The following is a 40636-nucleotide window of genomic DNA, read 5'->3' on the forward strand; positions in this document are numbered from 1 at the left end:
ACAATGGCACCGCTCAGCGACAATCCCATCATCATGCTGTCGGCAGTGCCGGGCACATGATCGGCTCAGACTGACGCCGGAAATAGCGTGGATCGACCCCAGCTACACCACCTCGTGGGACACGATCCATTTTGTGAAGATTCATCCCACCCAATCCAGTGCCCTGAACAATGAACATGACAAGGCCTCACGGAGCGAGCTTGCCCGCAGGATTGCCCGGCTCGGCGAGGCAAGATTTGTCGATCATAACATGTCAGGTGACCAACAGCTTTCAAGCGGCCATCCGGACACACTCTTCATTCCGACCGGCACGATCGATCTCTCGACGGCAAGAAAACTGGGCATTGAGACGAGAGCCAGATCTACGGTGGCGTCGTGCCGTTTCCCTTTGTCGGGAGCAAGGTCATCACGCATCCGGCCTTCGGGGACGACCCTGCAATTCCCGCCGGATGGCACCCTGAACTGGGCTCGGCTCTTGCTCCTCACGTTCTTGCGGGCTGGTCGGCCTTCACTCTCGATGCGGTCCGCGCCGCCGCTCTTGATATGCTCGGGCGTACGGCGATCCGCCTGAAGGAGGTCGAGGCCACTGCCGGACTAGGCCAGTTCGTCGCAACGTCGACAAAGGAACTGGACGAAGCGATCGCCCAGCTCGACGGGCCTGCCATTTCGAAGCATGGCGTAGTGATCGAGGAGAATCTCGATGACGTTGTCACCTACAGCGTCGGCACGACGCGCCTTTTTGGCGAGGCAATTTCCTATTGGGGCACGCAGCGGCTCACCACTAATAATAGTGGCGCGACTGTCTATGGCGGCTCCACCCTTCATGTCGTCAGGGGCGGTCTGGAGCGGCTTGCGAGCCTGGGTCTGGCTGACGAACTGCAGCAGGGGATCGATAAAGCGATCGGCTATGACGCTATCGTCTCACGATTCTATCCGGATTTGCTGGCGTCTCGCCGCAATTACGATGTCGCCGCCGGCGTCAATTCCTACGGGGAACGTCGCATCGGCGTGCTCGAGCAGAGTTGGCGCGCCGGCGGCGCGAGCGGCGCGGAGATCGCGGCGTTCGAAGCCCTGGCGCGTGATCCCGGCCGCTTGGCTGTGACATGCATGACGATGGAGATTTATGGCGAGGTCGATGCTGCGCCTGACGGCAGCATTATCTATTATAGCGGTGTCGACCCCGTGGCAGGACCGATGACAAAATATGCGATGGAGCTGGAATGACAGGCAGTCAGCTATCCTTTGACGTCGAGGGCGAGAGCCTGGAGGCAACCTTGTTGTCGCCCGACAAGCTGGTCCCTGGCATTCTCTTCATTCATGGATGGGGCGGTTCGCGCGAACAGGACATGGTGAGAGCCGAAGAGATCGCCCAATTGGGCTGCATCTGCTTCACCTTCGACCTGCGAGGCCATGCCAGACATGCCGAAGAGCGCAATGTCGTGACCCGGTCGCACGGTCTTGCAGATGTGACGGCGGCCTATGATTATCTCGTCAGGCAAGAGCAGGTCGATCCGTCGGCGATTGCGGTCGTTGGCACCAGCTATGGTGGCTATCTCGCGGCATTGCTGACTGCGGCTCGCCCGGTCAACTGGTTGGCACTTCGTGTTCCTGCGCTCTATCCTGATGAACATTGGGACGTGCCCAAGGCGAAGCTCGATCGCGATCTCATCAATGCCTATCGGGCGCGCTTTCGAACGGGCCGGGAAGACAAGGCTCTGGCCGCTTGCGAGCGCTTTGCCGGCGATGTTCTGATCGTTGAATCGGAACATGACGATTATGTGCCGCATGCGACCATCAGCTCCTACATGTCCGCGTTCCACAACAGCAATTCGCTGAGCTACCGTATTCTAAAAGGCGCTGATCATTCGCTGCGGGATGAAGGTGGGAGACGCGCCTACAATCAGTTGCTGCTCACCTGGATAGAAGAGATGGTCCGGGGCGGCCGCCGCCCGTCATCCTCGGACGCCCAGGCAGAGGCTCAACTGCCCTCGCAGGCGAGAAAGCTCGCACAAGGCTAATCCTGTCCAAGCGAATGCATTTTTGTAGCGATGCGTCGTTGTGAGGTGGCCCGTTATTCCTGTTCGTGCGTTGATGCCGTGTACCAATGTCGATCTGTTTGTTCAGTTCTGCACCTCTGGGCGTAGACTGGCGCCTTTTTCCACCCCTGACAATAGGGACGTGCGCTCCCGGCATTCACACCGAACGACCTGAGCCGTTGTTGATGTGAGTTAAGCGACCGTCCATCCGTCCCATCTTCCAACCGTCCATCGCCATCTGAAGGAACCGCTGCGGCCCGTCCTTCTTGAAACAGGAGGCGCTCGTTCGGAGCCATCGCTTTAGGAAAGGAAAATAGCATGACACTCAAGGGCAAGAATATCGCCATCCTCATTGCGCCGCGGGGGACCGAGGAGCCCGAATTTGTCCAGCCTAAGCAGGCGGTCGAACAAGCCGGAGGGACGATCACCGTCATTGGTCTCGAGGCAGGTGAGGCAATGACCAACGACAGTGATCTCGACCCAGGCGGCAGCTATAAGGTCGACAGGATGGTGGCCGACGTGAGCGTCGACGACTTTGACTGCCTTATCATTCCTGGGGGAACGGTGGGCGCGGACAAGTTGCGTGCCGACGATGATGCCGTAGCGTTCGTTGGCGCTTTCTTGGAGCAGAAGAAGCCCGTGGGCGCGATCTGCCATGGGCCATGGCTTCTGGTAGAAGCTGGCGTAGTCGCGGATCGCAAGCTTACCTCCTATCCAACGTTACAGACAGACATCGAAAACGCTGGTGGCAATTGGATCGATCAGGAAGTGGTCGTAGACGAAGGTCTCGTCACCAGCCGCAATCCCGACGATCTGCCTGCCTTCTGTACGAAATTAGTCGAGGAATTCGCCGAGGGACGCCACTAACAGAGGTGAATGCGTCAGTCGAAAGCGCAATATAGAGATAGCCGGTTGCTTACACGTGCCATCCATCAGCCAAGGAGCCAGTCGCCGAAGTGTCAATTGGCTGTCGCGATTGCCGCAATCTGCGTTGGGCTGACTGACCTGAAGGATGTCCCGTTGGGCCAGCTATTCCGGCGACGACCGCAAATTTTCATGATCACGGCGCGCGCGCAGATTGGCGTTCCGTCATCTGACCGTTGATCAGAATATAGGAAGAATGATGTGATTTCGTCGAAAAATGAGGATGAGGCATGGATGCGGAAGGCGATCGAGATCGCACGATCGAAAGGAAGTGATCCCGCAACCTCGCCACTGGGAAGCGTTATCGTCCTCAATGGCAAGATGATCGCCCGCGAGCGTAATCAGACCGAGGAGTTGCCGGATGCCACCGCACATGCTGAGATGATGGCCATCAGGCGCGGTTGCGAGGAAATGGGGGAGATGGAACTTCGCGGAGCAACGCTATATTCGACGCTACAGCCATGTGGGATGTGCACTATGGCGTCGATCTGGTCGAAGGTCGGCAGGGTTGTTTACGGTGCAGGACGGGACGATGTTCACGCGATGTACTTCGAGGCGAAGCATGTCGATACGCTCGCATTTATTGCTGATGCCTATCGCGACGATATCATGATTGAAGGTGGATGCCTGCGCGAGGAATGTGCTCGACTTTATTACCCGCCCGATGCTGCCCTGTCGGAGGAAGAGCAGGCCAACCTATAAGCAGGGCATAGAAGATAGAATTGGAAACGCCGCCCGGTTTCGGGCGGCGTCGCAAACCTGGATGTGGGTTTATTCCTTGGCGCCGGTCCCGGGCTCTGTCGTCTTGGGGGCGTTACCGTCTTCGATACGACCTTCGTTGCGAAGATCGCGACCTTCCTGCGCCTTTTTCTTGGCTTCAGCAGTGTCGCCATGTTCGTTAAGTTCTTCCTTTACGAAACCGGCTGCTTCTTTGGCCTTGCCTTCGATGCTCATCATGCTCTCCTTCAGATGGGTCGCACAGAAACCGATGGCCGAGCCCGATGTTCCACATTCTCCAAAATTAAACGAAATGCCATATGGACTGGCCTCTACATATTCTCATTAATGCAGGTAACTTCTCTAACAGGCTACATGAATAATATGAATTTCTTCAATTTTAACTTAGATCAACAAACCGGATTTTTTGCGATATTTTTTGATAAATATTGATCTGCATTATAACGAATATTAGTTTCGTCGTTTAGCGCGTTGGAAATAACCTGAGATGTGCGCGTTACCTTCTACATCGATCGCGACCCGTGCGCATCGCCGACGGGAGACGTGGAATGCACATCGCCATTATATCTCACTTAAAATTTCCAATCTGCGAGCCTTTCGCGGGAGGGCTGGAAATGCACACGCACATGCTGGCGCGTTCGCTGCGTGAACGGGGGCATGAGGTCACGCTCTTCGCATCGACCCGGTCCGATCCGTCGCTTGGACTGGAGCCGATCTGCGATGAGACGTCTTTGCTCGAAACCGGCATCGCTGAAGCAAACGACGTCTCCTTCTTTCGCGAACATCATGCCTATCTCGGGTTAATGACTGAATTGCGGTCGCGATCATTTGATATCATCCACAACAACTCGCTGCATTATCTGCCAGTCAGTATGGCTGAGACGCTGACCACGCCAGTCGTGACCACGCTACATACCCCGCCCTTTTGCTGGCTGGAAAGTGGTGTTCGGCTCAATCGCGGATCCATGACTTATGTTGCCGTCTCGGATGCGACAGCGGCGATGTGGCGCCATGTGACACAGGCTGATCATGTTATTTCAAACGGTATCAACCTGGCCGATTTCCCCTATCAGGCAGTCGCGGATGAGACGCCCTATCTCGTCTGGTATGGCAGAATTGTGCCGGAAAAAGGCCTCGACTTCGCGATTGATGCAGCGCGCCTTGCTTCCCTGCCGCTGCGCATCGCCGGTCCGATTTCGGATCAGGCTTATTTCAACGAGGCGATAGCCCCTCGTCTTGGTGCCAATGTCGAATATGTCGGGCACCTTACCCACCGCAAGCTTGCCCATCTCGTGGGTGGAGCGATCGCCGCGCTTTGCACACCACGCTGGGAGGAGCCTTATGGTCTTGTAGTAGCAGAAGCATTGGCGTGCGGGACGCCGGTCGCCGCGTTCCGCCGTGGTGGTGTGCCGGCATTGCTAAGCCCGGACTGCGGCGTTCTTGCCGAGCCGGATGATGTCGCTTCGCTCGCATCGGCAGCACTGGCCGCTTCTATATTAAGTCGAGGCGCCTGCCGCGCTTATGCCGAACAATTTTGCGATGCGCAGCGCATGGTTGATGAATATGAGGCACTATATCACCAGCTCGCCTTGGCTCCCGACATCATAGCTCATGAACCTGACGCCGCCCACCCACTCGCCGCCAGTGCAGCATGATGCCGCCAGTCTGCGTGTGTGTGCCCGCGCGCAATGAGGCAGAGCATATCGGCAACCTGATAAAATCTCTTGCGAGGCAATCGGTCCAGACTTTCGCACTTGCTGTCTGCATAAACAACAGCCGCGATGCGACCTACGCAAAGATAATTGACGCCGCTGCCCATTGCAACGCGTCCTTCGATCTCCAGATTATTCAACGCGAGTTTGAGCCGGCTCTTGCCCATGTGGGATCGGCGCGGCGCGCCGCAATGGACTTGGGCGCCGATAGAATAGGATCCGGGGGGCTCCTGATTTCGACGGATGCTGATTGTCGTCCGCCATCAGATTGGGTCGAAGCCAATCTGGCACACAGCGCGCCGGATCGGATTATTGGCGGACGTATCGAACTGGACGATCTGGAAGCAGCTGAAGCACCCGCGATTTTCGCATTGCGCAGCCGGTTCGATGCTTACTGGCAGGCTGTCCGCGCGATTGAGGATGCGATTGATCCGGTCCCATGGGATAGACCTCCCCGTCATGGTGATCATACTGGAGCCAGCCTCGCGCTGTCTGTCGACCTCTATCGCCGCGCAGGTGGTGTACCGCTTGTCCCCACTGGCGAGGATCGTGCCTTGGTGGAAGCGGCCGTTCGGGCGGGCGGAAAGCTCGTCCACCCCAACGCCGTGTGGACCCGGGCATCCTCCAGAACAGCGGGACGCGCTGATGGCGGCATGGCAGCCGATTTGCGGAGATGGTTAGATTGCATCAGAGCCGGGGACGTGCCTAGTGTTCCTGCCCTCTCCCATTGGGAAGAGCGCGCTAAGTGGCGTCTTCGTGCAAGACATGAATTGAGCGTGACGGCATTTCTCAAGGCAGAACGCGCGCTACCGGCGATGCCGTGTGACATGCTGCTTCCGGTCCTGGCGACGGTGTCGTGAGCCGTCCGGTCGGCTATTATGTCCATCATCATGGCGACGGTCATCGTCAGCGCGCGATCGCGATTGCCCGTGCGCTGGGAAACGTCACGCTCATGGGGACAGGCCTTGCCGGCAAGACCGAAAACTTGCCCTTTCTAGATCTTCCTGACGATCGTCTCGATGATGATTTCACCGGCATGGACCATGCGGAACGCCCTTCATCTCTTCACTATGCGCCGCTCGATCATGAAGGTATCCGCAAGCGTACCGCAATAATGGCAGGCTGGATCGCACAGGCTCGGCCGCGCCTGATTGTGGTCGATGTCTCGGCTGAGGTGGCGATGCTGGCCCGGCTCGCATCAGTGCCAACGGTCTACGTCCGATTAAACGGCCGTCGGCTAGATGCTGCCCACCTCGACGCATTCCGCGGCGCAACCGCCCTGCTCGCTCCCTTCCATGAAGTGCTGGACGAAGAGGACATCCCGGCATGGGTGCGCGAAAAAACCTTCTATGCGCCAGGCATAGTCCAAACGGCGAATGCCGATATCAGCAACAGCGATGGCACGACACTCGTCGTTATGGGGCGAGGCGGCAGCGCGGCAAATGGAGAGAAGTGGGCGGCCGCAGCGCGGACCACGCCCGAGCGACAGTGGCGCATCATTGGCCCCTGCACGGTGCCTGCTGAAATGCCGATCAATTTGGAACTACGAGGTTGGGTCGATGACGCCACCGCGCAGATCGCCGGGGCACAGGTGGTCATCGGCGCCGCCGGAGACGGTGTCGTCAGCGCCGTGCTGGCTGCTCGCCGGCCCTTCATCTGTTTGCCCGAACCACGCCCTTTCAACGAGCAGGCATCTAAGGCCAGCCGGCTTGCTGCGGTAGGCGGCGCGATTGTGCGTTATGACTGGCCACATCCCGAGGAATGGTCCGGCCTGATCGATCATGCGCTCGCACAGGCCGAACGCTGGCCCGCCTGCCTTGATGGTAACTGCGGACCTGAAAGAGTGGCCTCCTGGCTGGACAGCCTCGACGCCGCTACATTGACAGAGGGGAGCCGCATCGCGTGACGCCCGATATTCAAGAGCAAGTTAATGGCGATGTCGATATCGTCGAGCGACTTACGACGCTCGGCGCGCGTTACGACGCGGCACCCAATTTCCCCGCCGAAAGCATGTCTGCGCTGATCGAGAGCGGACATCATCGCAGGTTCGCGCCCGAAGCCTGTGGCGGTGACGCTTTCGAAGACCAGACGGCACGTGCCCTGGCTATGTCCAAAGCTTTGCGACAGGTGGGCCGCGGCGATCTCAGCATCGGCCGGCTCTATGAAGGCCATGTCAACGCCATGTCGCTGGTCGACTGGTACGGTAAGCCCGATCAGCATGACTGGCTGGCGCACGTTCTCGATAGGGGTGCATGGTTCGGGGTATGGGCTACCGAACCCTCTCCAGGCGTCCGACTGACAGAAGAAAACCCTCCCTCGCTGCTTGGCGAAAAGATGTTCGCAAGCGGTGCCGGCGGTCTCGACTATGCGCTGGTCACTGCTGCCAGCAAAGGCCATGCGCGGCGCCTGGTCATCGTCCCTGCCAATGAGGAGACGCGGACCGACCTGTCCAGGTGGCGTGTGCGGGGCATGCGGGCGAGCGTTAGCGGGCGCTACTGGCTGGACGGGCTGACCATCGAACCGCTCATGCTGCTGGGCGAACCAGGAGATTATGACCGCGATCCCCGCTTTACAGCCGGCGCATGGCGCTTTTGCGCAGCGCAGCTTGGCGGCATTGAGGCCCTTGTCACGGAAATCCGCCGAGCCATGCCCGATAGCGCGCGCGAAGATCCACTTCAGCGTGCGCGGTTCGCCGATGCTGTCGTAGCCGCCCGAACCGCCGGCTTGTGGGTAGAGGAAGCGGCGCAGCTTTTTGCCTCAGGACATGAGGATGCCATCGCGGTCGCTCGGCTGACGCGCGGGATCGTTGAGAATGCCGGGTTCGCGGTTATGGAAGCGGCTGCGCGGATCCTTGGAACACGCAGCGCTTTCGATGGAGAACGCGCCGACAAGATCATCCGCGACCTTTCCCTCTATCTGCGCCAGGCTGGCCCCGATCATGCCCGTGATGAGGCCGCCAAGGCGCTTCTGGACCACGACGTCTGGAGTGAAAGCGATCGCCTGTGATGATGAGCGAGCCCTTGACGCAGAGCCGTTGGGCGCAGGCGCGCTGGCTTATAATAGCTCCCCATCCTGACGACGAGACGCTGGGTGCGGGCGCCCTGATCGCGCATTGCGCCGCCAACTGCCAGCTTGGTGGCATCGTCTTTCTAACGGACGGGACCGGATCGCACCCCGAGGGTACGCCCCGGGTCGCTATGACCCGGCGAAAGGAAGCCCGCCATGCGATTGGCAGGATAAGCGCTGCAGCAACGCCGATAATCTGGCTGGCTTGGCGCGATGCCAACCCCTACCCTCCCCATAGCAGAATATTCGCGCGGGACACCGATCGGCTCGCTGCCTGGATCCGCTGGCATCGCATCGATGCTATTGCCGTATCTGATCATAGCGAGGCCCATTGCGACCACGTCGCGGCCTACGGACTGGCCGAGGCCGCTTCGCGACGGGCGCGACGTTCTGTAGCCTTGTTCGCCTATCATGTCTGGAGTGAAACGCCGCGCCGCGCCCGTCGCATCGTTACGCCCGCCATGCCTGTCGGACAGCGCCGCCACGCTCTTCTGGCCCATAGAAGCCAGACGTCGCCGCTTATTGGCGACGGTTTCCGTCTGCCTCGCAAAAAGCTGCATATGCCCGCCCAAGACATACTGACATTGAGAAGGGATGGCCGATGACCGGCACGAGCCTGAAGGCTGAATATTTCGACGATATATTCGCGTCAGACGAGGATCCCTGGGATCTGGCGTCGAGCGAGTATGAGGCCGCCAAATTCGCGCATACCCATGATGTGCTGGCAGATCGCCGATATCAGCAAGCGCTCGAAGTCGGCTGTGCGCATGGCGTTCTGACCGGTTGGCTCGCGCCCATGTGCAACAGCCTGCTGGCCATCGACATTAGCACCAAGGCGTTAGCAAAGGCGCGGGAACGGGTTGGCGACCGTCCTGGCGTGACGCTTGCTCAAATGGCGTTTCCGCAAGAAACGCCCAACGTCGAGGCATTCGACCTCGTGGTCCTTTCCGAAGTCGCCTATTATTGGGGCCTTGTCGACCTGGATCGTGCAAGCGAATGGCTGCGCGACCATCTCACCTCTGGTGGCCGAATTATCCTCGTCCATTATACAGGCGAGACCGACTATCCCCATAGCGGCGATGATGCGGTAGACATGCTCTGGTCCGAGATGGGTCCGGATTTCGACATCGAACTGACCGAGCGGCAGGATAAATACCGCCTTGATCTGTGGAAGCGTCGCTGATGGGTATCTCTGTCCTCACTATCGTCCGCAATCGCGACCTACATCTTGCTCAGCTTGTGGAAGGGCTTCGACGCAGCGAACGGCAACCCGACGAGCTAATCATCGTCGATATGAGCGATGAGCCGGTCCCGATACCATCGGCCGGTTTTCCGATTCGGATTGATCGGTTCGAAACCGATGGCCTGCCCCTCGCGGCGGCGCGCAATCGCGCAGCGTCGTTGGCGAAGCACGATCAGCTGATATTCCTTGATGTCGATTGCATCCCGTTACGAAATTGCATCGGCCTTTTGTCTGACACTCTCTTGAAGCATGAAGCCATTCTATGCGCCGATATCCGCTATCTTGGTCCGCATGATGCGCATGGATCATGGGAGGAGGCTGACTTGCTTGCGCGTGGACGTGCGCATCCGGTGCGCTCATTTCCCGCGCGCGGGGTGCGAGAGGAAATGAATGCCGGGCTCTTCTGGTCACTCGCCTTCGCTTTGCGAAGATCGACATTCGAGACCCTGGGGGGATTTGACGAAGGTTTCTCAGGTTACGGCGCCGAAGACACGGATTTTGGTTTCAGGGCTGCGGCCGCAGGACACAAGCTGCTGTTCGTCGGTGGGGCGATCGCCTGTCACCAATATCACATCACCTATGAGCCACCCGTGCAGCATGTCGCCGATATCGTGCGCAATGCGCGGCACTTTCATGCACGCTGGGGTCGATGGCCGATGGAAGGGTGGCTTGCCGATTTCGAACGACTTGGACTTGTACGCTGGCAGGGTTACGCTCTCGATCTCTTGCGCCTACCGACAGCCCGCGAAATGGCTGCATCACGTGTTGAGCCGGCAACGTGGGACTTGGTGAGCGATGATGCTTCAGTCGAACCAGCGTTTGTCCCGGATCGGGCATATGACGGTTAGATGCCCAGGATGATTTCATCGGTGACACGAGAGCGAACAGATTACCATCAGATCGACGCCGGCATATGAGCCAGATTCGATTTCAGACCGTGAATGTAATTCGAGCCCAATATGCGTTCCGCTTGCGAGCGAAAACGGGTGGGGGTGATGCGGGAGAGAGCTACATAATCTGGTTTGCCTCGCTTGTCGGCTTCGATAGTGCAGCGATCGATCGGCGAAGTCCATGATATGGAGCGAACGAAACGGCGGAACCTCGAGCGATGTCGCGCGCTCCCCCAATCTCAACAGGGGAAATGATATGATCACGGAAATCATCGGAGCGGTTATAGGGTCCAAGCTGGACCAGCAGGACGGCGATAGCGGCGCAAAGGGGGCAATCATTGGTTACTTCACGCCTCGCATTGTCGGCGCGGTGGTAAAGGTAGGTCTGCTAGCCGCCATAGGGTACGGCGTCGTGAAAGCGGTAGGGAGCTTTACATCAGAAAATGACCCAAACTACTGACACCCCGGTGACAGTGCTGCGTCGAGCCAATCGGAGAAATTGCGCGTTTCCGATGCACAGAATCTGAAATTTTTGAGTGATAGTCATGGAACAGGGTTATGCGCATGGTCGTCGCGATGGTCTGCGGTTGGCACTGTCGATCCTGGCAGCAGAAGAAGAGAAATGGGCAGCGCTGCTGGGCGAGAGCCGATCATGGCGGACCAATGTCACGCGCGAAGTGCGGCATAAGACATTGCAAGTTGCGCAACAGCGGCTGCGTACGGCGCTCAACCGCCTGACGCCCAAATCCGACCAGACCATCGATCCCGAGATAGCCTCTGCACTCGAAGAAATTGGGCTCTGATCCTGTCATGCCCCACCACAAGCTTAAGCTGCCTTCGAAAATCTGCCTTGGTTGCGGGCGTCCATTCATCTGGCGCAAGAAATGGGAGCGGGATTGGGAGGAGGTCAAATTTTGTTCGGAGCGCTGCCGCAGACAAGGCGGCGCGGGCAAGTCTGGAGGTGACCGCCTCAAATCCGGCGCCTATCCTGATCTGACCCCATGATCCCGGACATTGCCCCTGAGCGCATAGAGGATGCGCGCAGCGCCGCTTTACAGCTGCTCGACCGCCGCACGGACCAGGCGACAATCTGTCCAAGCGAGGTCGCAAGGATGGTTGCCGGTAAAGCGGGCGCTGATCCGAAAGGGCCGTCGTGGCGTGCGGTGATGCCGGTCGTCCACGCCGCAATCGATCAGTTGGTGGCCGAAAGGTTGGTCGAACTGAGTTGGAAGAGAAAGGTCATGGGATCACGCTATGGTCCCTATCGAATCGGCCGAGTGCAACCCGGGAGGTGAGACCCTCTCACCGCATGAGGCCGGCGGCGCGGAGCGCATCGTGGATGACTTTTTCTACCCCTGCCTTCCCTGATAAGGACGGGTGTGAAGGTTCGGAGGGCAACGGTTCCAACCGGCTTACCGTCGATACCGGCAAAGTCGGTGTCCCTTCCTGGGTTTTTCCAACCGATTGCGCGACGGTGCGCTTCTTCCCCGTGCCTAGCAAACCCCAGGACGATGCGATCCGACGAGTGGATGAGATACCCGCTTCGAGCATATGCGGCATCACCGTGCCGCAAGCATCCTGGCCGGTCGTGGCCAGTGGCGTGCCGTGGCCCATATTGGCAATGCGATAATCCTCGATGAGCGGGCATCCGGCTGCATCGTTCCAGGCACGCCGACGATGGCCAGCTATCTGTTCCGAAACGTCCGGCGCGTGTTCGAGTTTATGGATTGACAGCCATTGAGCAAGAATCGCATCCGCATTGGTGCTGCTGACCGTCGCGTCGGCGTTTCCATGCCATATCGAAATGCGTGGCCAGGGGCCATCATGGTCCGACGCACGCCGGACGCGGTCACCCAGATCCTTTGCGCTAAAGGCTCCCGCCCCCCGCATCGCTTCAAGCGCTTGCGGGATGTCGGACGCCGATCCGTGCGGCAGGCCGGCGATAATCGCCCCGCCTGCGAACAATTCCGGGTAGCTGGCAAGCATGACAGAGGTCATCGCGCCCCCTGCGGAAAGACCGGTCACGAATATGCGAGACGGGTCGGCACCATGTATATTCACCATCGTCATGATCATCTGGCGAATGGACAGCGCCTCGCCCCGATCGCGGCCATTGTCGGCAGGAGAGAACCAGTTGAAACAAAGATTGGGGTTGTTTGCGCGCTGCTGCTCTGGAAACAGGAGCAGGAAACCATGTTCATCCGCTAATTGTGACCAGCCCGAGCCGCGATCATAGCCTGCTGCGTTTTGCGTACAGCCATGCAGTATGACAACCAGCGCCGGTTTCTCTGCAATCTGCTCGGGAACATAGATATTAGCGCTTAACGCACCCGGGTTAGTCCCAAAAGCATCAAGGCCCACCAGGCGACTTGAACCACCGGTAATAGTTTGGGTCGGGTGGCTGGCTCGCATCGCTGCCAGTCGGGCGATTGTGGCGGATAATCTGGGCACGCGATAATCTCCTATCCTGCAACGACAGCCGTCAGTCGCTGTAACGATCTGCTTATGCTGCATTGCACAATATGGGACGGTCGGACCGGCTTGCAAGGCGGCAAGGTTTATTATCGCAAGTGCGAAGGCGAGTTTGCGGATTTTCCGTTGAACGACGCTCCAAGCTGTTGGTCATGACGGCATGCTATGCGGCGAGATGCAGCGGAACACCAACAGACGTTAGGATGACTACAGCGCCGCTATCCATCGGATTGATGCGCCGGTTGTCAGCATTGCATGCTCGAGGGGCAACCGCGCCGTGACCCATGCGTTTGAGCTATGCAAGGAGAGAATATATGACACATCGGCCTTCCGTGCCTGCGGGCAGCACGGCACCCTATCCCGCACACCCGGCACCGCATGCTGAGAAATTACAGTCAGACGCGCCATCGACCGAGCCAAGTGGGAATGAGCGGACTGACAAGATCACTGCTCCAACAAAGATCCTAAGTGCCGCGGTCGGGATCGGATCGGCCGCCATTGTTGCGGCGCTGCTTTATGCGCGGCAACGAAAGGCCTGACAGATGAAAGTGGGCCTTGGCCTGCGCCACCGCGCTTTCAAACTTTTTGACCGGATTTCCCGTCGAGTAGCAGTCGTTCGCCCTGCTGTTGAACAATGGCTTTGATCGGACCTGACATGAGGCTGAGCATCGCGGGCAATAGCAGTGTCACACGAAGGCGAGTATCCTCGGCGTCCGCAGTGCATGGCACTTCCACGCCCATGGTTGCAACGATCAACGACATTTGATCCTGGCTCGGCCAGTGATGAGTGACGGTGGCTGCGCCGCCTGGAATGTGCGAGGCCAATTTTCCTGCCCTGCTTGTCATGCGCCGCTTGGCCTCGTCACGGCCAAGGCTATGGGGAATGTCGATTATGATGGGTGTAGCCATTTTAGCAGGACTCACCGTAGCCTGTATCGTTCCGTCACACGCACCTTCGACCTGTTTCCGCCCGTGGCGTCATAGCCAATGCTATCCATACCATCCAGAATCGGCTGTCTTCGACGCGTTCAGCGAAGCTTCGCGTGGGAAGCGCCACGAACCTTGATCACATCGATCTGAATTCTGTCAGCTTCTGTCATCGTGCAAACGTGCGCCTGCACCGATCATGACCCACAGGCCGGCAGGACTATTTGGGGAACTTTCGATTTGCCTGTAAGTCTTTACCTTGGGGATGACAGGACGATATGATGCTGAACGCCCTTGCTCACTCTCCTGAACGTCGCTGCAGCACGCGCGAGCCTGCGAACGTTCCATGTATAGTCAATTGGTCGGGACTATATGAATTCGCCACGATCAGAAACATGTCGATCTATGGAGCGCAGTTGGAAGGGTTCGAGTTTCCGCCAACCGGGACAGCTGTAACGATCGTTGTCGATCATGTGGAAATCTGCGCGTCGATCATCTGGGCGGATGGCGAGAAATGCGGCGTGCTGCTGGAGCATGATGTCGATCCCGCAGCCTTCATTCGCACGCACTCGATCCGGCCTCTAGGCGATGCGGCACCCAAAGTCGGTACCGTCGTTCACATGGATCTACTTTCCAATTAGCGCAAACAAGGTCGCCCTGCGCCTTGGTGAACGGCTGAAAGCCGCGCGGGGCACCGGCACTACGTATTCGTGATGAGAATGTTCCTATCCAGGGTCGGTCGGAGGGTGGACGAAGGCCGACGAGGTCGCAGTCCTTCGTAACGGTACTTCGTCCACGGGTTTACATGCACCGCGGTTATGAAGACTTCGTTACGTCATGCAGCTCTTACAACAAGGCCCACCTCCGGCGAACCGGAGATGGGAAGATGTAAAGACTGCAAGGGGGGGCCGCTTGCACCATCAATACGAGGGTTCGCGCCCTTGGTTCCAATCGGTGTGCCGTTGCATATATGCAACTGTTTTATTTTAATGACTTTTCTGGGAAACCCCAGCGCGATCCGAACGGTTCTGCGCCCCACCTAATCGTAAAAAACAGGGGTTGTATGAAGAAGTTTCTCGCCGCCGCTGCCGTCCTGGCTGCCCTTCCTGCCATCGCTTCTGCTCAGGAAACCGCACCTGACGGCACTGACGCCTTTGGCGTCGAGCCCTATGTTGGCGTACTTGGCGGCTACCATACCTTCGATCGCCGCTCCGAATTCGGTGCCATTCCCGGTGAAACCATCATGAACGGCGCTTTGATCAGCGGCATTGCTGGCGTCAACGTGCCGCTCGGCCCGGTGTTTGTCGGCGTGGAAGGCAATGCCACCAAGGGCTTTAGCGACATCGACTGGGAGTATGGCGTCAAGGGGCGTTTTGGTGCCCGTGCTGGCGAAAGCGGCCTGATCTATGCGTCGGCTGGCTATCAGTGGGTGAATGGCAAGGGTGGCTGGCCCGACCGCAAGGACTGGATGTATGGTGCGGGCGTGGAAGTCGGACCCAAGGAAATCGGCCTGGGCGGTATTACCGGCAACAGCGGCGTGCGCCTGCGCGTGCAGGTCGACACCTATGACTGGGACAGCTTCCGTCCCATGGCCGGCGTGATCTTCCATTTCTAAGTTTACGACAAACGGATTGACCCGTCAGCGACTTGTCGCTGACGGGTCAATTGTGACTACCGAAGCCCGCCTTCCCGTTCCCGCTTTTCCGCGGCCTTCTGTTCAGCATCTTCCAGCTGGTCAGCTTCCTTGTTTTCCTGCTCGGCATCAACATCGACGTCGGCATCCTCGTCGGTACCATCGGTTCCAGGCAGGTCGTCCATCGATGTGCCCTTCATGTCAGCCTGGTCATTCTCGCCTGGGATTTGTTCGGGGTGCATGGCGCTCTCCTGTCTGCGGCGAACTCAGCCAATCGGCGGAAAGCGAGTATGTTCCCGTGATCTCTCATCGGTGTCCGTGAGTTCTCGCCCCATTCAAGCCGAACAGGAGCATAACTTGATTTTCATCGCCGTGCCGTCCACTTATTTATTCGCGACAAGGCGTCTGTTGCCTGGTTTCATCTCTAGCCGTGGCAACCGCTAGCTTTTCCAAAGCTTTTTTAAGGGTTTGCTTCGGTCTTCTTGCGCAAAGTAATCCGCGTCAGTTCGGAGGGGCGCAGCAGACGCATCGCGAAGCCGGGCCAGATACCCGTGCCGTTGTTCACATAGAGCGTCATTCCTTTCACGGCATAAGCGCCCGACACAAATCCCCCGTTGCCGAGCGCCACCAGCCGGTCAAGGCCGGGCATCATCCCGCCATGGGTATGGCCCGAGAGCTGCAGCGCGACACCGCTTGCAGCCGCCTGTCGCGCACCGCCCGGCTGATGGTCGAGAAGGATAATCGGCATGCCGGCCGGCACGCCGTCCAGAGCCTCCGCCAGATCGGGCGATGGCATGCCGGTGGCGGGCGCCGACCGATCCGTTACGCCGGCAAGGATCAGGCGACCGTCGGCACGCCCCAGCGCGGCATGGGCGTTCTCGAGCACGTGCATGCCCATGCTCGCGAAATGGCGCATCCACTGCTGGTAGCCAAGGAAATATTCATGGTTGCCTGGGCTCATATACACCCCGTCCCGCGCGCGGAGCTGCCGCAGTGGCTCGACATCCGTTTCGCGCATGGCGAGACTGCCGTCGATCACATCGCCCGTGATCACGATCAGGTCCGCATCCAGCGCGTTGGCGCGCTCAACCACGCGGCGCGCCCAGCCTGCCGGGAAAAGTCGACTGATGTGCAGATCGGTGAGTTGCAGGAGCGTATAGCCGTCGAACACTGCTGGGAGGCCGGGGACGGTAATGGTCACGTCTTTGACCGGCGGCACCCGCAAGGCGTTGCGCACGCCGGCTGCCGCAAGGATTGACGCAAAAGCCGCCATGCCCCAGCGAACACCCACTGGAATCACAATTCCTGTACCACCCAGCCAGATGCCCAGCCTGGCCACATCGAACAGCAGTTGCAGCAAAGCCAAGAACAGGATCGTCCCGCCCGCCCAGTTGAACAGGATGATGACGGGTCGTGGAAATTCCGGCGCGAAGACCGACCCGGATGACAGGCGGCTCCATAGCATGAACTGGGAAGCTATCAGCATGAGGGACGCGATGACACCCTTGACCATCAACGGAAGGGAAAACGGCCACAGGAACTGAGTGATGACCAGCAGGGACGGCAGCGCCATGGTGAGGTAGGGAATGGCAGAAGCTCCGAGGCGCTGACGACTTTAAACAGATAGGATCCTCGCACCTCCGATCAAGACAATGTCATGCAAAGCTCGTCGATAACGGCAGGTCGTTCCATTTGGCAATTTCCGCCGCCATCCCGGCGAGCTTCTGGCCGACCAATCGAAGACATCCTCTGCAAGGAAGTTTCGTAGCGGAGCTGCGACGCATTAAGGAGCGCAAGCAGGGCGGCCGGCCCGTTACAAACCCCACGTGCCGACCACGTCAGCCTTTCATCCAGCGAATTTGGGTTGCCAAGTGCTGCAGGTCAGCTTTTCTCTCGAGTCAATCCGCGAACGGATTTCTTCACTCGCCGGATTCACCCGCTGGAGAAATAGGGAGCTGCGACCTCTTGAACGTCCGAAGCTTTCGATCCATCTGTCGCGCGCGAATTTAGGAATGCGAGCCAGAGAGACGATGACAATGGACACCGTTACTGCCCCTGAAACACGGGCCTTTGAAGCAGATGTTTCCAAGCTTCTGCACATGATGGTCCACTCGGTCTATTCCGACCGTGACGTTTTCCTGCGTGAACTTATCTCCAATGCTGCCGATGCTTGCGAAAAGTTGCGCTATGAAGCGATCTCCAGCCCGGCACTGCTGGGCGACGATCCCCAATCGCGCATCATCCTGAAGCTGGACAAGGAATCCGGCACGCTCGTGATCGAGGATAACGGTATCGGCATGACCGCCGCCGACATGGGTGAGACACTGGGCACAATTGCGCGGTCGGGCACGAAGGCGTTCATGGACAAGCTCGCCGCTGACAAGAATGGCGAGGGTCAGCAGCTTATCGGCCAATTTGGTGTCGGCTTCTATTCGGCGTTCATGGTGGCAGGGAAGGTAGAAGTTGCTTCTCGCCGTGCGGGAGAGGCTGATGCAGCCATCTGGTCCTCCGACGGGCTTGGCACTTATACGATCGCTCCGGTCGATCCTGCAGCGGCGCCTGCGCGCGGTACACGCGTCACCTTGCACCTGCTCGACGATGCCAAAACCTATGCCGAGCGCTACACCGTTGAGCGGATCGTCAAAGCGCAGTCGGGCCATGTCCCGGTTCCCATCTTTCTTGAAGAAGCCGGCAGTGAGGATGAACCAATGCCGCTGGCCGATGGCGTAGCGCTGTGGACCAAGGCGAAGACCGAGATCAGCGAAGAAGATTATGCCGATTTCTATCGCGGCGTCGCAGGGCAGTTCGACAAGCCAGCGCTGACGCTACATTACCGCGCAGAGGGACGTCACGAATATTCCGTTCTGACCTTCATCCCTGAAACCAAGCCTTTCGATCTGTTCGACCCGGACCCCAAGGGCCGCATCAAGCTCTACGTGCGCCGGGTATTCATCACTGACGAGGCAGAGATTTTGCCGCGCTATCTTCGTTTCGTGCGCGGTCTGGTCGATTCCGCGGACTTGCCGCTCAACATGTCGCGCGAGATGATTCAGGACAGCCCGGTGCTGTCTGCCATTCAGAAGGGCGTGAGCAACCGCATCCTTTCCGAACTGGACAAGCTTTCAACCAGCGAGCCTGAGCGATATGCCGCCATCTGGGACAATTTCGGATCGGTGTTGAAGGAAGGCCTTTACGAAGATTTCGAGCGTCGCGAAGCGTTGCTGGGTCTCGCCCGCTTCACGAGCACGACGTCCGATGGCGCATGGCGTTCGCTCAAGGACTATGTCAGCGCCCTGAAAGAAAACCAAACGGCGATCTATTACGCAACTGGCCATGATCTGGATCGGATCGCGCAATCGCCGCAAATCGAAGGTTTCAAGGCGCGTGGCATCGAGGTTCTGCTCCTCCCCGATCAGGTCGATAGTTTCTGGACGACGATGGGCGTCGATTATGAGGGGAAGCCTTTTAAATCTGTCACGCAGGGTGCTGCTGATTTGAGCCTCATCCCCTTGGCCGAAGGGAGCAACACCGCAGCGACCCCAAGCGAAGAGGCAAACAGCTTTATTGTCTTCGCCAAGGAGGCATTGGCAGATCAGGTGTCCGATGTTCGTATTTCCGACCGCTTGACCAGCAGCGCGGTCTGCATCGTTGCGGCCGACAACGCCATGGATCTCCAGTTGGAAAAGATGTTGGCCTCGGCCGGCCGCGCGCCAGAGCGAGCAAAGCCCGTTTTGGAGGTTAATGCCGGCCATGCGCTTATCGCGAAGCTCGGCCAGCCCAGTGGCGATGAGGAAGGACGGCGCGATCTGGCGTTCCTCTTGCTTGATGAAGCCCGGATTGCCGAAGGCGAGGCGCCGGCTGATCCGCGAGCCTTTGCCGAGCGGTTGGAGCGTTTGATGGCGAAAGCCTTGGGATGATGTCTGTGGGGAGCCCACGGGCTCCCCCTGTCTCGGACCGGATCAGCTGACAGCTTTCCGATCGACCCAGTTGGCAATCGTGGGACAGACCCTGCTACGATGGAGAATGTCATCGTTGCGACACTGAAGTCAGACGCTTGGTCAAAAGTTCGTCGCAAGTGCACAAGTTGACCAGGCGGGAGGCTGTCTACTCACCAAGAGAGAGGCTATCGAAGCCCTTAAGGGAGTCTGCGCCCACGACCAAACAGGAATCCCAGAACAACCAGCACAACCGCTACAAGAAGAAAAATCTTCGCGAGCTCAGCAGAAAGGCCCGCAACACCGCCAAAGCCAAGAAGCGCGGCGACGATGGCGACAATTGCAAGAATAATGGCTCACCGAAACATGACATATCTCCTTCGACCGGCGGCATTTCGATGCCCTCAATAGCCGTCCGCTTTCAAAACAGTGCGAGAGATGAATGTTCCGGATGTATGGATGCGGCCGATATTCCGCTCCCCTCAAAAGACGATCAAGAAAAAATTCGATGGCTCAACAAATCGGCGAGAGGCCTCTCCTCGCGGATTCGGTAACTGAGTTCAGTCCCTTACCAGGGTTTGCCTGACTATAACCCATCCTGGCACTTAGGTGCCGTGAGCGGAAGCCATTTACCTTATTCGCTTTTCCATTCTGCGCACCTGAAATTGGCCATCTGAAAAAATGGGGGTTTCGGGGCTAGGAGCAGCCAGCCCCTCATTTGCGTGCAACCCATTTTCGGTTTTTAGATGAAGATCGCTGCCAGTGGCCCGTCGTTCAATGCCATTTTTTCACCCATCGATTTTCGCGTTTCGCTTGGAAGGGACAGGTTGGCTTGGCACTTTTGATCTCGTTTAAGGCGTCATAGATGTAACGATCCTATGAGACCAAATGGGCATGCTGCCTTAACAGGAGTTGCAGTGTGCCACTTGGCCGTGTTTCTGAATTTGCGACATTGACAGCCGGCGAGCGAGAAGCGTTAGGCGCACTCATCACCGATACGCTTGAATACCGGCGCCGCTCGCCAATCCGGTATGAAGGTGCGCCAGTTCAGCATGTTTATCTATTAGCCAAGGGGTGGGTCGCTTCATCTATGACCCTGAAGACTGGTGCGCGCCAGTTCTTCAAGGTGCATATCCCGGGGGATATCCTCGGGGCGCCGAGCCTTGCAAGTGTCAGCGCAGTTGAAACGCTGACCGCAATCACGGACTGCACGATCAAATGCATTCCACTCTCACGGCTTGGCAGCATCTTTGCCGAATATCCGCGCGTGGGAATGAGCCTGTTTATAAGCGCCAATAAAGAACGTATTGCCCTCATGGACCTGCTTGCGGCCGTTGGGAGATTATCGGCGATCGAGCGCCTGGCGCGCTTCCTGATAGACCTGCATGACAGACTGCTTGTCGTCGGTCAGACAGAAGTGAGCCGGCTACCAATGCCCATGACCCAAGAAGAGATAGCCGATCTGTTGGGACTGACGGCTGTACACGTTAATCGCATGCTTCATGAGCTTGAAAACCAGTCGCTACTCCATCGCCGAGGCAAAGATTTCATACTGAATCTGCCGGAACTTCAGGCCATGAATCCGATTGCTTCGCGGGCCTATGTCCAGGAACCCTCATGGCTCCCGCCGTCGCGAGGCTGATCGTAACTGCGACGGGCAAAATGAAGCCAACAGATCGGGGGGGGGGGGGCCGCTATCTGGCAACCTCTATTCGGCTGGCGAGAGCGGGGGCGCTGATCAGAGTCTGCCCATGGGCTTTGCACACACTGGACTAAATGCACGATCAAAGGCGGCGATAGCCTTGCGCATTCCATCCTGCTCCACCAAAGAAAGCGCATCCGATATCGTGGCCCATCGGCGCTCACGCTGAAGCATTTCGGGCCACACTGATGCTTCTGTAGTGACGGCCATAGGATGCACGGTTACGCTATGCTCCTCCTCATCAGAAGCGTTCCGTTTCTTCCGAACATAGTTCGTGATCGGCTCAACCTCGGTTCGACCGATCACGCCACCTTCTTCAAATGCTTCCTTCGCTGCCGATGCATGTGCCCCCATACCTAGTCGCACATGCCCTTTCGGAAGCACCCAGCGTCTCTTCTTTCGTGACGTCACTAGCAAAATTTCCAACTCTCCATCAGCATCATAGCGATAGGGTATGGCTGCGGATTGGAGAGGCATGGTGTGATCTCGACAGATTTGAGGCAACATATATGCCGCCTACTTAAATGATTCCAAACAGAATTGCGGCCTCGCCGCCGGCGATTCGCTTCCGTTCGAACAACCCAGTTATAATTTAGGGCGGCAGGAATTGGCTCATGAAGGCTGCTTGACCCGTCGTCCCTTTGCGGCCGCTCAGGCTGCAAATTCTGATCCCCAGTGCGGAAGCTCCGGTATCCCGGGAGGTATCGACCATAGTCGGACAGGTCGCGACCCCAATCTTCGTTCCGTCCCTCAAAGCGACCTGCCCGCCTCCAATTTGTCTAGTGAGAGATTCGAACGGATCAATCGGCTATTGTTAGTGGTCATGCTCCGTCGCCGAGACTGGCCGCCAGCTCCGCCTGCCTGAACGGCTTAACCAGCCTAGGCAGGTCGGGCGCGATGCCGTCGACGTCGGCGTAGCCCGACACGATTAGGATGCGGGTGCCGGGCATATCGGTAAGGATCTCGCGGGCTAGGTCTGTGCCGTTCTTACCGGGCATCAGATGATCGGTGACCAGCAGGTCTGGGACCAGACCGCTCCTGACGAGCTTAAGCGCCTGTTCCGCCGATGCAGCCTCGACGACGTCGTATCCGAGATCGACGAGCATGTCGGCGGTGCTTGCGCGCACCGCGTCCTCGTCGTCCACGATGAGGACGCGTCCGGCACCTTGATTGGGGGATGTCTCCTCAGTGCGGTCGACCACCTCCACATCCTCCTCGGTCGCGGGCAGCCAGAGCTGTATGTCAGTTCCGAGGCCGGGCCGGCTGTCGATCGTCAGAGCCCCGCCAAGCTGTGCTGCAAGCCCATGCACCATAGAAAGCCCGAGCCCGGTTCCCTTGCCGATGCCCTTCGTCGAATAGAAGGGCTCGACGGCTCGTCGAACGGTCTCGGCATCCATCCCGACACCAGTGTCCGCGACCGACAGGCGTACGTATCTCCCAGGCTTCAGATTGGGTGCGAGCCCCGTCTCCAGATGCACCGCCCGGGCCGAGATGGTCAGCCGCCCGCCCTCCGGCATGGCGTCGCGAGCGTTCACGCTGAGGTTAAGGATCGCCATCTCAAGCTGGTTCTGATCCGCGAGCGCAGCCGGCAGTTTCTCGGCCAGGTCGACTGTAACGCGGGTCTGTGGCCCAGACGTGCTCGCGACGAGCTCGGCCATTCCGGACACGAGAGCGCCGATGTCCACGGCCCTGGCCTGCAGCGGTTGACGACGGGCGAAGGCGAGAAGGCGCTGGACAAGCGTCTTGGCGCGCTCCGCCGAGTGCAGCGCACCTGCGATGAGGCGCTGCTCGCGCTCGCCGCCGACGGACTTGCGTTGAAGCATGTCCAGGCCGCCGATGATCGGGGTGAGGAGATTGTTGAAGTCGTGGGCGACCCCGCCCGTGAGGCTGCCCATAGCCTCCATCTTCTGACTTTGGCGCAGCGCCTCCTGCGCGGATGTCAGTTCCTCCTCCGCCCGGATCCGGTCGGAGACGTCGTTCGCCAGTTGGAAGGCTCCGATGATCAAGCCATCGGCGTCGCGTAGCGGCGTGAAGCTGATCTCCCAACAAGGCTGACCGAATTCGGAACGACCGAAGACTTCCTGGACGGTAAAGCTCTCGCCCGCGAGCGCTCGATCCATGAGCGCACGCATCCTGGCGGCCTGCTCAGGGATGAGGAGATCGGGAAGGGGTTCCCCGATCTTCGTGTCGAAGCCGTTGACGCGCCGGAACTCGGCGTTGTGGGCCTTGTTGAATGCGATGAGACGGTAGTCGTAGTCGAAGGCGCAGATCGGCGACGTCGTCGCCTCGAGTATGTCTCGATTGAATCGCAGTTCGGCGGTCCGCTCGGCGACCTGCAGCTCAAGCGTCTCGTTCATATCGCGGAGCCTGTCCTCCGAGCGCTTCCGGTCCGTGATGTCGTTGAACAGGATCGCAACGAGATTCTCCCCGGGATCGCCGGTTGGGAAGGCATATACGTCGAACCAGCGTCCCATCGGCTCCGCATAGTTCTCGAACCGAACTGCGGTCCGGGTTGCGGCGACCCCTCCGTAGACCTCGAACCAATGCTCCTCGAGGCCGGGAACGGACTCACGCACCCAGGTGCCAACGAGCCCGCCCATTCCGGTCTGACGTTCGAACGCGGGGTTCATCTCGATCAGCCTATAGTCGATCGGACGGCTGTCATCGTCGAACTTGATCTCGGCGATCGTAAAGCCCGCATCAACGGCCTCGAACAGCGTCCGGTAGCGCGCCTCGCTTTCGCGCAGACGAGCCTCCGCGCCGATCCGCTGGACGTGGGCCCAGCACCGCTCTACGACGGTTTCGACGAGCAAGATTTCGTCCTCGCTCCAGTCGCGCGGGCTATCCTGATGGACGGCCATCATCGCGACGAGCCGATCGTCTTTGACCAGCGGGCAGCATATGATCGCGTCGATGCCGATGGACTGGAACATGTCGCGTCCGTCTGCCGGCGCCAGCTCGGTCGCCACGTCCCGCACAATCAGCGTGTGACCACCACGCATGTCGGCCACGGCGCGCGACCCGAAGAGATTCAGGCTGTAGATCCCCGCCGAGCTCTCAATACCTGGTGCCACGTAGTCGTCCCGGATGATGAAGCGGTCACTGTCCGCATCGACGTCCGCATATGCCGTGCGCGAAGCCCCGATCCGCAGCGCCAGCAGCTCGGCTGCGGAGAGCATGGCGGCCGCGGCATCCGGCGCGCCTTGCAATGCCTCGTCAAGAGACCGCAGGAAGCGTAGGCGGGATTCACTCCGCCAGATCGCCGCGTCGGAGCGCTTGCGTTCTGTGATGTCGATTGCCGTGCCCAGAACCCGCAGGCAGGTGTCGCCGTCGAAGATGCCACGGCCCTTCGCCGCCACCCAGCGGATGACGCCGTCCTCCTTGCCCACCGTGCGGTATTCCACATCGTAGACGGCTCTCTGGTTCGGATCTGCCGCGGCAGCATAGGCGATGCTCGTGGCTTCGCGGTCGTCCGGATGCAGCCCCTGGTAGTAGTCGAGCATGGACACAGGCACGTCGGGGGAGATGCCGAACATCCGCTTTACGATCGGGGGCCAAATAAGGATGTCATGGACCACGTCGACGTCCCAAAAGCCGATCTCTGCGGCGTCAGTGGCAAGGCGGAGCCGCTCCTCGCTCATCGTGAGCGCGGCGCGATTGGCTTGGCGCTCCGAGATGTCGAGCATAGCGCCGATCATGCGCGTGGCCTGTCCTTCGGCATCCCGAATGATGTGGCCCCGGTCGAGGATCGACGCATATTTGCCATCCGCGCGCCGGAACCGGTATTCGTCGGCCCAGCTAGCCGCGTCGCCGTCAATGGCCGCGTGGATGCTAATGTCGATCCGTTCACGGTCGTCGGGATGGATGTGTTCGACCCACCATTCGCCGGTCGGCAGCACTTCGGCGGGAACGTAGCCATAATGCTCCTCGAGCGCCTCGTTCCAAATGACGTGGTTCGTCTCGAAATCCCAGTCCCAGATGGCGTCGTTCGTCGCGCGTGCGGCGAGGCGATAGCGCTCCTCCACCTCGCGCATCGCGTCCTCGGCGCGGGCACGCTCCTCAAGGAGCTGGGTAAGCTGGTCGCCACGGCGCGCCTGTTCGGTGAGAGCCCGGCGAAGCTCCAACTGCGTCATCACCTGTCGGGCGAGAACCTCCAGGACCAGGCGCTGATGAGGCGTAATGCCATCAGGGCGCGGCGTCCGGTCAAGCACGCAGACGGTGCCGATCGGAAGTCCGCTGGCGCTGCGAAGCAGCGCGCCGGCATAGAAGCGGAGCCCGTCGTCCACTGTTACCAAAGGATTGTGGGCGAATCGTTCATCCTGGCGCGTGTCCGGCACGACCATGAAATCGTTCTGGAGGATCGCATGTGCGCAGATCGACACATCGAGCGGGAGTTCGCGGGCGCCAATGCCCACCTCCGCCTTGAACCATTGTCGGTCGCTGGCCACCAGATTGACGACCGCAATCGGGGCGCCGAACGTTTCGGCGGCGAGACGGACGAGGTCATCGAACTCCGGCTCGAGTGGCGTGTCGAGGATGCCATATTCCTCCAGCGCGGCCACGCGATCGACCTCGGACCATGGCTGATCTTGATCTAGCGCAAGTGTAGGCGTTTGTTGAACTTTGTCGGTCGGTGTCATACTATGACGGTAGCAGTGATCGCTTCGACCGGCACGACTTATCGTTTGTCGCGTCCCTTTCGGGAAAGCTCCGGTTTGTCGGATATACCAAAGCGCTGCCCGGTAAGGGCGGCGCTCTATCAGCTCCTCCGGAAGTATTCACCTTGCGCCGATGCTGAGCTCGGTGGTCTTGCAGGACCTTTGGGTGGAAGCGTAATGCCCGCTTCTGGCGAGGCCTGCCGTCTGACAGTCCGAATACGATCGGCGGCTTCGTCCCATAGGCGGTGTTTGGCGCTTCGGCGAAACGACCCCTTCACGACACTCAGCCGCCGATTCTCACCTCCAGCTACGATCAGTCCGGCTTTCTGCGTCGCCTTACAAAACATGGCGCAGCACAGCCGCACCGCGGGAACTAATTCGACGGTTCTTGTCTCTAGGTCCCCGGCGCGGCAGAAGCCGTGTCACGATGATCCAGTTTCACGCCCCAGCAGCTGACGCCCCGCAGTTGGCGCTATCACCTCTCCATCGAGCAGCCCTGCTCACATTGCGCCATCTCGCCGAATCCGGTCCGATCGGCCTCACGCCCAACAGAGCGATAAAGCGCTACTTCGTCACTTTGGCCGCCGAAGCCCTCAATTGGCCTGGCTACACCGCCGAAGAGCTTTATGCGATCAATAAGGTTCTGAACGAACATGACTTCCCGCCGCTGGCCATTCTGCATGATTTGCTGCTGACCGCCAAGCTCGCCCGTCACCGGAAAGGCTTCCTGCACATAACCAAGATAGGCAAGGATCTGTTGGAGCATCCCGGGAGCCTTTGGATTACCCTGGCTCAGCATCTGCTCCTTTCGGCCGGTCACGATGACATGCTGGAAATCGAATGGGTTTCGGTCCTCGACGCCGTGAACGTGGAAGCTCATTCAGGTGTGACTGACAGGCAATTTAGCGCCAGGCTGACGGGCAGCGATGATAAGGACTACCATATAGAATCGCTTGTCTATGTGCATGTCCTTCGGCCCCTTAGCTGGCTCGGCTTATTGCATGAGACCCGGCAAAGCCAGACTGAGCGATTTTTCACGAAAACAGCACTCTGGCCGCTTACGTTGACGTTCGACGGCGGCGCGCAGTTGGCGTAAGTCACGACACATTAATTGGGCGAACTGCAGCGCCGGGAACGATCCTTTGTGGTCGCTCCCCAGCCTGTTGACGATGTTCAAGAGCAGACTGTCCGTTGGTCGGGTGGCGATCGCGCTTGAGAACCACATCAAATTCGGTTGGCATGGCGATGCCGCATGCGCTGTCCGCAATCTGAGCAGCTTACTTGGCCTCAATCATGCCCTGACAGCGGCTTCCAGATTGGCGATGTACATCTCGATATTGCCTTGCGACAGCCCACGCAGTTCCTCGCCCCGCTCCGGATCCAGTGGAAAGAACTGTGTGCGGATGATGAAGATGCAGGCATCCGGCCCGGCCGGCGTCACCTTGATCCGCCCGCCATAGTCCGCCCAGGGCAGCGGGCCGTAATCGACCATGTCATAGGCGATGACCCGTTCGGCATGATCATGCTCGATCAGGCGCTCTACCACGGCGCCACCACCGATGGCGGGATCCAGATGATAGGTACGCAGCGCCCCTATCCCCTGCCCGCGCGTCTCGACCCGCGCGACATAGCCCTTCGTCAAAATGTTGCCCGCAAAGTCCCCCGTAAATTGCCATACCCTGTCGGCGGGCGCCGCGATCCGGCGCGCGATTTCGACCGTCAGCATCATCGTCTCCTTCAGCGGATAAAATCGGCGCCCGGATGAGCACGCGGGAAGGTCCTGAGATAGTCGACGAAGCGCCCCAGCGCCTTGTCGCTGCGCGTGAACATGCCGCGCGTGAACCGGATGGTGTTTAGGATTTCGACGTCCTGATCGACCACCGCGATTTCCAGCGCCTGCGCGAAGTCCAGCGTCTCCTGCACACGCTGGTCGTCCTCGGGCGTACCGTCGGACTTCTGCGTCGCGATCACGAAATAGCTGCGCAACGTGCCGGGCCGGTGGATGCCGCAGGGATAGAGGAAGGCGAACCAGCGGCCGTTCACGCTGCCCATTTGATAGAAGATGTTGGTCCCGTGAATGCCGACCTTATATTCGATCGCGGCGCCGGTCTCCCGAAAGCGCCCTTTCAGGTCGTAATCATAGCCGTACTGGTGCCAACGTATGTCGTTGGTGGCGTCGCCTTCAACTTCGATGCCGTGGACGATGTTGATGTGGTTGAAGTCCGTGGTGTTGCACATGAACACCCAGGGATCGGCCAGCAGGTCAAGATGCGGGATGTCGGCGTGGAAGGCCAGTTCCTCGTCGGGAAAGCCGAGGTCCGGCAGGTCGTACAACGCCTCTTCGCCGTTGAACGCCCAGATCAGGCCGAACCGTTCCTGTACCGGATAGCGGAACACCCGCATGCCATCGACCACCTTGTCGTTGGTCGCGGTGCGGGCGCACCTGCCGCGCATGTCGAACTCCCAGTGATGGAAGGCGCAGACCAGCCGGTCGCCTGCCACCTTGCCGATGGAAAGGTCCGCGCCATTATGTGGGCAATAGGCGCTGACGACGTTGGCGACGCCATCTTCGCTGCGATAGACAGCGACGCGCCCGTCCAGGAAATTGCGCCCCAATATGCCGCCCGGTGCCACGTCGGTGGAGCGGCAGAGCGGATACCAGTTTTGCGAGAAGCGATTATCCTGCCCCTCATAGGTGACGCCCCGGCCGTGGCGGCGGCGGTCGATCAGTTCTACGGCCGCCTGCTGGCCATTGAACATGTCCTCAAGATCGCGAACCTGTGTCGACATGACGATGTTCCTTCAGAAATTGAAGCTGGCGGCGACGCCATAGCGACGCGGCTGGCCCGGATAGCGGATGTCCGTGGCCCCGGCGGAAAACTCCTTGGCGAAGAATTCTTCGGTGTAGCGCTCCTTGAACAGGTTCGTAGCATAGAGCGCGATCGACCATGATTTCGCGTCAAAGGTCAGACGGGCATTGGCCAGATGGACCGCATCCTGCCGGTCGGCATTGTCTATATGCCAGTAATTGCCCGACCGGCCCGAATAGTCGATGCGAGCGATCAGCGCGCGATCATCGGCAATGGGCACGCGATACTGGCCGAACAGCGTGTAGGACCAGCGATAGGTCAGCGGTACCTTGTTGCCGCGAAACAGCGCGGTGCCGTCATAATCCTTGATCTTCGTATCGATGAAGCCGAGCGATGCGCCCAGTTGCAGATTGCGGGTGGGCCGCGCCTGCGCCTCCAGTTCAAAACCGTAGATGTCGGTCTTGGCGACGTTGACGATGCCCTGATCTGCGACGTTCAGCACGAATACCTGCTGGTCCTTGTACCGCATGTAGAAAGCGGCGGCGTTCAGCGTCAGCTTGCGGTCGGCCAGACTGTTCTTCGTGCCGATTTCCAGCGTGTCGGCAACCTCTGGCCGATAAATGGCGGGAAAGACCCCGGTTGGCGGATTGAACCCGCCACTGCGGAAGCCGCGCGCCGCCGTCGCATAGACCATGGAGTCCGGCGAAAAACTATACTTGACCGACAATTTGGGCTGCCACTCGTCGAAGCTCGCCTCGCGCTTCGGGCCGGGAAGCAACCGATTGGTCTGCGTCCGCTTGTCATTGTCATAGCGTAGCGCCGCCGTTAGTTCCAACGCATCGGTCGCGCTGTAGTTGATCTGGGCATAGACCGCCTTCGTCAGGATATCTTCGTCAGCCCCGGCGACCGGCAAGGGGATATAGGCGGAAGGTGGCAACTCGCTGGCCGTCGGATCGGGCGAGATCAGAACGGTGGTATCGATGCTCTTCTTCGCATCGAGCAGATAAGCGCCGGCCGTCCAGCGCAGCTTCTGCGACGAAGGCGAGGACAGGCGGATTTCCTGGCTGAAACTTTCATAGCCGCGCAGTTGCCGCGCACCCAGGATCGACTGGGGCATCCAATCCAGATCCTCGATCAGATCGATGCTCGTGTCGTTATAGGCGCTGACCGACGTCAGCGTGAACGGCGCGAACTCATAATCGATCTTGAGTGAGGCGTCCTTCGTCTTGCGCGGACTCTTGCCCAGAAAGTCATTCTGGATGGGGATGCTGCTGTTGTTGGGCTGACCGTCGGGTAGTGGAATATACCAGGAAGCGCCGCCATCCAGATCACCATAAGCACCGCGCACATCGATCGTCAGCCGGTCGGTCGGCGTCAAGATCAACCGGCCGCGCAGGTTCAGGTCCTCGACGAAATCGACCTTCCGGTTCAGCGTCACATTGTGGAAGACGCCATCAAACTTGCGATAGTCCGCCGCGATGCGGAACAGCAGCAGGTCTGGCACGATCGCGCCGCTGAGAGATCCCGACAGGCGGCGATCATCGCCATTGGCATAATCAAAGCCGACCCGCCCCTCCAGATCATTGGTCGGCCGCTTCGTCGTGATGTTGATCGCGCCGCCAATGGCGTTGCGGCCGTAGAGCGCGCCCTGCGGACCTTTGAGCACCTCGATCTGTTCCAGATCATACAGGGCCTGCTTGATCATGTCGGTAGACGTCATTTGCACGCCATCGATCACCAGTGCGACGGGCGCCTCGCCATTGCGGACCTGGCCGATGCCGCGAATGCTGATCGCGACGGTACCCGCATCCTGTGCGTCCACCAGGGAGATGTTGGGCATCAGCGCGGTAACGTCATCAATGCTGCGGATGCCCGCTTCCTCAATGGTCTTCGCGGAAAAGGCCGTCACGGAATCGGGTACCTGCTGCAGACTTTCCGAACGTTGCCGCGCAGTGACGACGATGGCGTTGCCGTCCGCGTCCTGTGCCTGTGCGACGCCGGTGAACAGGCAAGCCGAACCGAGCAGAGCGCTGGCCAAGGATTTCCCGAATGTCATGATCGCATACCCCTTTTCTCTCGCCGGGCTGGACTTTGATCCAGTCGCCGGAACCCAAAGCCTAGGGTGGAGCGACCCATTGCGTATATCGGGAGAAAAGGTGGAGGCGTCAGATCAGCCGCATGTTGCGTGCGGCCGAAATGGCCCGGGACCGGGTCGCCACGTTCAGCTTGCGATAGATGTTGATGCGGTGGGTCTTGATCGTGCTTTCCGCCACACCCAGGCTGCGCGCAATTTCCTTGCTCGACATGCCGTCCGCCAGCGCGCGTAGGACATCCACCTCGCGCGGCGTGACGATGATCTCGCTAGCAGCGGGCGGAGTGGCGATCGCCCCCTTGCGCGCCTCCGGGCTATTCTGCCGCAGCCGCGCCACCACCGTGCGCTGTGCCGGCTCGAACAGGTGGAGCGCTTCTTCGCAAGCCTCCAGGATCATCGGCAACAATGCACCGAACTGTGACACGACGCCGATCAACCCTTCGCTCTCCGCCGCTTCCAGCGCCGACCGGAAACTGTGCGCCGCCTCGATCCGCCGCCCGGCGACAGCCTGCGCCGCTGCCCGCAAGATGCTCATTTCGATGTCGAGCCCGACGGAGCCGGCCTCCCCGACATCCGCCTCCAGCGAGGCCAACAGCGCCGAATCAGTCCTGCCGCTCTGCAGGGCACAGGCTATCAGCGCGATTCGATGGTCGCAGGACAGGCGCCGGTCGCGCTGCAGGAATGTGGCGGACGGCGCCTCTAGTCCGTCCAGCAACTGCGCAGCCTGCGCGATATGCCCCATGCTCAACAGCATGCGAGCGCGCATCAGGTCCAGTTGGTAGCGCAGGCGCGGCAAAGCGCGCCGCTCTGCCGTCTCATGTCCGCGCAGGATGATATGCTCCGCCTGTATCAGATTGCCTGTCCGCATCGCGAACCAGGCCTGCGTCGCATAGGCAGCCACGAACACCTCGTGCCACCCCTCCGTCGCCTCGATCACGGGCAGCGCTGATTCCAGCAGATCGGTCGCGGTGGACAGGTCGCCCGACAGGTACAGCGTATAGGCCAGCAGCGCGATCGCCACTGCCACCTGCGGGCTTCCTTCGCCAAAATGACGGGTCGCCTGCTCCAGACTGCGGCGAAAATAGAGTTCCGCCTCCCGCCGGCGGCCGGTGCGCATCTGAGACAGGCCCAGATACTGATAAGCATAGACTTCCAGCAACGGCAGTTGGTGCAACCGCGCCAGCTTGCAGGCCTTCTCGCCATGCACGCGGCACCACAGGTCGTCGCCCCGATCGAAACTGGCGAGGCACAACAAATGATGCAGCAGCACGCGCAACGTGGGGTCATGGCCCTCATAAGCCAGCTGGCGTTCCAGGATTGGCAGGCATTCTGGCGGGAAGCTGCGATCCTCGTAGATATGCGTGACCAGATCGTTGCACAGTATCTCGCAGGCCAGAGCCGGGTCGGTCTGCTCGACCTCCAGTATCGGCCGCGCCTCCAGCAGTCCGTCGAGCAGCGCCCGCGCCTCCGGCAGACGCCCGTGCTGTGCGGCATAATAGGCCTGCCCTAGAGTTACGCGCGGGAAATCACCGGCGGTTACCGGATCGAGGTCATCGAGATGCCGCAGTAGCGTCAATCCGCCGCGAATGGCCATGCGCCACCCGCCTGCCGCCTCGATGATCGCCAGTGACGCCGCTGCGTCCGACACCAGCGCTGCATGCCCCAGCGCCTCGGACAGCAAATTCTCCCCGGCAAGCCACGACGCCGCGCGCAGATGCAGCGCATCCAGCCGTGTCGCGCCCCCCTGCGCCAGCGCATCGTACAGAAATTCGCGCAGCAACGGGTGAAACCGATACCAGACGCCCTCATCGTCCAGCGGCGCGACCAGCAGGTTCTGCCGCCGCAACTGGTCCAGCACCTGCGCGCTGTCGTCCCGGCCGGATATCGCGTCACCCAGCCCCTTGCAGATGCGCTGCGCGATCGAGGTTTCCAGCAGAAACTGCTGGGTGTCGGCGGAAAGGCCGGAAAACACCTGCTCCGCCAGATAGTCCGCGAGATCGGTGGATCGTCGCGTCAGATGCTCCAGCGTATCGACATGATCCCGCCCTGCGAGCCACAGCCGCAGCAATTGCAGCGCGGCAGGCCAGCCCTGCGTGCGATCGATCAGCTCTGCCCAGTCGACCTTGCCCGACTGGTCGCTAATGAAGGAACGCGCCTCGCTGTCGGAAAACCGAATATCGCTCTGGTCCAGCTGGAGCAGTTGTCCGCTCACGCGAAGGCTGGATAGCGCGATATCCGGCAGGCCACGCAGCGCGATAATGATCGCGGCATGGGCCGGCATCCGCTCGATCACATAATCCAGGAAGCGGTTCGTCGCCTCCGACGCGATGCGGTGATAATCGTCGATGATGACGCGCACCGGCTCCTCGCTCGCCTCCAGCGCCAGGACGATAGCGCGGGCGGCCGCCTCCGCCGCGAGTCCCGGAAGGCCCGCCTCGATCGCCTCGTGCGAATAGGGCAGCGGCAGCCCGGCGCGATGCAGCGCCGCCATCAGATAGGCGAAAAACTGGTCCGCCTCGAACTTCGATTCATCGACGCTGTACCAGGCCACGGCGACATCCTCACGCCGCCACTGGGCATGGCACTGGCTCAACAGCGTCGTCTTGCCATAGCCGGCCGGCGCCGACACCACGGTCAGATGCTGGCTGGCCCCGGTGATCCGGTCCACCAGCGCCGCGCGCCACAGCAGATCGATAGACCTGTTGGGAGGAGCGAGCTTCGTCTGGATCAGCATGACGCGATAATGCCATAATGCCCGGACGCTCCCATCCACCTAATCGGTGGATTGTGCGGATCGGGTGTGGGGCGCACTTCGTGGGCAAAGTTCATGAGGCAGATCATAATGAGCAAGACGATCCTATTCGCACTGACCGCACAGGCCGACCTAGGGGAAACCGGCGCCCGCACCGGCGTCTGGCTGGAAGAGCTCGCTACGCCCTATCAGATGCTGGGTGCCGCCGGATACGACATCCTGTTCGCAACACCCGGTGGCCACCCCGCCCCGCTCGACCCCGCCAGCCTTGAGGAGCCCTGGCTGCTGCCGGCCGGGCATTGGTTCCTGAGCCAGCCGGCTGCCATGGCACAGCTTGAGGCACCACTGGATATCGCCAGCGTGGAAGCTGCGCGTATCGACGCCATCTTTCTGGTCGGCGGCACGGGCACGCTGTGGGACTTCCCGGGCTGCGCGCCGCTGGGCGCGCTTGCCACCAGCCTGATCGCGCAGGACAAGCCAGTCGCCGCCATCTGCCACGGCGTCGTCGGGCTGATGACCGCGACGGCAGCAGATGGCACGCCCCTCGTCGCCGGAAAATCGCTGACCTGCTTCAGTAACGAGGAAGAGGCGATGCTCGAATATGACAAAATTGTTCCACTCCTCGCGGAAACCGAACTGGTCCGACAGGGCGCGATCTACAACCGGGCCGCGCCGTTCGAGGCAAGGGTTGTGGAGGACGGCCGCCTGATCACCGGGCAAAACCCGGCCAGCGCGGAGTCATTAGCCAAGGCCTTGCTCTCTCAGTTAGGGGTGACGTCTGCGCGCTTTTAACAGGGAATGGCGATCGCCAAGAGCAAAGACACGATCGCAGAAAGGTCTCTGATAACGGCACTCAACACGTCCCGGGCATTCAGCAATTCACCTGCACGGACATTCGTTTAATGAACACGGACTTCTGCGTGGCGTTGTATCAACCGGATTTGCGCTTGGTCCTGACCTTGGGAACAGGCAATTCCTGGGATGTGATACGAACGATCTCGGCAAGCCACTGACAATCATCCCACTTTTCCGCGTTGATCAGGAGACAGGGCTTTGCACCGGGATATGGAGGGGCTTCTTCCGCATCGACAGCGAATGCCCGCCCTCCAACCATGGGCTTTAGGAATAGGTGGTCGTCGCAGACCAATGCGACCATCTTCCCATCGCAGTAAATGCCGAATTCGCCAAACATCACCTTGGCCGAAACGGTGCCGCCGCTTGCCATCTGCTCGACAAGGAATTCAACGATTTTACGATCGGACGCCATAAGACGATATCGCCGGTCCTGATGAGAAGGTCGAGGGTCAATCGGTAGAGTCAGGAAGTGGCGCGGTGTCGTGCGGCGCGCCTGTGGGGCTTGCCAGACGGTCCGTTTCCACTCCCTGCTCATCGAACCGGACGTGCAGATCTCCCGCATCCGGCTCTCGGACAAGATATCACGCCTTCACCCACGGCGGGCCGCGGCCACGTTAGCCAGACGCACGAGGCCGAAGCGTTCGTAGAGCTCGGGGGTGTGATAGGCTCCCCCTCGCCGTCGTCTGGTTTTGTATTTGGCGCGCAGCCACCGACGCAACCGCACCGCTGCGTAGCTGTCAATGGCCCGGTATGCCCTGCTCGTGGTACCAACCGAGAAGTAGTTGGCCCATCCGCGCAGCACCCGGTTCATCTTGGCCACCAGATATGTGGTATCCTGCCAAGTACCTGCCCGGTCTGTAAGAGTGTGGATCGTTGCGACCACCCTCTGAATGCTCTTCTTTGATGGCCGGTAGCCTATACGGGCTTTGCCGGTTTCCGCGGAGTACATCGTACCGAACGTGTATCCCAGAAAGTCGAACATCTCGTCCGGCACCTTGCAGATGCGTGTCTTGTCCTCATTCACCGTCAGCTTCAGCTTCTCCATGAGCCCGCGCATGTGATCGAGCGCGGCTTCCGCGTTGCCCTTCTCACACAGGATCACGAGGCCGTCGGCATAGGTGATGAGCCGCGAGCCGAGGCGTTGCCCAAGGCCGAGCTTCCGCTATCCCACCACGAACCGGCGAATGTAGATATTCGCCAGCAGCGGTGAGATGGGTGATCCTTGCGGAATACCGCGCCGCTGATCGCGCGCCCGCGTCGTTCGCTTCTTCCGGCCCCTGTCGTCCGTTTCCTCGACAGCCCCTTCCAGCCAGGATTTGATCAGATGCAGCACGCGCGGATCGACGATCCGGCGCGACACTGATTTCATCAGCTCCGGGTGTGGGATGGTGCCAAAGTAGTCGGCAAGGTCGGCGTCCACGACATCCGGACGGCCACGGAACAGCTGCTCCTCCACTTCAACCACAGCCTGCTGGGCGTTTCGCCCGGCTCGATAGGCGTAGATTTCCGGTGGAAAGTCGGCTTCAAAGATCGGCTCAAGCACCAACATCGCTGCTGTCATGCAGACCCGGTCCCGCACGGTGGAAATGCCCAGCGGCCTGAGTTTGCCGTTGGCTTTTGGTATGTAGACACGTCTGATCGGTTCCGGCCGGTACGTCTCCTCCCTGAGCGCAAGCGCCAGTTCCGCCAGCCACCGCTCAGCGCAATATTTCTCGATGTCCGCAAAGTCCTGTCCATCCACGCCCGGCACGCCCTTGTTGGAGCGACACTGGGCATAAGCATGGGCCAGAATGTCATCGCGGCTGATCTTGTCGTACAGCGCGTAGAAGCGATAGCCGGCTTCTGCCTTCGCTTTGGCGTGCAACGCCTTCTGCAGTTTCTGGACGCTTTTGCCGAGTTGATAGGTTTCCCAATCTCCTGCCCCTCACCACTTGTTGCGTTCATCTTGAACTGAGGCTCCTTCCCTCCACCGGCAATACCCGACTTCCTCGGTACTACGGGCCTCTCCGCCACCCCATCGTGCCCGTCCCATCCCTCGCGGGCGTCCGGTTGCTGATTCCTCGGCACGCCATGGGGCTTCCCGTGTTGCGTGCACTTTCCTTGCGTATATGCTGTCGCCACTACCCCGGTGCAGCAGACGGGCTCAAACGTCGCTCAAACTTGCCCGTCCATATCAACCTTCCCCGTAAGGGTTAACGGGTCGGCCTGCACATCGTCCTTTTCGAGGATTGCTCAGCGTTCACTCACGTTACGGCCTGTACGCTCGCACGGTCACCTACGTGACCGTCATCCGAGGGCTTCAGACATATCGTCACCTCCATGCCTGCCCCGATTGCTTCTGGCTGGAGCATCGCCGGGCGGGCCTTTCACCCACTAGAAAGTGCCGCCTTTGCACGGCGCACACCCTTCCCGGACGCTCAGCGTCCGATTTTCGCCTCCCAGGTGCTGACGGCCCGCTTTTTTGGCGGCATTCGACCAAAACCGATCGGTCAGATCGGAAGCGTTGAATGTCGGTGCTAGCAGAAAGCGGTCGATCGTGGTGGCTTAGGTTCGCCGCCGCGGATAGGGGCCATCCACATTGGACTAATCCAGTAAAAGGAAAGCTATGACATTGCACTTCCGCCCTTCATTACAGAAATGGGCGTGATCATGCGCAATAATTATGTAGGATTCGGGACTTTGACTTGACTTCGACTTGTACAAATGAAACGCTATGGTAATTGGCGCGTGGGGCTCGACAGCATGAAATTGATGAATGACAGCAAGCGCTTAGCGAGCGTCTGGTCGACGCTGGACTGGCTCAAAGCAAAAATCCGCCCACCAGCACAAGAAGTGCGGCGAGATCAAGAAGGAAAGGCTGCGCTTCAAAGGCAAATCGGCCCACGGCAAGTACATTGATTCGAGCAACAACATGGACGCGTTATCTGTCATAGAATAACCGCAGCAGGGGGCCTCGCGATATGAAACATGATCGGCCACAGAAAACCGTGTTGCGCTTCTCCCGTGTGATTGGGCCACTGCGGCGCGACGGGGTACTCGCCGCCGCGCTTCTGCTTCCCGCCTTGCCCTACTTCGGGATGTGGCTCGCCATGCCATCGCAATTCCGTGCGGTCGTTGCGCTCGGCCTTGCGCACGGTACGCCGCTAGTGTGGGAGGCGGTAGCACTCGGCGTGTACCTCCTCCTCGTGTGGGCGATGCTCCTCGCGCGCGGCAGGCTCGCCCCCATCCCCATGCTGACTGCGGCAGCCCCGCTCGCAGTCGCCGTCGGCGCGCATCTCGCTGCCGCCGGGGCCCGCCTGCCGTTGCTGCTTTTCACCGCAGCAACTCTCGTCGCCATCGGTCTCGGGGTTTATCGCGCCGCGCGGGTCGACGCGACAAAATGGCGGGAACTGCCGGGCTCCCGCTGGCTCCCACTCGCCGTGGGCGCCCTGCTGTTCATCGCCGCCGCCGCAGCGAGTGTCGTCTCCCCACTCGAGTTCCCCCGCGCGCTCGGCTCGCTCGCCATCCTCGCAATCTTCGTCGGCATGTTGTCGCTGGTGATCGCCGCGATGGTGCTCAAGCCGAAGTTCGCTGCCCTTGCCATCGCCTACAGCGCCATCGCGCTGGTGCTGTTCGCGCCCAACAATCACGCGGTGCCGTCGAAGCGTGCTACCGTCGACCCGCTCGAAATCAACACCGCCTTCGCGACATGGCTCAACAGCCGTCGCGACCTCAATGCCTACCGATCGCGCGGCCTTCCTTATCCGGTAATCTTCGTCTCGTCCGAAGGCGGCGGCATTTTCGCCGCTGCCCATGCCTATGGAACTTTGTCGGCAATCGCGCGCAGTTGTCCTACGTTCAATCAACATGTGTTCGCTGCCGTAGGCGTTTCTGGTGGCGCCATCGGCAACGTCCTCTACGCTGCGGCCTCCAAAACAGAACAGAGCGAATACGTGCGCTGCTCGCCGCGGATTGAGGGTATGGCGGCAACTCCGGTCGTCACCGACCATTTGTCTCCGGTGCTCGCGCGTCTTCTTCTGCTTGAATCGCTTGACCAGCTTTTGCCGGGTCAGTGGCTCGCCACCGACCGTGGCCAGATTCTCACGGATTCCTTTCTTTCCGTTGTCGTCGACAGAAAGCTCGCGGAATCAGCGCTGAGTGACAGCTACGATCCGAAAGGCGCCAGGCCCGCGATCATCGCCGTGACGACCGACCGGAGCACCGGCAACCGGATGATCCTATCGCCATTCCAGGTGGACGCTCGTTACTCGGCAGCCGAATGGTGGCCGGGAACTTCCTCATACGACAGCGGCCCGAAGCGGGACGACCGTAGTCAAATAAGCCTGATCAACGCAGCCGGGCTGTCGGCCCGGTTCCCGTGGGTTACGCCGACAGGGCTGCTCAGGCTGTCCGACCGCGAAACCCGAGTGGTTGCCGATGGCGGATACTTCGACAATAGTGGGGCAGAAACGATAAAAGATCTCATTGATACGCTGCGCTTCGCCCACAACTGGTCGACCTTCGTAAACACGGTCGACGGGGAGAAGTCGGATATCGCTGCACCGGCAGACAAGGGATGCACCGAGCCGAGAATAGTGCTGGTTAATAATTTCCATATGCCGTCGACAAAGTGGAACGATTGCCAGATCACGATCTTCCCAGTCTATCTAGCCCTCGCCTCTGACCCTGCCGAACGAGATTCCGAAGCGGGTCGGCAGTCTTTCCTTGGCGACCCCATCGCGGTCCTGCTGAGCTCGCGCGGATCGCGCGGAGAGAATGCGCTCGACTATGCCGACCTTTATTATTGCGGTCTGCGGCGGGGAGTGAGCGGCTCCGAATGCGCGGCGGTACCCGGGAGCACCTTGGGCATGTTCCGCAACAACATCGCCCCCGCGCGGTGGGACCTGCCGCTCGGTTGGTTCATGCCGCGTTCGCGTTTCAATGCGATCATGAAGGGGACAGCCGTTGATGAGCATTTCGACTTTCCCAAGACCGGTCGACCAGCAGTCACCGAAACTGAGCTGATGATCTACTACCTCGACCCTTCACTGTGGGATGATAGCGCCGATCCACACATCGGTTCGCTGTACGAGAACTTCGGTCCGTGACAATTTGAGAGCCGCTTTCCCTTACGACAATATCGTATTGCTTACCCGAACTAACTATCGCACGATGCATCAATAGGTCGTTTTATCCGGGGGGAGAAAACCTGTGAGCAAGCTGCTGACGAAGAGCGAGATACTGTACTTTCAACGCGTCTGCGCCGTTTGCGGATACTATTCCGGCGGCCTTGACGGCAAATGGACTACCGATCTGGATGAGGCCGAGCGCCAGATCGAGCAGCAGCGGATCGACCTCGCCAACCAGATCGGGCAGTTCGATCCACGCTCGGAAAAAACATCTCGACCTTGATGCCGCCCGCGCAGAAGGTCGCGCGCGAGTTCATGAGAGCAGCTGCGGGGTTCCGAAACACCGTCAAGATCATTTCCGGGTCACGCACCTATGCCGAGCAGGACGCGCTATACGCGATCGGCCGTACCATCCAGACCAACAAGAGCCCGGTCACCAAGGCCAAGGGCGGGCAGAGCAATCACAACTTCGGTCTCGCTTGGGACGTCGGCATCTTCGAGGCCGCCGGACGCTATATGGACGGCTCGAAAAAGGGCGACGAAAAGGCCTACGCCGATCTCGCAGGCTTGGTGAAACCAGTGGTGGCGAACCTCGAATGGGGCGGCGACTGGACGAGCTTCGTCGATCCGCCCCACTACCAGCTGGCGACGGGGAGCAAGGCGACGGCCCAGGTCCGCGCCCTGTTTGAGAGCGGACAACCGATGTTCTGACGAGTGCACGCGGCTCCTGCAGGCACTGCTGCGCGATCAAACGGTCCATAGGGGCACCAGGAGTGGCGGCAATGAAGTGATCAATCTCGAGTGACTTCAAGCGTCATCTTGTCGTCCTGAGGATTGAAAATGCGGCGGCGCTCACGACCACTTACAGGCTTCGCCAGCTCTATCTTCGCTGCTTGAGGATCTATCGGCTTCGGCGAAATCGGCCGTTCAGGTTCGCAGTGCCAATTGGCAGTTTTGTATGCATCCGGCGAGACGCGCCTTGTCGTGAGGTAGGGGCCTGCTCTTAAGAACGCTCTCGAGAGCACGCTTAGGAGCAGTGGATGCGGCAGATCACGGTGATGACCGGGCCGGAACGGCGGCGGC

At 59.9% G+C, this 40636-nt stretch carries 41 protein-coding genes; 25 read left to right on the plus strand and 16 right to left on the minus strand.

Features of this window, described 5'->3' with window-relative positions; genetic code table 11:
• The first annotated feature begins 375 nt into the window (after positions 1-375).
• From RQH62_RS21840 to RQH62_RS21855, 4 genes are all read left to right on the plus strand, one after another.
• The gene (locus RQH62_RS21840) at positions 376-1224 is read left to right on the plus strand and encodes a DUF3182 family protein (RefSeq protein WP_311270762.1); all 849 of its coding nucleotides are present in this window, start codon (positions 376-378) and stop codon (positions 1222-1224) included.
• Positions 1221-2018 carry an alpha/beta fold hydrolase gene (locus RQH62_RS21845; RefSeq protein WP_311270763.1) on the plus strand — a complete coding sequence of 266 codons (798 nt, stop codon included), beginning with the start codon at positions 1221-1223 and terminating at the stop codon, positions 2016-2018. The genes RQH62_RS21840 and RQH62_RS21845 overlap by 4 nt, the downstream gene beginning before the upstream one ends.
• A 336-nt stretch (positions 2019-2354) precedes the next feature.
• Positions 2355-2903, plus strand: a complete 549-nt coding sequence (locus tag RQH62_RS21850) for a type 1 glutamine amidotransferase domain-containing protein (protein WP_311270764.1) — start codon at positions 2355-2357, stop codon at positions 2901-2903.
• 261 nt (positions 2904-3164) lie between these two features.
• On the plus strand, positions 3165-3662 hold the full coding sequence (locus RQH62_RS21855) for a nucleoside deaminase (protein ID WP_311270797.1): 498 nt from the start codon (positions 3165-3167) through the stop codon (positions 3660-3662).
• A gap of 69 nt (positions 3663-3731) precedes the next feature.
• On the opposite strand, the gene RQH62_RS21860 is transcribed toward RQH62_RS21855, so the two are convergent.
• Positions 3732-3914, minus strand: coding sequence for a hypothetical protein (locus tag RQH62_RS21860; RefSeq protein WP_311270798.1), 183 nt, complete (start codon positions 3912-3914; stop codon positions 3732-3734).
• A gap of 332 nt (positions 3915-4246) precedes the next feature.
• Between RQH62_RS21860 and RQH62_RS21865 the strand changes: the two genes are divergently transcribed.
• The 11 genes from RQH62_RS21865 to RQH62_RS21915 all read left to right on the plus strand — a co-directional run bounded on the left by RQH62_RS21865 (position 4247) and on the right by RQH62_RS21915 (position 11904).
• Complete coding sequence (locus RQH62_RS21865; protein WP_311270765.1) at positions 4247-5353, plus strand: glycosyltransferase; 1107 nt, start codon at positions 4247-4249, stop codon at positions 5351-5353.
• Positions 5350-6270 carry a glycosyltransferase gene (locus RQH62_RS21870; RefSeq protein WP_311270766.1) on the plus strand — a complete coding sequence of 307 codons (921 nt, stop codon included), beginning with the start codon at positions 5350-5352 and terminating at the stop codon, positions 6268-6270. Before RQH62_RS21865 ends, RQH62_RS21870 begins: the two co-directional genes overlap by 4 nt.
• A complete protein-coding gene (locus RQH62_RS21875; RefSeq protein ID WP_311270767.1) occupies positions 6267-7316 on the plus strand; it encodes a glycosyltransferase in 1050 nt (349 codons plus the stop codon). The genes RQH62_RS21870 and RQH62_RS21875 overlap by 4 nt, the downstream gene beginning before the upstream one ends.
• Positions 7313-8416: an acyl-CoA dehydrogenase family protein gene (locus RQH62_RS21880; RefSeq protein ID WP_311270768.1), complete on the plus strand. Its 1104-nt coding sequence runs from the start codon at positions 7313-7315 to the stop codon at positions 8414-8416. Before RQH62_RS21875 ends, RQH62_RS21880 begins: the two co-directional genes overlap by 4 nt.
• Complete coding sequence (locus RQH62_RS21885; protein ID WP_311270769.1) at positions 8416-9081, plus strand: PIG-L family deacetylase; 666 nt, start codon at positions 8416-8418, stop codon at positions 9079-9081. Before RQH62_RS21880 ends, RQH62_RS21885 begins: the two co-directional genes overlap by 1 nt.
• Entirely contained in the window at positions 9078-9659 is a 582-nt protein-coding gene (locus tag RQH62_RS21890) for an SAM-dependent methyltransferase (protein WP_311270770.1), read from the plus strand. Before RQH62_RS21885 ends, RQH62_RS21890 begins: the two co-directional genes overlap by 4 nt.
• Positions 9659-10567: a glycosyltransferase gene (locus RQH62_RS21895; protein WP_311270771.1), complete on the plus strand. Its 909-nt coding sequence runs from the start codon at positions 9659-9661 to the stop codon at positions 10565-10567. Before RQH62_RS21890 ends, RQH62_RS21895 begins: the two co-directional genes overlap by 1 nt.
• Before the next feature lie 298 nt (positions 10568-10865).
• The gene (locus tag RQH62_RS21900) at positions 10866-11069 is read left to right on the plus strand and encodes a hypothetical protein (protein WP_311270772.1); all 204 of its coding nucleotides are present in this window, start codon (positions 10866-10868) and stop codon (positions 11067-11069) included.
• An 85-nt stretch (positions 11070-11154) separates the two neighbouring features.
• The gene (locus tag RQH62_RS21905) at positions 11155-11412 is read left to right on the plus strand and encodes a hypothetical protein (protein WP_184273494.1); all 258 of its coding nucleotides are present in this window, start codon (positions 11155-11157) and stop codon (positions 11410-11412) included.
• A 7-nt stretch (positions 11413-11419) separates the two neighbouring features.
• Positions 11420-11614, plus strand: a complete 195-nt coding sequence (locus RQH62_RS21910) for a DUF2256 domain-containing protein (protein ID WP_311270773.1) — start codon at positions 11420-11422, stop codon at positions 11612-11614.
• Entirely contained in the window at positions 11611-11904 is a 294-nt protein-coding gene (locus RQH62_RS21915) for a DUF3253 domain-containing protein (protein WP_311270774.1), read from the plus strand. Before RQH62_RS21910 ends, RQH62_RS21915 begins: the two co-directional genes overlap by 4 nt.
• A gap of 7 nt (positions 11905-11911) precedes the next feature.
• Here the strand turns inward: RQH62_RS21915 and RQH62_RS21920 are convergent, their stop codons facing one another.
• Positions 11912-13060: a PHB depolymerase family esterase gene (locus tag RQH62_RS21920; RefSeq protein ID WP_311270775.1), complete on the minus strand. Its 1149-nt coding sequence runs from the start codon at positions 13058-13060 to the stop codon at positions 11912-11914.
• Between the two features lie 597 nt (positions 13061-13657).
• Positions 13658-13990: a polyhydroxyalkanoic acid system family protein gene (locus tag RQH62_RS21925; RefSeq protein ID WP_311270776.1), complete on the minus strand. Its 333-nt coding sequence runs from the start codon at positions 13988-13990 to the stop codon at positions 13658-13660.
• A 413-nt stretch (positions 13991-14403) separates the two neighbouring features.
• On the opposite strand from RQH62_RS21925, the gene RQH62_RS21930 reads away from it, so the two are divergent.
• Positions 14404-14649 (plus strand): hypothetical protein, encoded by a 246-nt coding sequence (locus tag RQH62_RS21930; RefSeq protein WP_311270777.1) that lies wholly within the window; start codon positions 14404-14406, stop codon positions 14647-14649.
• 422 nt (positions 14650-15071) lie between these two features.
• Positions 15072-15623 (plus strand): opacity protein, encoded by a 552-nt coding sequence (locus RQH62_RS21935; protein WP_311270799.1) that lies wholly within the window; start codon positions 15072-15074, stop codon positions 15621-15623.
• 56 nt (positions 15624-15679) lie between these two features.
• Here the strand turns inward: RQH62_RS21935 and RQH62_RS21940 are convergent, their stop codons facing one another.
• Positions 15680-15883, minus strand: a complete 204-nt coding sequence (locus tag RQH62_RS21940; protein ID WP_311270778.1) for a hypothetical protein — start codon at positions 15881-15883, stop codon at positions 15680-15682.
• A 218-nt stretch (positions 15884-16101) separates the two neighbouring features.
• Complete coding sequence (locus RQH62_RS21945; RefSeq protein WP_311270779.1) at positions 16102-17214, minus strand: metallophosphoesterase; 1113 nt, start codon at positions 17212-17214, stop codon at positions 16102-16104.
• 457 nt (positions 17215-17671) lie between these two features.
• Here RQH62_RS21945 and htpG point away from each other — a divergent pair, with 457 nt between their 5' ends.
• The gene (gene htpG / locus RQH62_RS21950) at positions 17672-19558 is read left to right on the plus strand and encodes a molecular chaperone HtpG (protein WP_311270800.1); all 1887 of its coding nucleotides are present in this window, start codon (positions 17672-17674) and stop codon (positions 19556-19558) included.
• Positions 19559-19776: 218 nt separating this feature from the next.
• Here the strand turns inward: htpG and RQH62_RS21955 are convergent, their stop codons facing one another.
• Positions 19777-19929 (minus strand): DUF1328 family protein, encoded by a 153-nt coding sequence (locus tag RQH62_RS21955; RefSeq protein ID WP_311270801.1) that lies wholly within the window; start codon positions 19927-19929, stop codon positions 19777-19779.
• Positions 19930-20495: 566 nt separating this feature from the next.
• Here RQH62_RS21955 and RQH62_RS21960 point away from each other — a divergent pair.
• The gene (locus tag RQH62_RS21960) at positions 20496-21218 is read left to right on the plus strand and encodes a Crp/Fnr family transcriptional regulator (protein ID WP_311270780.1); all 723 of its coding nucleotides are present in this window, start codon (positions 20496-20498) and stop codon (positions 21216-21218) included.
• A gap of 96 nt (positions 21219-21314) precedes the next feature.
• Here the strand turns inward: RQH62_RS21960 and RQH62_RS21965 are convergent, their stop codons facing one another.
• Positions 21315-21785: an NUDIX hydrolase gene (locus RQH62_RS21965; RefSeq protein WP_311270781.1), complete on the minus strand. Its 471-nt coding sequence runs from the start codon at positions 21783-21785 to the stop codon at positions 21315-21317.
• Between the two features lie 314 nt (positions 21786-22099).
• On the minus strand, positions 22100-25918 hold the full coding sequence (locus tag RQH62_RS21970) for a PAS domain S-box protein (protein ID WP_311270782.1): 3819 nt from the start codon (positions 25916-25918) through the stop codon (positions 22100-22102).
• Positions 25919-26363: 445 nt separating this feature from the next.
• Between RQH62_RS21970 and RQH62_RS21975 the strand changes: the two genes are divergently transcribed.
• Complete coding sequence (locus tag RQH62_RS21975; protein WP_311270783.1) at positions 26364-27032, plus strand: hypothetical protein; 669 nt, start codon at positions 26364-26366, stop codon at positions 27030-27032.
• Between the two features lie 195 nt (positions 27033-27227).
• Here the strand turns inward: RQH62_RS21975 and RQH62_RS21980 are convergent, their stop codons facing one another.
• The 4 genes from RQH62_RS21980 to RQH62_RS21995 all read right to left on the minus strand — a co-directional run bounded on the left by RQH62_RS21980 (position 27228) and on the right by RQH62_RS21995 (position 33572).
• Positions 27228-27662, minus strand: a complete 435-nt coding sequence (locus RQH62_RS21980; protein WP_311270784.1) for an SRPBCC family protein — start codon at positions 27660-27662, stop codon at positions 27228-27230.
• Positions 27663-27673: 11 nt separating this feature from the next.
• Complete coding sequence (locus RQH62_RS21985) at positions 27674-28726, minus strand: Rieske 2Fe-2S domain-containing protein (RefSeq protein ID WP_311270785.1); 1053 nt, start codon at positions 28724-28726, stop codon at positions 27674-27676.
• 12 nt (positions 28727-28738) lie between these two features.
• Positions 28739-30802 carry a TonB-dependent receptor gene (locus RQH62_RS21990; protein WP_311270786.1) on the minus strand — a complete coding sequence of 688 codons (2064 nt, stop codon included), beginning with the start codon at positions 30800-30802 and terminating at the stop codon, positions 28739-28741.
• A 109-nt stretch (positions 30803-30911) separates the two neighbouring features.
• Positions 30912-33572 carry a LuxR C-terminal-related transcriptional regulator gene (locus RQH62_RS21995; protein WP_311270787.1) on the minus strand — a complete coding sequence of 887 codons (2661 nt, stop codon included), beginning with the start codon at positions 33570-33572 and terminating at the stop codon, positions 30912-30914.
• Between the two features lie 108 nt (positions 33573-33680).
• Here RQH62_RS21995 and RQH62_RS22000 point away from each other — a divergent pair, with 108 nt between their 5' ends.
• Positions 33681-34382 (plus strand): type 1 glutamine amidotransferase domain-containing protein, encoded by a 702-nt coding sequence (locus tag RQH62_RS22000; protein WP_311270788.1) that lies wholly within the window; start codon positions 33681-33683, stop codon positions 34380-34382.
• Between the two features lie 139 nt (positions 34383-34521).
• Here RQH62_RS22000 and RQH62_RS22005 read toward each other — a convergent pair whose 3' ends face one another.
• Genes RQH62_RS22005 through RQH62_RS22015 form a run of 3 tightly spaced genes read right to left on the minus strand, consistent with a single transcriptional unit; the run spans position 34522 to position 36309 of the window.
• The gene (locus RQH62_RS22005; RefSeq protein WP_311270789.1) at positions 34522-35022 is read right to left on the minus strand and encodes a TfoX/Sxy family protein; all 501 of its coding nucleotides are present in this window, start codon (positions 35020-35022) and stop codon (positions 34522-34524) included.
• 12 nt (positions 35023-35034) lie between these two features.
• Entirely contained in the window at positions 35035-35547 is a 513-nt protein-coding gene (locus tag RQH62_RS22010; protein WP_311270790.1) for a group II intron maturase-specific domain-containing protein, read from the minus strand.
• Positions 35548-35607: 60 nt separating this feature from the next.
• Entirely contained in the window at positions 35608-36309 is a 702-nt protein-coding gene (locus RQH62_RS22015; RefSeq protein ID WP_311270791.1) for a reverse transcriptase domain-containing protein, read from the minus strand.
• A 993-nt stretch (positions 36310-37302) separates the two neighbouring features.
• Between RQH62_RS22015 and RQH62_RS24985 the strand changes: the two genes are divergently transcribed.
• The 4 genes from RQH62_RS24985 to RQH62_RS22035 all read left to right on the plus strand — a co-directional run bounded on the left by RQH62_RS24985 (position 37303) and on the right by RQH62_RS22035 (position 40264).
• A complete protein-coding gene (locus RQH62_RS24985; RefSeq protein WP_405053581.1) occupies positions 37303-37383 on the plus strand; it encodes a hypothetical protein in 81 nt (26 codons plus the stop codon).
• A gap of 22 nt (positions 37384-37405) precedes the next feature.
• Positions 37406-39532: a hypothetical protein gene (locus tag RQH62_RS22025; RefSeq protein WP_311270793.1), complete on the plus strand. Its 2127-nt coding sequence runs from the start codon at positions 37406-37408 to the stop codon at positions 39530-39532.
• 103 nt (positions 39533-39635) lie between these two features.
• Entirely contained in the window at positions 39636-39836 is a 201-nt protein-coding gene (locus tag RQH62_RS22030; RefSeq protein WP_311270794.1) for a hypothetical protein, read from the plus strand.
• Positions 39836-40264, plus strand: coding sequence for a M15 family metallopeptidase (locus tag RQH62_RS22035; RefSeq protein WP_311270795.1), 429 nt, complete (start codon positions 39836-39838; stop codon positions 40262-40264). The genes RQH62_RS22030 and RQH62_RS22035 overlap by 1 nt, the downstream gene beginning before the upstream one ends.
• An 80-nt stretch (positions 40265-40344) precedes the next feature.
• Here the strand turns inward: RQH62_RS22035 and RQH62_RS22040 are convergent.
• Positions 40345-40636: hypothetical protein (locus RQH62_RS22040; protein WP_311270796.1), on the minus strand; the 292-nt coding region annotated here is incomplete at its 5' end.

Source organism: Sphingobium sp. WCS2017Hpa-17, from assembly GCF_031843765.1.
In the GTDB taxonomy this organism is placed as follows: domain Bacteria; phylum Pseudomonadota; class Alphaproteobacteria; order Sphingomonadales; family Sphingomonadaceae; genus Sphingobium.

Excerpts from the sequence above, each read along its gene's own strand:
- RQH62_RS21845 (WP_311270763.1), top strand. The coding sequence starts at position 1,221 with ATGACAGGCAGTCAGCTATCCTTTGACGTCGAGGGCGAGAGCCTGGAG.
- RQH62_RS21850 (WP_311270764.1), top strand. The coding sequence starts at position 2,355 with ATGACACTCAAGGGCAAGAATATCGCCATCCTCATTGCGCCGCGGGGG.
- RQH62_RS21860 (WP_311270798.1), bottom strand. The coding sequence starts at position 3,914 with ATGAGCATCGAAGGCAAGGCCAAAGAAGCAGCCGGTTTCGTAAAGGAA.
- RQH62_RS21865 (WP_311270765.1), top strand. The coding sequence starts at position 4,247 with ATGCACATCGCCATTATATCTCACTTAAAATTTCCAATCTGCGAGCCT.
- RQH62_RS21870 (WP_311270766.1), top strand. The coding sequence starts at position 5,350 with ATGATGCCGCCAGTCTGCGTGTGTGTGCCCGCGCGCAATGAGGCAGAG.
- RQH62_RS21885 (WP_311270769.1), top strand. The coding sequence starts at position 8,416 with ATGATGAGCGAGCCCTTGACGCAGAGCCGTTGGGCGCAGGCGCGCTGG.
- RQH62_RS21890 (WP_311270770.1), top strand. The coding sequence starts at position 9,078 with ATGACCGGCACGAGCCTGAAGGCTGAATATTTCGACGATATATTCGCG.
- RQH62_RS21895 (WP_311270771.1), top strand. The coding sequence starts at position 9,659 with ATGGGTATCTCTGTCCTCACTATCGTCCGCAATCGCGACCTACATCTT.
- RQH62_RS21900 (WP_311270772.1), top strand. The coding sequence starts at position 10,866 with ATGATCACGGAAATCATCGGAGCGGTTATAGGGTCCAAGCTGGACCAG.
- RQH62_RS21905 (WP_184273494.1), top strand. The coding sequence starts at position 11,155 with ATGGAACAGGGTTATGCGCATGGTCGTCGCGATGGTCTGCGGTTGGCA.
- RQH62_RS21910 (WP_311270773.1), top strand. The coding sequence starts at position 11,420 with ATGCCCCACCACAAGCTTAAGCTGCCTTCGAAAATCTGCCTTGGTTGC.
- RQH62_RS21915 (WP_311270774.1), top strand. The coding sequence starts at position 11,611 with ATGATCCCGGACATTGCCCCTGAGCGCATAGAGGATGCGCGCAGCGCC.
- RQH62_RS21925 (WP_311270776.1), bottom strand. The coding sequence starts at position 13,990 with ATGGCTACACCCATCATAATCGACATTCCCCATAGCCTTGGCCGTGAC.
- RQH62_RS21930 (WP_311270777.1), top strand. The coding sequence starts at position 14,404 with ATGTCGATCTATGGAGCGCAGTTGGAAGGGTTCGAGTTTCCGCCAACC.
- RQH62_RS21935 (WP_311270799.1), top strand. The coding sequence starts at position 15,072 with ATGAAGAAGTTTCTCGCCGCCGCTGCCGTCCTGGCTGCCCTTCCTGCC.
- RQH62_RS21940 (WP_311270778.1), bottom strand. The coding sequence starts at position 15,883 with ATGCACCCCGAACAAATCCCAGGCGAGAATGACCAGGCTGACATGAAG.
- RQH62_RS21945 (WP_311270779.1), bottom strand. The coding sequence starts at position 17,214 with ATGGCGCTGCCGTCCCTGCTGGTCATCACTCAGTTCCTGTGGCCGTTT.
- htpG (WP_311270800.1), top strand. The coding sequence starts at position 17,672 with ATGACAATGGACACCGTTACTGCCCCTGAAACACGGGCCTTTGAAGCA.
- RQH62_RS21965 (WP_311270781.1), bottom strand. The coding sequence starts at position 21,785 with ATGTTGCCTCAAATCTGTCGAGATCACACCATGCCTCTCCAATCCGCA.
- RQH62_RS21970 (WP_311270782.1), bottom strand. The coding sequence starts at position 25,918 with ATGACACCGACCGACAAAGTTCAACAAACGCCTACACTTGCGCTAGAT.
- RQH62_RS21975 (WP_311270783.1), top strand. The coding sequence starts at position 26,364 with ATGATCCAGTTTCACGCCCCAGCAGCTGACGCCCCGCAGTTGGCGCTA.
- RQH62_RS21980 (WP_311270784.1), bottom strand. The coding sequence starts at position 27,662 with ATGCTGACGGTCGAAATCGCGCGCCGGATCGCGGCGCCCGCCGACAGG.
- RQH62_RS21985 (WP_311270785.1), bottom strand. The coding sequence starts at position 28,726 with ATGTCGACACAGGTTCGCGATCTTGAGGACATGTTCAATGGCCAGCAG.
- RQH62_RS21990 (WP_311270786.1), bottom strand. The coding sequence starts at position 30,802 with ATGACATTCGGGAAATCCTTGGCCAGCGCTCTGCTCGGTTCGGCTTGC.
- RQH62_RS21995 (WP_311270787.1), bottom strand. The coding sequence starts at position 33,572 with ATGCTGATCCAGACGAAGCTCGCTCCTCCCAACAGGTCTATCGATCTG.
- RQH62_RS22000 (WP_311270788.1), top strand. The coding sequence starts at position 33,681 with ATGAGCAAGACGATCCTATTCGCACTGACCGCACAGGCCGACCTAGGG.
- RQH62_RS22025 (WP_311270793.1), top strand. The coding sequence starts at position 37,406 with ATGAAACATGATCGGCCACAGAAAACCGTGTTGCGCTTCTCCCGTGTG.
- RQH62_RS22035 (WP_311270795.1), top strand. The coding sequence starts at position 39,836 with ATGCCGCCCGCGCAGAAGGTCGCGCGCGAGTTCATGAGAGCAGCTGCG.